The organism is Mucilaginibacter sp. SG564 (genome assembly GCF_013149275.1).
Classification (GTDB): Bacteria; Bacteroidota; Bacteroidia; order Sphingobacteriales; family Sphingobacteriaceae; genus Mucilaginibacter.
Map to the genome: position 1 here is coordinate 56,919 of NZ_JABGNA010000002.1, position 57,671 is coordinate 114,589.

Sequence of the window (57,671 nt, forward strand, 5' to 3'; positions counted from 1 at the left end):
AGCATAAATCTGTGTGGTTTTAATGCTGGTATGACCCATCATCTTCGCTACACTCTCAATCGGAACGCCGTTATTAAGTGTTACAGTTGTCGCAAACGTATGCCTGGCAATATGGAAAGTCAATAATTTGGAAATGCCACACAAGTCGGCAATTTCCTTTAAATAGGCATTCATTTTTTGATTGCTCATTACTGGTAGCAACAGGTCATCGACAATACATTGCGGATTGTCTTCGTATCTTTCGATTACTTTTAACGCTGCCGGCAAAATGGGAATGCGAGATAGGGTATCTGTTTTCTGGCGGTTAGTATAAATCCATAAATCACCATCAATACCCTTAACCATTTCAGAGCGTTTAAGCTTTTTAACATCTACATAAGCAAGTCCAGTATAACAGCTAAACAGAAAAATATCCCTAACCAATCGTAGTCTATCTGCCGGAAATTGCTTACTGGCAATAGCTGTCAATTCTTCTTTAGTTAGCACAATTCGATGAACTTTCTTTGTTTTTGGTTTATAATTGAGATAAGGATCAACGCTAAGCCAACCGTTACCCAAACAGGTACGGACAATTTTGCCTAAGTTCTTGATATACTTGATCGCAGAGTTATTGGCACACTTGCGCACACTCCGTAGGTAGTATTCAAAGTCATTCAGGAACTCAAAATTGATTTTATTGATAGGTATATCAGATACATTGTGCTGCCATTGCATAAAATCTTTGGTATGCATTAAGGCCGTTTCGTAACGTTGCAGGGTGCTCTTTTCAAATTCCTGTCCTACCAAGCTACGCATCTTTTGGTTATGATCTTCAAAAACGCTAATCAAGGTGCGTCCCTTTTCTGTTTTACCAATAAAGCGATTTTTGAGACTCTCGGCAGTAACCATTTCGTCATTAGCCGTCATCCATCGATGAAACTCCTGGGCTTTGGCCTGCAAGGTATCGAGATAAGAGTTTAGGCTGCGAACGTCTTCTTTGGTGCCGATAGCACGGCCTGCTTGTGTATTCCAGCGGGAGGGGTCGCAAGTTTTACCGGTTGAGGCTTCAGCTCTTTGGCCGTCAACGGTAAACCGCAGATAGATGGCCACCGGGCCATTTTTGTAGGTAGAGCGCTTCTTTAAATAAAAAAGCAAATTGATGTTAGTTCTCATTACAAATGAATTAAATAGTGAAACAAAATTGATTATTCCATCACTTGCAATCAAGATGTTCACTCGCTAAACATCTTCTAAATCAGTTACTTATGGTGTTTCTGGTGAGCATCTTTTTAGCTTTAATATGCTCACCGAATTGCTCACCTTTTTTATGCTAAAACATGCATATTTTGGTATTTTCGGCCAAACAAAAAAGCCTGTAAATCGATGATTTACAGACTTTTAGGCAATTTTGACATTGTTTTCAGCGGAATGGACGGGACTCGAACCCGCGACCCCATGCGTGACAGGCATGTATTCTAACCAGCTGAACTACCACTCCGTTTTTGGGTCTGCAAATATACGCAGCTTTTTGTATTACGCAAATGGTTTTGAAAAAAAACTTTTTTATTGTGGCGTTATTACTCTTTTCCGGTGCTATCGCCTATAGACAGGTGCCATTTTACCATTTTATAAACAACTCAATATCAACCAAAACCAGCTACTGCCTATTCAAAATTTCCATTTTTAGACCTTTTAAACTTTTTTTAATTTATTTTACATCAAAGGTAAAATAACGGCTGCCAGCAGCTCCAGCAGGAGCAATTTCCGCTTTAATTCAATAATTTTTTTGGTTTTAACTACTAATTGGCTTTTTCTATCAGTGTTGATATTCACATTAAACTACCTAAATGGAAGGCTGTGAAAATCACATATCCGGCTTTTAGCAATTTCGTCTGTAGCATAAAAAGAGTCTGCTTTTATGGTAGGTTGCTACGGTCATATTTGCATACGGCAAATAACTGTAGTTGATAGCTGCCCCGAATGAAACACCAATGTTACATCTGTATTGACTAAACCGACAATCAAAATACCTGTCTATCAGTTATAACAATTAAATAAACATTATGAAAGCTTTAAAAATATTAGTAGTTGCACTATTTGCAACATTTGCCTACACCACAGCCAGCGCACAAACACATCACCATCGTCATGTCGTGCATCGTCATCATCACCATCCTGTTGTACACCATCCACGTCATCACAGATTGTAAAATAAAAAAGGCCCTTAAAAAGGGCCTTTTTTATTTTACATATCGGAAAGTTGCTATTACAATTTACGTTTCACTTCTACATTTTCATAGGCTTCAACAATGTCGCCTACTTCAATGTTATTAAAGTTTTGAATGTTCAAACCGCACTCATAACCCGCATTTACTTCCTTAACATCATCTTTAAAACGTTTCAATGATGCCAGCTCACCGGTATAGATCACCACACCATCGCGAATGATACGGATCTTACTGTTACGGTTAATTTTACCATCCAACACCATACAACCGGCAATAGTACCCACCTTGCTGATCTTGAAGGTTTCGCGTATCTCGACATTGGCAACGATCTTCTCTTCAAATGTTGGTGCAAGCATACCTTCCATCGCGGCTTTGATCTCGTTGATCGCGTCGTAGATGATAGAATACAACCTGATATCGATCTGCTCAGCTTCGGCCAATTTACGGGCACTTCCTGACGGACGAACCTGGAAACCGATAATGATCGCATCTGATGCAGATGCCAGCAATACATCAGATTCCGAGATCTGACCTACGGCTTTAGATATGATATTAACCTGTATCTGTTCGGTTGATAGCTTCAGTAATGAATCCGATAACGCCTCGATAGATCCATCCACGTCACCTTTAACAATAATGTTAAGCTCCTTGAAGTTACCAACTGCCAAACGACGGCCGATCTCATCAAGGGTGATGTGTTTCTGCGTACGTAAACCTTGCTCACGTTGCAATTGCAAACGTTTATTGGCAATTTCACGGGCCTCAACTTCACTTTCCAGCACGTTAAACTTATCACCCGCTGTAGGCGCGCCTTGCATACCTAACACCTGTACCGGTGTTGACGGTCCTGCAGATTCAACTCTTTGTCCGCGTTCGTTGGTTAATGCCTTAACACGACCGCTGTAACAGCCTGCCAGTATCGGGTCTCCAACTTTTAAGCGACCAGCCTGTACCAGAATGGTGGTTACAATACCACGACCTTTATCCAAAGCGGCTTCAATAACCGTACCTACGGCACGTTTATTCGGATTGGCTTTCAGTTCAAGCAATTCGGCCTCAAGCAATACTTTTTCTAAAAGCAGCTCAACATTTAAGCCTGTTTTGGCTGATATTTCCTGGGTTTGATATTTACCGCCCCACTCTTCAACCAAAATGTTCATTGCCGAAAGCTGCTCACGTACTTTATCGGCGTTAGCGCCTGGCTTATCAATTTTGTTGAAAGCAAAGATAATAGGTGCACCTGCTGCCTGCGCGTGGTTTATGGCCTCGCGGGTTTGCGGCATCACGCTATCGTCTGCAGCAATTACTATAATTACAATATCCGTTACCTGTGCACCCCTTGCACGCATAGCGGTAAACGCCTCGTGACCTGGAGTATCCAGGAATGTTATTTTACCTTTATCGCCAGGCAGGGTTACCTCATATGCACCAATGTGCTGGGTAATACCACCGGCCTCGCCGCCTATTACGTTAGTTTTACGTATAAAGTCGAGCAGGGATGTTTTACCGTGGTCAACGTGCCCCATAATGGTCACTATCGGCGCACGTGGTATCAGATCTGCCGGATCATCTTCCTGCTCCAAGTTGGCTTCCTCGTCCTGTGGTTTTACAAACTCTATCTGATAACCAAACTCGTCGGCAACTATGCTTAGGGTTTCGGCATCAAGCCTTTGGTTAATAGACACGAATAAACCCAGGCTCATACAGGTAGATATGATCTGCGTTACAGATACATCCATCATTAAAGCCAACTCATTCGCGGTTACGAACTCGGTAACCTTTAATACTTTGGATTGTAGTTCCTGCTCTAATGCCAGTTCTTCGGCACTTGAGGCCACATCATCACGTTTTTGACGACGGAATTTAGCCCTTTGCGCAAATTTACCCGACTTACCGGCTCCGCTTAAACGGGCCAGTGTAGCCTTGATCTGGTCTTGTATATCTTTTTCAGATGGTTCCTCTTTTGGTGTATTGTTCTGAGGAGCGTTACGGTTGTTCCTGAAATCGGGACGATTGCCACCACCCTGGTTAGGACCACCCGCGTTTGGATTATTACCACGGTTCCTGAAATCAGGACGGTTTGGATTAATCGTTCCGCCTGCAGGTGGATTATTATGTCCTTGTCCCTGCTGTGGTTGCTGGTGATTACCACCACCTTGCTGTCCGCCACCATGTTGCGGGTTACCCTGGTTATCCTTACGTTTTCTTTTACGCTTATGATCGGCGTTATTAGCGTTTGATGATGATGCCACCGGATTACGTTTAGGCGCGTTAACCGGCAATTGTATTTTACCGATCACGTTAGGCCCAGTAAGTCTTTCGGCCTTTGCCCTGATCACATCAGGTTCCTGGTTCTCATCAGCAGCAGCCTCGGCAACCGGGGCTTGTACAGCAGGGGGTGCCGGCGGAGTTACGGGTGCTTTTGGTTCTTCGGCTTTAGGCGTTTCAACAACAGGCTGTTGTTTTGGCTCTTCGGCTTTTGGGGCTTCCGGAGCTTTTTCTACTGGCGCTTCGGCCTTAGGCTCTGGTTTGGGCTCTGGAGCCACAACTTCCGGCTGTTTAGCAACCTCTACAGGTTTTACCACCTCCGCGGGTTTTTCGGCCGCAGGTTGTGGTTTCGCGTTCAGGTTATTAAGATCTATTTTACCCACAACCTTAACACCCGGCAAAACGTCGTTACGTTCTTCGGTTTTTTCAGAAGCTGTTTCAACCGGTTTTGGTTTTTCTGTCTGCGGCGAAGCATAATGACCAGTATTTTTGATCAATATCTCCTCGTTCTCAAAATCCCTTGAACGGCGGTTTTCAACCGGCTTTTCCGGAAACGCAGCAGGCTCTTCTTTTCTGATCTTTCCGATACTGATCTGCTTGGCTTCCTCCTTGATACTTTTGTCAACAGCAAACTCCTTCAACAATGCGGAGTACATGTCGCTATCCAGCTTCGCCATAGGTTGTTTTTCAACCTTATAGCCCTTTGTAGCCAAAAAATCGACAATGGTACTCATACCAATGTTGAGTTCTTTTACTGCTTTAATTAATTTTATTGATTTGTCTTCTGACATTTATTATAATTTCTCTGCTTATTATCGCAAAAATACGATTTTAATTTTGGTTTCTATGCTTATTCAAACTCAGCATTCAATATTGATAACACTTCTTTTACAGTTTCTTCTTCCAAATCTGTACGTTTTACCAATTCGCCTACTGTTAAAGCAAGTACCGATTTCGCGGTGTCTAAACCTATACGTTTAAACTCATCGATGATCCAGCTGTCAATTTCATCTGAAAATTCTTCGATGTCCACATCCTCGTCATGCTCGTCTGCTTCGCGGTAAACATCTATTTCATAGCCGGTTAGTTTACCTGCCAGTTTAATGTTATGACCGCCACGGCCAATGGCCAGTGATACCTGATCGGGTTTTAAATATACCGCAGCCGTTTTTTTATCGTCATCCAGCTTTATAGATGTTATTTTGGCTGGAGATAACGCACGCTGAATATATAACTGAACATTATTGGTGAAATTGATCACGTCAATATTTTCATTTTTTAATTCACGAACGATACCATGTATACGTGACCCTTTCATACCCACACAGGCACCAACCGGATCAATACGGTCATCATATGACTCAACTGCCACTTTTGCTCTTTCACCCGGTTCACGCACAATTTTTTTGATGGTGATCAGTCCGTCGAAAATCTCAGGCACTTCCAGTTCAAACAAACGCTGTAAAAACTCAGGAGCGGTACGTGAAATGATGATCTTAGGGTTACTGTTCAGCATATCTACTTTATGAACAACCGCTTTTACACTGTCGCCTTTTTTAAAGTAGTCAGCCGGGATCTGCTCGGTTTTTGGCAGCAATAGCTCGTTACCTTCATCGTCAAGCACCAGGGTTTCTTTTTTCCAAACCTGGTAAACCTCACCGGTAACAATTTCGCCTACACGATCTTTATATTTTTTGAAGATCTCATCTTTTTCCAGTTCCAGAATTTTTGAAACCAGTGTTTGGCGGGCGGCTAAAATAGCTCGGCGGCCAAAGCTTTCCAGCGTGATCTGTTCAATAAAATCATCTCCAACTTCCAGGTCGGCATCAATCAATTGTGCTTCGGCTAATTCAATTTCCAGGTCGTCATCCTCGCTAAATCCATCTTCCATAACCTTACGGGTACGCCAGATCTCTAAGTCACCGTTATCTGTGTTTACAATTACGTCGCAATTTTCATCGGTGCCATATTTTTTCCTGATCATGCTTCTGAAAACGTCTTCCAGAACGCTCATCATGGTTGGGCGGTCAATGTTCTTGAAATCTTTAAATTCCTGAAAAGAATCAATTAAATTAATATTGCTCATTTTCTACTTGAATGATATTAAAACTTTTGTCTCTGTTATTTTATCCATAGGGATCACGCTTTCAACAGTTTCGGCTTTTTTCCCTTTTTCTTTTACTTTTTCTTCAATAATAATGGCATCCTCTGTAATAGCTGTCAGCGTGCCTTCTCTTTTGGTTCCGTCGGCCATTTTGATACCTAAAGTACGCCCTATGTTTTTGGCGTATTGCCTGGCCGATGATAGCGGGTAATCAATTCCCGGCGATGACACTTCCAGATTGTATGCCGTTTCGATCACATTCTCCTCTTCCAAATGAAAGCCAACGTGCCTGCTAATCTGCACACAATCATCAATCCCCAGGCCGTTGTCACCATCTACCAGCACAACCAGCTTTCCGTTCGAGTGCATTTTGATATCCACAATAAACAAATTCGGCTTATCGGCTATCTTCTCCTCAACCAGCTCTCTTACTCTTTTTTCAATATTCATTACCCTCCGGTATTTTGATTGATAATTTGATTGATAAAATAAAAGAGGGGACAAATCGCCCCCTCTTTTATTAATTAGGTGCAAATATACACAATATTATTTGATTTTCAAGCAATTCACGGCAGTTTATTACTTAAAATGTTAAATCAACATAGTGTAAACTCCCCGGCCTGTTGTGCCCCCCTATAAAATCTGCAGGCTTGTTACCATTATCAAAGTGATAATACCGCACAAAATAAGTTTGGCGACTTACAAAGGGGGTATCCGGTGTAAAAATAACGGCGCCATCAGCAATATGGTATGTACCCGGCTGCACCGGCTGATAGCTTTTCATTTCTGTATCGGCCGGCATTTTATATACCGGTATGAGCCCCTGCCAGTTAGCTCCCGATGTGTCGCGGGCAATGTCCTGGATAACCGCCACATCTAAACCGGTTATTTTGACAGAACGTTCCTGATTTATCTTACTGATGTGGATTACGAAAGGTTTAGGTGTATTGCTACAGCCTATGTTTAATAAAACAAGCAGAGTTAGTAATTTATTTATGGAAATGTTTTTGGGCATGATTTGGCGATTTGTAAAATTAAGCTTTCAACCATGTCATTGCGAGCGGAGCGTGGCAATCTCGTCGCCTGTATATTGAACGCGAGGAGATTACTTCGTCGTTCCTCCTCGCAATGACATATTTATTTGCTTCGTTCACTTTCTCAACGTTTGCTCGAACAGCTTGAATATACGCTTGTATTCATCCGCCCAACTGCTGGGCTGTTCAAAGCCGTGATCTTCTACCGGGTACGATGCCAGTTCCCAGTTCTCTTTATGCAGCTCAATTAGTTTTTGTGTAAGGCGAATGATATCCTGGTAATTCACATTTTGATCAATCATGCCATGAAGCATCAATAGGTTGCCTTTTAAACCATTGACAAAATATATGGGCGAGCTTTTGCGGTAAGCCTGCTCATCGGTAAAGGGTTCATTTAATATATTGGATGTATATCCGTGATTATAATGCGCCCAGTCGGTAACCGATCTGATAGCACCGCCGGCAGCAAAAACATCGGGCTCGGTAAACATCCCCATGAGCGTAATGAAACCCCCGTATGACCCGCCGTATAAACCCACATGTTTAGGGTTAACACCAAATTTTTCAACCAGGTATTTTACTCCGTCAACCTGATCAGTCAGATCTTTACCGCCCATATGGCGATAGATACCTGTGCGCCAGTCGCGGCCATAGCCTGCACTGGCTGTATAATCGATATCCAGTACGGTATAACCATTATCGGCCAGCAGATTATTGAACATAAACTCGCGGAAGTAATAACTCCAGGAATAAGTTACTTCCTGCAAATAACCAGCCCCGTGTACAAAAATAACCGCGGGTTTCGCCGGATCGGCCTTTTTAGGCAGATACTGGCGCGCGTAGACATCGGCACCATAACGGTTTTTAAAGGTGATGATCTCCGGATCACGCCATGCGTATGAATTGAATTCGGCCGAAACAGAATGTGTTACCTGTACCGCTTTCGCTCCAGGCTTATTAGGCTGCAGATACAATTCCCAGGGTTTGTTGGAATAAGAATAACGTATAGCCAGCCATTTTTCGTCGGGCGACAGGGTTACATCATTACCGCCCTTCATTCCGGTTATTTTTACCGGCTTACCTCCGCTTACCGGGATGCTGTAAAAATGCGTTATACCCGGGTGCTCCATATTCGCGGTAAAGTAAAATGTTTTTTTATCGTTTGATAATTGCAGGGTCTGTACTTCCCATTTACCGCTGGTGAGTTGCTTTTTTGCACCGCCGATCACATCAACCAGGTAAATATGCGAATAGCCGCTGGCCTCGCTCTGGAAGTAAAAGTGGGTATCATCGGTAAAACCAACATTACCCGCGGCGCTGGTTTCAATGCCCGGCCCACCGATCCAGGCTTCATCCCGCTGACGATCGAGCAGGGTTAGTTTGCCCGTAACTGGATCAAGGCGCATAATCCACCTGTCTTTATTATCCTGTGCGCTGATCACCACAACAGCATTTTTACCATCAGCACTCCAGAATGGGCCTTCTACATCCACTTGCCTATCGGCATTCGCTTTTTTGCGTTCGGCCAGTTCTGCAGGGTAATCCTTGACATAATCGGGCAGATCTTTAATGCCGGGAATGTCCTGCGTAAGTACCGGATAGAAAGATTGGCGACGGGTATCAAACACAAACATTTTTGAAGAAGATGATGCTCTACCCACTTTAGAGCGGTTCGGGATATCCTCCGTAAAACCCGAAGCGGTTACATAATTAGGTACCATAGCATTTTTTACACCATTGGCTGCTTTGGTTAACCGGTAGGTGATGTACTTACCATCCGGGCTTATTTTTACCGCTCCCACACGATCGCCGCCGGTAATCAATTCTTTTAATTGCTGAGGCTCCAGGGCCGCAGCCTGGGTTGAATCGAGTTTATCTTCTTTCGCTTCTTTTTTGATGATGTCAAAAAGCTCCAGCTGCTGTTTTTTAAGCCATAACTCCTGATCGTTCAGCGTTTCGGCATCTTTCTTTTTTTCCGGTGATCGTACAAAGTTGGTAAGCTGTTTTAACCGTCCACCGTTGAGTTTAAGGGCAAAAAGATTATTATTTTGTTTAAATATGATCTCCTGCTCATTACCACTAAAAACAGGGTCATCCTCACGCTGTTCGGTATTGGTTAGCTGGGTAACTTTCCCGGTTTTGATGTCGGCAATAAACAGGTCGCCGCTCTTTTCAAAAACCTTTTGCGTATGGCCTTTATTCCATTCACCATCGGCCGTTAAACCACGCTGCTCTGCTATGCTTACTTTTTGCGGACTAATAGTACCTGTAGTAATGGCGTATAACGCGTCGGCATCATCATGGCCGGGGTTCCATTTAAAATAGATCTTTTTACTGTCGTCGCTCCAGCGGATATTGGATGGCGATGTACCGATCCATTTAGGATCGCGCATGATCTTTTCAACGGTAAGTGTATCCAGTTTCTGGGCAAACACGCCGGCAGTATTGGCTATAAGTAGTAAGGTGATCAGTTTTTTCATGTAATCTATGGGGCAAAACGCCTTAAAATGTTTGCAATTTAACAGTTTCGGTTATCATTGTTATTTTTAAGCATTTTATTGTTACAAAATGGAAATACAGGGCTCAGCATTTACTTTGAGGGGATGGTTTGATGGCGATGAGGCATCATTGCAACAACATGCCAATAATCCGAATGTATCCGCCTTTTTGCTCGATCGTTTCCCCTATCCTTACACCCTGAACGATGCCGTTACCTGGATCACCTTTATGAAAAAACAGGAGCCACATACCAACTTCGCCATAGCGATTGACGGCCAGGTTTGCGGCGGTATTGCCCTCGATCTAAAAGTTGACGCCAACCATAACCAGGCCGAGATAGGCTATTGGCTTGCCGAACCCTACTGGGGCCGCGGCATCATTACCGAAGCCGTACAATTACTTACCCATTATGCTTTTGAAACCCTTGGCCTTATACGTGTACAGGCAGGTGTGTTCAGCAAAAACACTTCATCTATGCGGGTATTGGAAAAGGCGGGCTATGTTAAAGAAGGCATTATGCGCAATGCGCTGATCAAAAAAGGCGTAGTGATGGATCAGCACTTATACGCCATTTTGAAACCCGAATAATTTAACGGCTCCTTAATTCACCATCCTCCCGGCAAGATCGACCGTGCGGGCAAATGGGTTTAAAAATTTATTGGCCAAAACGGCAAATTCACGCCGGGTTACCGGTTTGTTCATATCAAAATCGGAGCTAAATTTGTATTGTGTTTTCCAGGCTTTCTGCATACTTATCTGCAGGGTTTTAGGCTCGGTAAGCGTAATCTCGCTGATGAACGACAGGAGGTTACCTTGCGTAAATTTTTCGTCAGGCTTTTCTTTATTGAACCACAAAAAAGCGCGGGCGTAGATCTCCTTAAAAAAAGGCTCCACTTCGGCGGTGCTTACTACCGAGTCGGGCATAAACAGTAACTGCGCGGTGTTGCCGTTTACCTTTTGTATTCCTTTCAGTAAACCCGTAGCCCCGATCTGCTGTATCGACCTCAAATATGGATCATTGGATTTGATATCGGCAAAAGGCAATAACCAGGCTTTAAAATCAAGCAGTTCGCCCTGTATTATCCGAACATTTAGTTTTTTGGTTGTTGTTTTAAAGAAAGCGCAAAAAGCAGCCGTCGCCCCCGCCCCCTGCCCTACGCACATTTGTATGGAAGGATACATACTGCTGGCATTAACCAGGTGCGATACCGACAAAGCTTTTTCGGTAACCAGCAAGTTATCCAGATCTTTAAGCACAATAGAACCCAGCGGAATACTATATCCTGTAAATGGTGGATAGTTTGTTTTGGGGGCTGTACCTTCACCATAATGTTGCCCGGGTGTGGCATCTCCAACGGCTATAGCAGTACGATATAGTTTGACAGACCGATCATAAGGCTGATACAGGTCATCCAGTGTCATGCGCACCAACCCTTTGGCACGACTGGCTTCGCGGATATATGGAAGGTATGGCAGATGATCAGCGGTTGGATATTCATCATCCAGGCCCAGGTTTTTAAACCCCAGTTCTGTTTGCAGGTAATATATTAATCCCAACGTATGTAAACGTGCTTTGGCATAAAAAGCATTGCGATTAGCGGGTTTCAGGTCATCTGCCGTGGTTGGGTATTGGTTGCCGCAGCCTGCCCATTTGATCATGAATTTATCATTAGGCAACCTGCCTTCGTTTAGCATTTTGCTGATGTTTTTATCTTTTAGGCAAGCATATTCTGCAGCGTCATAACCTTGCGGTTTGGCCATGGTTTTATCGGCCGTTTTACCAAAGTCTTTTACAATGGCTATCCAGGTAATATCCTGTATCCGGGGTAAAGTCGTTTCAGGCGCCAGACTTTCGCCTGTATCTTTTGAGCTGTCAAAACCCGATACTAACACCTCTCCTGCCTTGGCTGCTACATCGCCGGTTTCGGTGGCATCAATTACTACTTTGGCTTTTACGGTGGTAGTTCTGTTATTTTCGGTGATACTTACCTCCCAGCCTGTGCCATCTTTTTCAATAGCGGTAAAAGGTGTATTGAGTTTTACGGTGAGGTTTTTAACCGTGTCGGTCATTTTTTTGAGGATGGCCGCACCGGTGTAGGGCTCAAAGCGCAGCGTAGCATTATAGGTGGTATCATAACCCAGCCTGTTTTTATAAAAATCGCGCACATGTCTGCGGAACTCGCCCCAGATACCCGATGGTAAATTCCGGTTGCCCTCAACCACGCACATACCGGCGGCGGTCATACTGCCACCCAGCCAGGGACCGGGTTCAACCAATAAGGTTTTTAGTTTGCTGCGTGCTCCCTGTATAGCCGCCGCGGTTCCGGCAGCACCGCCACCTATCACCAGAATATCGGTTTTTATGGTTTGGGCATATGAAAATGAGGCATTTAAAAGCAGGAGTACTAACAATATCTTTTTAACCATTGGTTTATTAAATAGGTACAGAACGCTAATTTATAGCAAAAGCTTGTGGTAGTTTTAAATTATCCCTAAATTAAATTTTTTTTATAGCCCATGACAGACGAACAAATGAAATTTCCGATAGGGAAATTTACGCCGCCGGCATCATATACCAACGAAGATATACGTGAATGGATAGAGGAAATCCGGACCTTGCCGGGTAAATTACGCCATGCTATTGCCGGTCTGAACTACCAGGAGCTTGATACGCCTTACCGCACCGGCGGATGGACACTACGGCAGGTGATACACCACATGGCCGATAGCCATATGAATTCTATTACCCGTATTAAACTGGCTTTAACCGAAAACAACCCAGTGATAAAACCATACGAAGAGGCCGACTGGGCGTTGCTGCCCGATTATCGCCTACCGGTTGAGCCGTCCTTGAAAATGCTGGAAGGCATCCATCAACACATGGTGGCCTTGTTTGAAAGCTTTACCGAAAACGAATGGATCCGCACTTTTGTTCACCCGGCATCTGGTGACACTATTTCACTCGTCAAATGTCTTGGAACGTATGCATGGCACAGCAACCACCACCTGGCCCATGTTACCGAAACAGTGAAAAAATTTGCAGGAAGAGGCGAAAGGGAAAAGGTGAAAGAATAAAGGAAGAGGTGAAAGGTCAAAGGATAAAGGCGAGAGACAATTACCAAGCAAAACCTTTATCCTTTCGCCTTTAAGCTTTCACCTAAACTGCGGCCGGGAAACTCAGATAAAAAGAGGTACCGCTGCCCGTGGTGGTTTCGAACCAGATCTTGCCATTGGCATTTTCGATGGAGTTTTTAACAAATGCCAATCCCAAGCCTGTGCCCGAGCTTTTGGTGGTAAAGTTGGGTTCAAATATTTTTTCGCGCATGTTTTCGGGGATTCCGTTACCATTATCTTTAATGGTGAGCAGCACATTTTTACTGGTGATGAGGTAATTGATATCGATAACTCCCTGTCTGTCTGGCGGGGTTGCTTCAATGGCATTTTTGAGCAGGTTGTTAAAACAGCGCAGCAACTGGTCTCGGTCGGCATTGATCATGAATGGAGTTTCCGGGGGCTGGTAAGCAATAAGAATATTATCCATTTGCTTAAAAATGGTAACCGCCTGCCCCAGCATTTCAAAAATATTGATCTGCTCAATTCGGGTATCGGGCATTTTGGCAAAGGCCGAAAACTCCGAAGCAATAGAAGACAGACTTTCAATCTGTTCAACAAATGATTTACTAAAACGCTCAAACTTCTGATCAAATTTAGGATCCTTATCCTTCCATGATTTATCAAGCAATTGCAAGCCCAATTTTAAAGGGGTTAGCGGGTTTTTAATTTCATGGGCAACCTGTTTGGCCATTTCACGCCAGGCGCTTTCCCTTTCGGACTGAGCCAGGCGGTGTGCGCTGTTCTCCAATGCCGATATCATTTTATTGTATTCAGATATCAATGCCCCGATCTCGTCATTACGCGCCCATTTGATATGTTCGTTCTTTTTACCGTAGATGGTTTTACTTAAACTTTCCTGTATAAAGTTTAGGGGCGCTGTAATTTGCCGGGCAATAATCACCGCGAAAAACCCGATGGCCAAAAACACTACTGCGTATACATTGATCATTACATTTAATAAGGAGCTGATACGTTCGCGATAATCCGCCTCGTTCGAAAAATAGGGCAGCTGGATATAAGCTATGGTTTTATTTGAGCTGATAATGGGCGCGTAAGCCGCTTTATAGCTTAAGCCGCCTATTTTTTCCTCATTCACAAACTCCGATTTCTGCAGCTTGCTCAGGTAAATAAAAGCTTTGGCATTCATCCTTTTGGATGTTAACCCGTACTCATAAATTTTAGGCTGCGTAGTTACCAGCGGTACCCCGTTGGTATCAAATAAGGTAAGATCTGTTGAATAATTATTGGCCAGCTCATTAAAACTCACCTGGCTTTCTTCATTAACGTTATATATATATTTATTGAACAGGCCGCTTTCAAAAGCTGTAACTATACGGGTTATCTTATCGCGAATCATTTTGTCCTGTTGGGTATGGTATTGTGTGCTGATGGATACGAAGGTGATAAAACCTACCATCATTAGCGTGACCATTACAGCAAACACCATCGAAAACTGGATACGGGTACGATACAGTATCCTATCGAAGTTTATTTTAAAACCCCATTTTAATTCATGCTCATTAATGCTCCAGATCCTGATACGCATCCTTAACCAGCGGATGGTTAAAATAACCGCGCTAAACAATAACAGCACAACAAAAAAGAAGGTTATAGAAGTGATGCCGGTATATAAAGGGTTCTCCTCCCTGCTTACTACTATTAAATTACGGTTACTGGGCTTATATATTAAATGACTATAAGTTGCAAAACTATCATACCACTCGGCGTTATTACTACGAGTGGTTTTAATGATATACTTTTTTATAACTCCCTGAAACTCGGCATTATCAAGCGTATAAACATAGTTACCCTTTTGGCTCAGCAGCTTATTATCAATATAAAACGCATAGGAATAATCTTTAAATTCATCTTCTGGTTTTATATGCCCGTCAACCAACAGCTCCGGGAAAGTGCCTGATGGCTGCAGAGGTTTTGATTTTAATTCGATGACCAGGGTACCTAATTGCTTTCCGCCATAATTAACCGGTAAAATGGCAAAGTAATTTTGAAACCCGAACGATTCATTCTCCCGGTAAAAATAATCTGATACCTTAAAGGAGCTGTATAATACCAGATCTTTAAATACATTTAAAGCATAGTTATCATCCGTTAAGGGTTGCTCTAACTGGTTATACTCATGTACTTTAAATTCATACTTCGATAAATAGCCATCAAAATATAATTTCTGAAAACGGGTTTTCAGGAAATCCTTATTGCGTACAGCATTCGGGTTAAAGTATGCCTTAATAGCGGTATCGGCGATGATCTGTCCTTCTATTTTTTTGAAAATATAATCGGCGGTCGCATCGTCCGGAACTTCGAGCTTCTGAACAAGCGCTTTACGCGTTTCCCGTTCCTTTACATTTTCAAACTGATTAAGCTTAATAGCCGAGATAAGCGCGCATATTAATATAATGGTCAAAAGCGTTGTGCCATTAAGTCGCTCTTTATGAAATAAATGTCCGTAGGCCCTGATAACAACCAAAATACACCACAAAAGATAGAACGATGTATACTCCCGGTACAAGGCAAAAATTATGGTTGTTACAACTACGCTCAGCAATAGCAGGAATAACTGATGCGAACGCGGTACTAATAACCTGAGACAAATAGAAAGAACGATCTCATCAATAATATAGAATATCAGGAAACTGAAACACAGCATCAACACGCCAAGCAAGCTAAAACCCGACAGACTCAATACGTTATTTACATTAAAACTTATTTTTGAATTGATGATCAATCCATAAAACAGGTTCAGCAACAACGTTGAGCTCGCAATAAGTATGAGTATACCGGCAATAACAATGAAATAGCCAGCCACCTTCCCGGGTATAACCGTAAATAACCTTCGCCTCTGCAGATATATAAAGGTAACAAACCAGCATATGCACATGATATTGATACAAAAATCGCCCAGGGAAGGATATACTACACTGGATGCATAAAATATGGGGTTAAATACCGACAGGGTATAGGCAAAATCGGGTAGGTTGTAATGCAGATTAATATATCTGAACAATACTATAAACGCTGCCAGTAATATGATGGATAACACCGCGTAGCCTTTGAGTGCAATATAGCTGCATACCCTGTGCATCAACATGCACAGCACCATAACGGTTAATATCCAGAACGCCAGCTCATAATAAACAAAGGCATAATTAATGCTATTGGCCTTTAACTTTATAGAAAATAAATAATGATGGTTGCTGCTATGTACCTCGTAAACATTGTTATCGGCAAAATCAGCAATTTCAATATTGTTATATTTAACCAGATCTTTATCAAAGGTGTTTTGCAGATACTGGTTCTCAAATGCGTAGTTGATCTTTATCGGGATAAAAAAAATGACGGAAAAATCGCCTTTGGTTTTTCTTATCGCTTCATAATAGCCATTGGGTTGCTTAATAAAGGAGTGGCCCTCTTTTATAGCCCCAAAATTGTCGGGAATAACCCTTATACCACTCCAAAACCGTAAATTATTGTTTTGCAGTGTAATAAAAGGTATACGGTTGTTAACCGTAATTTCATTAATATCATTAAGGGCATCCTGCTCATTATCGGGCAGGTATTTAAACAGCCTGAGATTCAGCTTACTGTTGATCAGTGCATTTACATAAGCTTCTTTTTTATGCAGGTTTTCTTCCAGCGTGGTGCCGGCTTTTACCAGGTTGTTTACAGGCGTATACGCTTTTTGAACAATAATGGCCGTAGCTAATAAACTAAGGCCTATTAAGGTAAGCAACAAGCGTATTTTTCCTGCGGTAGTCAAATTTGCTGTATGTTTTAGTTAGTATCAAGTAATTGGTATCAAGTATCAAGACTTTTACTGATTCTAAATCTGTATTTAAGAGGTCTTGATACTTGATACTAATTACCCGATACCAAAATATTTATTGTAAAACCGCGCTACTGGTAGGCACCGCCACATCTACCTTTTTTACCAGTCCCTGCAGCACTTTGCCCGGTCCTACTTCGGTAAACGATGTGGCTCCATCTTCCAGCATATGTTTTACGGTTTGCGTCCATCTCACCGGCCCGGTAAGCTGGGCTATTAAATTTTGTTTTATGGATGCCGTATCTGTGTAAGGTTTGGCATCAATATTTTGGTAAACAGGGCAAACAGGGTCTTTGATCTCGGTGGCCACAATAGCAGCCTCAAGCTCCACTCTTGCCGATTCCATCAGCGGTGAATGAAAAGCGCCGCCAACTTTAAGCTTCAGCGCTCTTTTTGCTCCTGCTGCCAATAGTTTTTCGCAGGCTTCGTCAATACCTTCAATACTACCCGAAATTACCAGCTGCCCGGGACAGTTATAATTAGCGGTAACCACTACACCAGCTGCCCGTTGGCAAACATCTTCTACTGTAAAATCATCCAGACCCAAAATAGCGGCCATGGTTGATGGCTGCAGCTCACAGGCTTTTTGCATAGCATTGGCACGTGCGGCCACTAAACGTAAACCATCTTCAAATGATAAAGCCCCTGCGGCTACCAATGCAGAAAACTCACCCAGTGAGTGACCGGCAACCATTTCGGGTTTAAAATCATCACCTAAAACCGCGGCTAAAATAACCGAATGTAAAAAAATGGCCGGTTGGGTAACATTGGTTTGCACCAGGTCATCGGCGGTGCCATCAAACATCACATCGGTGATACGGAACCCTAATATCTCATTAGCTTTTTCAAATAATGCACGGGCCTTTTCTGATTGTTCATACAGATCTTTACCCATACCTGGAAACTGGGAACCCTGTCCCGGAAAAATATATGCTTTCATTTTTTATTTCGGATGTCGGATGTTCGAATTCGGATTTACTATCCAGCTCCGGTCTCCTGTTTTTATCTTCTCTTGGTTCTTGATTCTTATCTCTTGCTTCTCATCCCAGGCTTAACCCAATTTGGCTGATATCAAATTTAAAAATTCGGTACGGGTTTTCTCTTTTAAAAACTCGCCGGTAAATGCCGATGTGGTAGTTACCGAGTTTTGTTTTTGTACACCGCGCATGCTCATGCATAGGTGGCGGCATTCAATAACAACACCTACGCCAATTGGGTTCAGGGTATCCTGTATACAATCCCGTATCTCGTTGGTCAATCGTTCCTGCACCTGCAGGCGGCGGGCAAAAACATCAACAATGCGCGGTATTTTGCTCAAACCAACCACATAACCATTGGGTATGTAGGCAATATGCGCTTTACCAAAAAAAGGCAGCATATGGTGCTCGCACATGGAGTATACTTCTATATCTTTTACAATTACCATCTGGCTGTAGTCCTCTTTAAACATGGCCGAGTTCAGGATCTCTTTAGCATCCAGATCATAACCGTGGGTAAGATACAGCATAGCTTTAGCCATACGCTCAGGTGTTTTTAACAAACCTTCGCGCTCAGGGTTTTCACCAATTTGCTTTAAAACGTCGAGGTAGTTGCCAGAAAGGTTTTTGATCAAAGAGGGGTTATAACGGTCAACCTTGGTATAGCCATCCAGATCGTCATCATCATCGCGATGAGGGAGGTTCTCTTTATCTATCATTTTATCAAATTATCCGCCAAAGTATTCGGCAGAGTTGTTTTCGGTTTCATACAATTTAACCGAGTGTAAAAAAACACCCTCATACGCTTCAATAGGCGCTTTAAGCTGGTTAAATATCTCAATGCATAGTAATTCTGTTGATGCCATTTTACCTTCCATAAAAGGCACATCCTTATTAATGTTCTTATGATCGAGCTTTTCGATCACATACTCGTTAATAATACCTTTAAGCTCTTTCAGGTCAATAAGATAGCCTGTAGCATGCGTAACCTCGCCTTTTACGGTTACAAACAGGTTGTAGTTGTGCCCATGCCAGTTGGGATTGGCGCATTTGCCAAACACCTCAAAATTTTTTTCAGCGCTCCATTCCTCACGGTACATCCGGTGAGCGGCATTAAAATGTTCCTTGCGCGTAATATGTATCATCATAATATTCGTGGGTGCAAATATACAAAACAAAAATAGCCGAGTTGTTTTATCTTAGCACTCAAAAAAATGCAATATGCTCATATTAATTGTAGCAGCCACCTCTTTTGAGGTTGAACCTTTAGTAAATCGTTTCGGAAATAAGCTTGATGTATTGATAACCGGCGCCGGCATGGTGCCCACCGCCTTTGCCCTGGGCCGGCAGTTTAATATGCACAAGTACGACCTGGTGATTAACCTGGGTATCGCGGGCAGTTTCGACCGCGAAATTACCCCGGGCTACGTGGTTGAAATTACCGAAGATACCTTTGCCGAAACAGGTGCCGAGGACGACCAGGAGTTTATCCCCATCACCACTCTGGGCTTTGGCGAAAACACCTTTAAGCCAACTACTACCCTGGAGCAGGTGTGCAGCAGCCTTTACCTGGCTAAAGCAAAGGCCATTACCGTAAATACCGTTCATGGCAATGAGGAATCAATCCAAAAAATACAGCGAAGGCTGAACCCGCAGATAGAGACCATGGAAGGCGCCGCCTTTTTTTATGGCTGCCGCCAGTTCAATACGCCCTGCCTGCAGATCAGGTCAGTGTCAAATTATGTAGAAAAACGTAACCGCGACAACTGGGACATACAACTTGCCATTAAAAATCTGAATAACTTTGCCATCGAACTGGTTAGCCGGATCATTAATAATTAAATTGAGGTGTGAGAAGTTAGTGTGAGTGACAGAGACAGATTGATCTGATAGCTTCATTCTTCGCACTCGCTCTTCGCACCTGCAACACGCACTTACCATGAAACTAACACTCGGCTTTTCGCCATGCCCCAACGATACTTTTATTTTCGACGCGCTGATACACCATAAAATTGATACCGAAGGCCTGGAGTTTGAGGTTTTTTATGATGATGTGGAAACCCTGAACCAGAAAGCCTTTCGCGGCGAACTGGATGTAACCAAATTAAGCTATCATGCCTTCGCCTACGTAGCCGATAAATATGTACTGCTCGACTCAGGCAGTGCACTGGGCTACGGTGTTGGACCAATGCTGATTTGCAAGGACCATCCCGAACAACTCCACACACAACTCACCACTCTCAACTCACCACTCACCATCGGTATTCCCGGCAAATACACCACCGCCAACTTTTTATTGAGCTATGCTTTTCCTAATGCTACCAATAAAGTGGAGCTGGTATTCTCTGACATTGAAAATGCTGTGCTGGAAGGCCGCGTTGATGTGGGGCTCATCATCCACGAAAACCGTTTCACCTACCAGGATAAAGGTTTAAAAAAGATCCTTGACCTGGGCGATTACTGGGAAAAACAAACCGGTTGCGCCATACCTTTGGGAGGCATTGTAGCCAATCGTGATTTACCAGTTGATGTACAGCATAAACTGAACCGGGTACTGCGCAAATCTGTTGAGTTTGCCTTTGCCAATCCAAAATCTGGTTTGGAATTTATCCGTTCTCACGCCCAGGAAATGAGCGAAGAGGTGATGTACAAACACATTGAACTTTACGTAAATAAATACTCCATTGATTTGGGCGAAGAAGGGCGCAAAGCCATTAATCTGCTTTTTGATACGGCGCTCAAAAACAATACAATCCCAGCTATAGAAGAAGAATTGTTTTTGAGCCCCCTAACCCCCTGAAGGGGGAATTTTACCTGCAAATAAATGGCCTGTAATCCTGAGCTCGTCGAAGGATTGCGCGCAGAGGCCTACCCAACGTGCTCCTCCACGCGTCATTGCGAGGCATGAAGCAATCCCTAACTATACAGAGCCGCTCTGCTAATCGGGGATTGCCACGCCGCGCTCACAACGACGCGCTTTTTATCACCCGCCACTTGCTATGTAAGCAACCCTTACTTCGTCTTTCCATTTTCCTTCTTCAAAAAAAAATTTCAAATAAAATTTGCGTAAGTAAATACTTACATATATATTTGAGTAAGCAAATGCTTACATATCATGACAAGTACCAGAAGAGATGTATTCCAGGCCATAGCCGACCCCACCCGCCGCCAGATCATTAACCTGATCATGCAGCAGCCCCTGAACCTGAATGCCATTGCCGACAATTTTGAGGTAAGCAGGCCCGCCATATCTCAACATATCAAAATCCTCATTGAATGTGGCTTGATAGATGTTAAAAAGAACGGTCGGGAAAGGTATTGTGAAGTGAGGCTTGAACCCTTGAACGAGGTGGCGCAATGGATAGAACCATACCGCCGGAGCCTGGAAGAACGGTTTAACAAAATGGATGACCTGCTGGCACGTATGCAAAAGGAAAATAAATCAAATGATAAAAAATAAAGAAGCACCAATTAAAAATTAAAAAAATGGAAAAGAATAAAACAACCATCGCAGCCGTACCCGGCAAACAGGAAATTTTCATCACCCGGGAATTTGAGGCTCCACGCGAGCTCGTGTTTAAAGCATATACCGACCCTGAATTACTGTTACAATGGTTGGGCGGCCAATGCGACCTCACCATGCGGATAGAAAAATTTGAAGCCAAAGCAGGCGGCTCCTATCGTTATATCCATACCGATCCGGCCGGAAATGAATATGGCTTTCATGGAGTTTGCCATGAAAGTACCGCCCCCGAGCGCATTATCCAAACATTTGAGTTTGAAGGCTTACCAGAAGCAGGGCATGTAGCACTGGAAACTACAAAATTTGAAGCCTTACCCAATAACCGGACAAGGGTAGTTACACAATCCGTATTTCAATCAGTTGCTGATCGCGACGGCATGCTGCAATCGGGCATGGAGCAAGGCGTCCAGGACTCGCACGCACGCCTGGAGGAATTGCTGGTAACTGTTACCGCCTAAAATTAGATATATGTCATTGCGAGCGCAGCGCGGCAATCTCGTAGAATACAAGTTACCTTACATTATTCGCGATTGCTTCGTCGTTCTTCCTCGCAATGGCATAAAGTAGATTCATCGAGCCTAAAACCATCTGCCAAATGACCTTAAATCACTTTATCTTTAACAAAGCAGAATATTGTATCTTGTAGGTGTTAAAAAAATGCAGCTATTTTGTTATCCATCAGGATTCCACGAGAGGGGTGGACATCACGCTTACAACCTGTTATATTGGATGCCGAAATAAATTCGGCATCACTTTTTTACCCTCGGGAGCTATAATCTGGCAAGTAACTATTTTCTGAAATTGAAATTATAAGCAATTCTTAAACCGGCCACTGCTACAGTGGTGCTGCCGCTTGTACGGCTCCACTTTAAAACGCTGCCACTCAAATCAAACTCTACGTTATTTTGATTATCAAAGGGGATCTGATAACCTATAGCCAATAGACCGCCGCTGCTGGATCTGTCGGCATTAATGATCCCTAAAACTCCGGCACTTGCAAACCATTGTTGCGTAAAATAATATTTGCCGCTAAGTGCAAGGCTAATTCCGCCCAGATCGCCACGGGTATAGGTGCTATAACCCTGGTAACCCTCATGAATAATGGCCCCATCGCCTTTTATCTGCTTAGCGCCTATTGCGGGCACCAGCGCAAATCTATTGCCCAGGCGTATATTACCCTGCAGGCTTACATCAGCCCCGGTACTGTAACCTGATGCAAATGGCACATTAACACCGGCGCCCAGGCCAATACCGCTGTGTGCCTGTGCATTTACACGTGCATGCATAAGCATCATAATACAGGCTAATATGGCTAATGCAAAACTCTTGCCCATCATTAGTTTTTAAAGATCACTATACCGGTTCTCAATACAACAACTGGTCATACGGGTACCTTTCGGTATGTATGGCCTTTACTTCGTTATACAACAAATCCCGAAACTCGTCGACATTTTCCTTTTTGGTAGCCGATATAAATATCGCCGGACTATTATTCTTCGCCATCCAGCTATGTTTAAAATCCTCTAAAGTAAGCGGTTCTGTTTGCGGTTCAATCTGGTGTTCTTCGGGCCTAAAAGCATCTATTTTATTAAACACCGTGATCATTCGTTTATCAATAGCGCCAATATCTTTCAGGGTTTCATTAACGGTACGTATCTGATCCTCAAAATTAGGGTGCGATACATCCACCACATGCACCAGGATATCGGCCTCGCGTACTTCATCAAGCGTCGATTTAAAGCACTCTACCAAATGGTGAGGCAGTTTACGGATAAAACCAACCGTATCCGATAACAGGAAAGGCACATTTTCAATTACCACTTTCCTCACGGTAGTATCTAGCGTAGCGAACAGCTTATTCTCAGCAAACACATCTGATTTGGATATCATGTTCATGATGGTTGATTTACCTACGTTGGTATAACCCACCAAGGCGGCACGCACCATCTGGTTACGGTTTTTGCGCTGTGTTTCGTTCTGTTTATCGATCTGCTTTAGTCTTTCTTTCAGCAATGCTATTTTATTCAGGATCAAACGCCTGTCGGTCTCTATCTGTGATTCACCCGGGCCACGCATACCAATACCACCCTTCTGGCGCTCTAAATGTGTCCATAAACGGGTAAGGCGGGGCAGTAAATATTGCAGTTGGGCCAGCTCAACCTGGGTTTTGGCTTGTGCGGTTTGCGCCCGGTTGGCAAAAATATCCAGTATCAGGTTATTCCGGTCGAGGATCTTTACCCCCAGCTCCCGCTCGATATTACGCAGTTGCGATGGTGATAGTTCATCGTCAAAAACCACCATATCAATCTCTTCTTCTATAACAAAAGCTTTAATATCTTCCAGCTTACCCGAGCCTACAAAAGTTGCCCTGTCGGGGCGTTGTAGCTTTTGGGTAAAGCTCTTCACGGTTTCGCCACCGGCTGTTGCCACTAAAAATTCCAGCTCTTCTAAGTATTCTTTTTCCTGTTCTTCGGTTTCGTGCGGTGTCATTACACCAACCAGAACAGCTTTTTCCTGCTTCACAGCAGTATCGTAAAATTTTTGCTTCATTAATTATTGTATATCAATCCAAATGCCAGTTTAACTCATAGCATATATCAGGGCAAATACCCCGTTTACTGATGCCAAAATTACAGTAAAGTAATATATAAATTACTATTGTTATTTACTATACGCGCCAGCCTTTCAAATCATTACATATTTACCAGTTATACCTTTTAATCAAAAGGCAAATGGATACAATTAAATATATTAAATTGTTTTTTTTATTTTCATTTTATTAAATTGCTGCAACTTATTTGTAACGACGATTTAAACCTTAGCACATGAACAAGATCTTTACCCTACTCCTTTTAGGGTGTATGGCAGTTGCTGCCCAAGCGCAAACACACGCGCCTGTACCCACCGCACAAGCATTTGGCAAAGTTGATAAAGCTGATCTGGACCTTAAAGCCTGCGAATTTGAAAAGGATGCCAATGCCGAAATCCTTTTTGATAAAGCCGAGGTTTACTTTGACCAAACCTATAATATTGTGACCGAAAGGCATAAACGCATCAAAGTATTTAACGACAATGGCAAATCGGAAGCCAACATCCGTATAGAATATTACAGCGCCAACCATCTTCAATATATTACCGGCCTGCAGGCCCAAACCATCAACCCAGCCAGCGGTGCGCCTGAAATTATAAAAGTTGATAAGAAGCAGATATTTACTGAAGTGATGGACAAATACCGCTCGGCCATGGTATTTTCTTTCCCTAACGTAAAACCAGGCTCCATCCTGGAGTATAAATACCGCTTAACATCTGCTTCTATTGGCGATTTCCCGGATTGGTATTTTCAGAGCGATCTGCCTACACGCTACAGCGAGCTAAGCACCAATGTACCTGATGTTTTATATTATAAACAACTGGTTAACGTGCACTCGCCTTACGTTGTAGATAAAACCAATTCAAGCAACGCGCATATCCAGGCCCTGGCTAATATACCATCATTAAAGGACGAACCTTTTATGAATTCCCGTAATGATAACTCAGAACGTATCCTGTTTCAACTATTAAGTATTAAACCAACCAATGGCTTTACACATACTTACCAGGATACCTGGAAAAAGGTTGGCGAAAATAAGTCTGAAGATGAAGATTTTGGCGGCCAGATAAACCGCAAACTTGCCGGCGAAGAAGCAATTATTGCCAAAGCCAAAAGCATGAAAACCGATGACGATAAGATAGCCTATTTATTTAACGAGGTTAAAAACACCCTTAAATGGAACGACTCCTATGCCCGTTACACCAATGACGGCACCGTAAAAGCCTGGGAAAAAAAGATAGGCAACTCCACCGAAATTAATCTTATACTCACCCATTTGCTCAAAAAATCGGGTATCAAGGTATATCCTATGCTGGTAAGTACCCGCAGTAATGGCCGCGTTAATCCGGCTTATCCAAGTTTTTACCAGTTTAATACCTCGGTAGCCTATATTCCTGTAGATAGCAATAAATACTACGTGCTTGATGCTACCAACAAGTACAATATCTACAACCAGGTACCCAATACCTATCTGAACTCGTTTGGCTTGTATATCAATAAGGACGACCAGGTTTATGACCTCGCCTTTTTAGATGATAAAATTCCCGTTAGACAGGTTGTACTCATCAATGCCGAAATAAAACCTGAAGGCAAAATGAGCGGAACTGCCGATATCAGTAGCTTTGCTTATAACCGTATTAACTGCATCAAGAAGTACAAAACCGATGGCGAAAAAAAATACATCGATTATTTGCGTAACGATAACAATAGTATGAAGATAGCAGCTGTTAAGTTCGAGAATATGGAGGTTGACACGTTGCCGCTACAACAAAAAATGGACTTTAACCTGGATCTTACTGGGGCCGATGAGAACTATATTTACTTTAACTCCAACCTGTTCACCGATCTTAAAACCAATCCATTCCTGAACGAAAACCGGGTTACCGATATCGACTTTGGCTATCGCGACAACTACGCTATAACAGGCATATTTAAACTGCCCGCCGGTTATAAAATTGACGCCATGCCTAAAAGCATCACCATGATGATCCCAGATAAAAGCATTGTTTTTAAGCGCATTGTGGCCGAGCAGGATGGCTCTATCATGATCAGGCTCAATGTTGATTTTAAACAATCACTGTACTTTAAAGAGAACTACCCGGAGTTTCATGAATTCTGTAAAAAAATGTACGAAATGTTGAATGAACAGGTAGTACTTAAAAAAGGCTGATAAATCATGTTTATAAAAAAATATCACAGGCTGCTACTAATCCTGGCAGCCTTATGCACAATATATAGCCACAGCTACGGCCAGGATAAAAACATCCCTAAAGATCTGTACGTGGCCGCAACCATACCCGATTCGTTAAAAGAGGATGCCAATGTGGTAATTCGGTACGAAGCACGTGAAACCATAGTAAAGGAAGCAGGCAGGCAAACAACCAAAGAGCACAGTATTGTAACCGTACTCAATGACAAAGGCGATGATGATGCTATCTTTATGTTGCCTTACAACAAAAAATACGACTCGTACAGCGGCATCGAAATAAACATTTATAATGCTGCCGGCCTCCTGATTAAAAAATATCATAAAAGTGATATGTACGATGGCTCGGCAGCTGATGACGAAACCATGGTAACAGATCAGCGCTATTTGGCTATCAAGCATGCTATAGCCAGCTATCCAACAACTATCGAAATTCAGTATGAAGAAAACGAAAGCAGTTTTATTGGCCTGAACAGCTGGTATGTGCAGGATAAAATGGAGCAAGCTGTACAAAACGAATACTGTAAGATCTCGGTAAACCCCTCTGTTGGTTTCCGGTACCAGGCCAGCAATACCAATATTAAACCTGTTAAAGGCAATGCCGACGGCTTGGATACCTATACCTGGACGGCTAAAAACCTTAAGGCCATTAAAAAACAGGAACATGTTTTAAGCTGGACCATCATCCCCAGGATCAACTTCGCGGTAAACACCTTTAACTGCTACGGCTATCCCGGCGATTTTACCAGCTGGCAATCATTCGGCAACTGGATCAAATCATTAAATGACGATGTTTCTTCCCTTAGCCCCGAACGCATAGCCCAGATAAAACAGATGACCGATACCATCAAAACCGATAAAGAGAAAGCCCGCTTTTTGTATAATTATATGCAAAAAAGCATGCGTTATGTTGGTATCCAGTTAGGCATCGGGGGCTTCAAGCCATTCCCTGCTACCTTTGTTGATCAAAAGAAATACGGTGATTGCAAGGCGCTTTCCAACTATATGCGTGCCCTGCTCAGCGCGGTAAATATCCCATCAAATTATGCTATTATCCGGGCTGGCTACAATGCTGAACCCGCCAGCCTGGCCTTTCCCAGTAATTCATTTAACCATGCCATATTGTGTATCCCTTTTAAAAATGATACCACCTGGCTGGAGTGTACCAGCAGTACAACCGCGTTTGGCAAACTGGGGCCCTTTACCGAAAATCGCAATGCCCTGTTGATCACAAACGAAGGCGGCAAACTGGTAAATACGCCCCGTAGCGCCCCCGAGGATAACCAGCTGAACAGCCAGGTACACCTGGTACTGGATGCCGATGGCGGAGCCAAAGCCCACATCAGTATTTTAAGCAGCGGCGAGTATCGTAGCATGTTTGTTGATGTGCTACCCACCTACAAAGCCGACGAACAAAAGGAGTATCTGTTAAAACACCTGGATATAAAGCAACCCTCGGTTTTTACCTTTAAGCCTGCCGATGATGCAAAAGGCTTTAAAGAAATAAGTATTGACCTGGAGTACGATAAGTTTTGTGACATTGCCACCGGCGACAAGCAATTCTATCGCCCAATGGCCTTTTTGCTTTGGGATGTTACCCTGCCGGCCGAAGAGAAAAGAAAAAGCAATTACTATTTCCCGGCGCCGGTTGCTAAAACCTGCGTAACCACTATCGATCTTCCAACCGGTTTTGAGATGGAAACGCTCCCCACCGATCAAAGTCTAAAGTTTACCTACGGCAGTTACGAGGTAAAATATAAATATGATGCCGCCAAAAACCAGGTGATCAGTACAGCTAAGTTCAACCTGACCAACCAGCTGATCCCAGCCGCCAAATACACCGAAATGCAGGTTTATATGGATGCCGTAGCCAAAGCGCAAAATAAAAAACTGGTGATCCGCCGCAAAGCTTAAATTTGCGCCTGATGATATTCAGGCTCGATAAACGTTTAGTATTTCCTGAGCCCGATCTGGCAGAACCAGACGGGCTTTTGGCTGTTGGTGGCGACCTTTCCACCCAACGTCTGCTGCTGGCCTATCAAAATGGGATTTTCCCCTGGTATAGTGATGATACCCCTATCCTCTGGTATTCGCCGCATGAACGTTTTGTGCTTTATCCGCAGGAACTTAATATATCCCGGTCCATGCGCCGGGTACTTAACTCGGGTAGGTTTAGGGTTACTGCCGATACTTGTTTCAACGAAGTGATCGCGGCCTGCTCCACCGTTCCGCGCGAGGGACAGGATGGCACCTGGATCACCGCCGGTATGAAAGCGGCTTATAACCAACTTCATGCCGAAGGTTATGCCCACTCGGTTGAAGTTTGGCAAAACGACGAATTGGTTGGCGGTATTTACGGCGTAAAGGTAGGCGATGTTTTTTGCGGCGAAAGCATGTTTAGCAAATTAAGCAACGCCTCCAAAACGGCGCTGATACATGTATGCCAAAGTGGCTTATACAAACTGGTAGATTGCCAGGTACATACCGATCATATGGAATCAATGGGCGCACGCATGATCAGCAGGGCGGAGTATATGGCCATTTTAAACCCCGAAAATTAAAAAAGCTTTCGGCCTTAAGCCTTCCGCTTTTAGCTACTATATAGTTACCTTTGAAACGTGCAGCAAGCAAATACCAAAGAACGTATCATTTTAGGCATCGACCCCGGAACGGCCGTAATGGGCTACGGCCTGGTGAAAGAAACCGGACCAAAAATTGAACTCATTGCCCTGGGTGTAGTGAAAATGGAGAAGCTGGATGACCATATGCTCAAGCTGCAGCGCATATTCGAAAAAACAGTAGCCCTTATTGATAATTACAAACCCGATTGCCTGGCCATCGAAGCTCCTTTCTATGGCAAAAACATACAAGTGATGCTTAAACTGGGCAGAGCGCAGGGTGTAGCCATGGCTGCCGCCTTAACGCGCAATATCGATATTACCGAATACGCGCCACGTAAAATAAAGCAATCCATCACAGGTAATGGCAACGCCACTAAAGAACAGGTAGCCGCCATGCTGCAAACCCTACTAAAGTTTAGCGAAACCCCCGATTTTCTGGATGCTACCGACGGCCTGGCCGTTGCCGTTTGTCATTCTTTCCAACGCATATCCACGGGCAGCAGCAAAACCGGCAGCAAAAAATCATACTCCGGCTGGGATACGTTTGTAAAGGATAATGCGAAGAGGATTATGAAGTAGATGCGCGGATGATGATCTTCCTACAATATAAAAGTTTGTCATCCTGAGCGGAGCGAAGGATCTAATCTACAGCATGTAAATCGGCGAATAGATTCTTCACTTCGTTCAAGAGATCGTTCTTCGCTTCGCTCAGAATGACAATGGTTTTTTATCTGCACATCAATTCCCTTAATCCCTTAGCGCCGCTTTGATCTTTTCTTTGGTAGCGCTCAGTTCTTCGGAGGTAAAGCTAAGCTTTGGGCGGGCAAAGTTCATGTCGTCAACCCGGTTCATGGGTATCAGGTGGATATGGGCATGGGGTACTTCCAACCCGATCACCGCGACACCAACCTTTTTACAGGGGATAGCCTTTTTTAGCGCTGTGGCCACAATTTTCGCAAAAATGTGCAGCCCGGTGTAGGTTTCATCATCCAGGTCAAATATATAATCAACCTCTTTTTTGGGTATCACCAGCACATGCCCTTCGGCCAGCGGACTAATATCCAAAAAAGCCAAAAACTCATTACTTTCAGCTACTACATGCGCAGGTATTTCGCCTGCTATTATTTTTGAAAAAATGCTCATGATTGGTGCGTGGTTTATTAAGTAAGTGGTTGAAATGGTTAATTAAGTTTTAGCAGTTAAAAAATCCTGATAATCCCTTAATCAGAAAAATCAAGGTTCAGACAACTTCATCAACCACTCACCCAATCAACCATTCACCAATGAACTTATCTGCTAATTTCCAGTATCTCAAATTCAATTACACCTGCAGGAACAGTGATCTCGGCAGTTTCGCCAACTTTTTTACCCAGCAGACCTTTAGCTATAGGTGATGTTACCGATATTTTACCGGCTTTCATATCAGCTTCGCTTTCTGATACCAGCTGGTAGCTCATGGTAGCTCCGTTTTTAATATTTTTGATCTTTACTACAGATAAAGCCAGCACTTTTGATACATCCAGTTTTGACTCATCAAGCAAGCGCGCATTGGCCAGGGTTTCCTGCATCTGTGCTATTTTAGCTTCGTGCAAACCCTGCGCTTCTTTAGCAGCATCGTATTCGGCGTTCTCAGAAAGGTCACCTTTATCCCGGGCTTCGGCTATAGCTCTTGATATATCCGCACGTCCGGTTGTTTTTAATTTTTGTAATTCTTCTTTTAATTTCTCTAAACCATCTTTGGTAAAGTATGATACCTCTGCCATAACAATAAATTATTTAATGTTCACTTCGTTGGTCATTCAAAAAAAACCGCCCCCCTTGTTTTAAGAAGGACGCAATGACTCTAAAAACAAACAAGACTACATGGGCCCGAGCCTACATAGTCTTGCTTTTGTATTTAACGAAGATAAGTTATTTAAATTTTAATATCCAAATTTTTTTACCGGCACCAATGGTTAATTAGTCCATAGTCGATGGACCATAGACCATGACCATAAAGAATCATACGTTTTCTTTTACTATGGACCATGGACTATCGACCATCGACTAAAAAGCCACCAGCTTCTCGGCCATTACCTCGCTTATTTTGCGGTACGAGTCAAATGTCCAGCCTGCTACATGCGGACTTAGCAGTACCCTGCCGCTTTGACGCAGCTCATCAAACCACACCTGCTCGGCCAGGGCCGGGAATTTTTCTACCTCCAGCACATCCAGCCCGGCACCCAGTATTTTGCCTTGTTTAATAGCATTCAGCACAGCGCTCACTTTGGCGGTTTTACCACGCGAGGTATTCAGAAAAAATATCGGTTTTTTAAAATGGAACAAGTATTCATCATCCACCAATCCATTGGTTTCGGGCGTAAGCGGTATATGCAGACTCAACACATCGCTATGTTTCACGATGTCTTCCATACTTACTTCGCGAGCATAACGATCGCTAAAGCCGGTCTTGTACTTATCATAAGCAATCACCTCTACCTGGAAACCCGATAGCTTGCGGGCAAAGCTATGCCCCATATGGCCATAACCAATAATCCCCACGGTTTTGCCTTTAAGTTCAAAGCCGCGATTAGCTTCTCGTTGCCAGCTGCCGCCGCGTATTTCAGCATCACCTTTATTTAAATTGTTCATTAAGGATAACAACAAACCAATGGCATGTTCGCCAACGGCGTCTGAATTGCCCTCGGGCGCGTTGATGAGGCTGATACCTTTTTCGGCCGCATAGGCTTCGTCAATATTATCCATCCCGGCACCGGCACGGGCTACAAAGCGCAGATTGGCCCCGGCATCTATCACATGTTTATCAACCCTGAATTTGGAACGGATCACCAGTCCGGCATAATCGCCTATGATCTGCAGTGCTTCGTCGGCTTTGATCAGGGGTTGATAATCGCATTGGTAACCTTTGGCGGTGGCCATCTCCATAAATATGGGATGCACATCGTCAACTATAAGAATGTTATTTTTCAATTTCGAAATATTAGGAAAGGGCAAATTTACAAAACCTACCATTATTCACCATCAGCTATTTATGGTACGATAGATTTTTACAGTTTGGATATAATTGCAAGGCACATGGAGCATGCTGTATTTTGAACGCCGGTAATGGCTCACCCCGACATCGCTTCGCGCATAGAGGGAATTTCTTAACCCTCTTTCCGCCGCAGGCGAAGAGAGGGTGGTCCAGCGAAGTGTAGACCGTGAGTCGACTCTGCATCATCCGATCTTGCACTCGCTACAATCCACAGCGCAAGTAAACCGGGCGAGTCAATTTCCCCTCATTTAAATATATTTGTTTAGCAGCAATCAATATTTTATGGAAAACTTACAAAAACAGGTTAAAGCATTAAAAATATACTCAGGCATGTTAACCCTGCTGGTATTGGTATTAATAGTGACAGCTTTCAGACAGACTGCCAGCATCAACGAACATTTTAAACACATCACCGCCGAACGTATCGATATTGTTGATGCCAATGGCCAGATCCGCATGGCTATTAGTAATCACGATCGTCAGCACCCCGGAACCATTGGCGGCAAAGAACTACCTAAACGCGACCGCCCAGCCGGTATGATATTTTTTAATGACGATGGCGATGAATGCGGCGGGCTGGTGTACGATGGCAATAAAAAAAGCGCCGGTATGACCTATTCCGTCGATCAGTATCAGAACGACCAGATCATGCAGATCCAATACAGCCAGGATAAGGATACCGACGGCTTGAAACGCAGCTATGGTTTAAAACTGTGGGATAAGTACGACAACTTTCCATCGGCTAAGGTAGTGGCCTATGTTGATTCATTAAAGCAATTGAATAATGCTGCTGCCTACGCTGCCGGTATCAAAAAACTGCAACAACCAGGGGTATTAACCGCCGAACGGCTTTTTGTGGGCAAAAATACCAAAGGCGAAGTAGGCTTGTTTTTGCGTGATGATAAAGGCAGGCCCCGCCTCCGAATTTATATCAACCAGCAAAACCAACCCGTTATAGAAACGCTAAATGATAAAGGCCAGGTAGTGGCATCGAAATAAGACAATGAATTGAACGCTGTATTGCGAAGTACGGAGCAAGAGCCTCACCCAACCCTCTCCATCCCGATAGCTATCGGGAAAGAGCGCTTTAATTTTTTTTAAGTCTCCCCTTTGTGGAGATCCGATAGCTATTTGATTAGAGGGACTCTTACTTCGTACCCTCCCAATGACGTGTGAATTAAAAAGCGCAGACCAATAGTCGGCTCTGTAATCTCACTTCCAGAAAAATTGCAGCGACTATTTAAGTTACCTGCCATTTTGAACAATTTTAAAAACTGGCACGGGAATGGCTTTATAAGTCTGGAGTTGTGAGTATTAAGCATGGAGTTTTTTCCTGCAACTCAATACCCACAACTTAAAACTAATTACAGAGATGAAATTAATCAAGATAAAAAAACTGGGTACCGATATAAAACATCAGGCCGAAAAACTAGCCGACAACGGTTTTAAGCAGATATTTAATCATATTGACCAATTTAAGATTAAAAAAGGGGTTGATAAACTGGGGCTGGATAAATTTATAAATCAGTGCGCGCTAATGGCCGCGGGCTCGGGTGCTGTTGCCGGCAGCGGTGGCATGGTTACGCTGATAGCCGGTTTACCTCTTGATTTTGCCAACCTCATTACGCAACAATTTAGGGTAACTATGGCCATTATGTATTATAACAAGGGTAGTTATCAAATGGAATTTAACGAATTCATGGGCCTGGTAGCTACCTCGTTGCGGGTAGAGGCCGGAGTAGCCATATCCAAAACCATGATGGAGGGCATTGCCGAAAAATTCCTGATGGTACTGGGTACCCGTACCGCCGAAAGAATGGTACCCGTAGTGGGCGCTGTAATTGGCGGCACAGCCAACTACCTGTTCATTAAACGCATGGCCGAGATGGTCAAAAAAATGCAGGATACCCCGGTGGTTATACCGATAGCCCCCTAACCCCCTGAAGGCGGAACTTTTGGCAATATCATTATTTAGGGCTACTCCGTAGGAGTAAAAGCTTTGTAGAAAACAAACAATAAGCATTTAGCATGCCGTAGGTATGCAACTTAAGGTTGTAGTACCTATGGTTCCCCGGAACTTCAAAATCCGACAAAATTGGTGTATATTTAAATACACAACAGGCCTGCTTTCTTTTTTAAGGGAGCAGGCCTGTTCAGTTAAGAAACAAAAGCCCCCGAGCATCCTATTTTGAATACAACTAATTAATACTTCTTAAAGCTTTTAAAACACGTCAAAATCGGGCTGAAATTTGTTAAAAAGCGATGAAATAGAATTTTTCAGCACTTTTTTGAATCCATTTTTCCAGTTTTTGATCAAAAATTTGTTAAAATCCGGGGTTTAAAAGGTTTTTTTGAAAAGAAATTACTGAGTACTCCGCCCTGTCGCCACCTCATTGGTGAGCTTTACAAAATCGGCAACGGTGAGCCGCTCGGCGCGCAGATCGAGGGTTGTATTCCCTGCCATCTGTTCTTTGTTGATTAATGATGATATGGCATTGCGCAGCGTTTTGCGGCGCTGGTTAAAACCCGCTTTGACAATTTGCCAGAAAAGCTTTTCATCGCAGTCCAGGGCTTCAGCGCTATTTCTTGTGAGCCTGATCACTGCCGAAAGCACCTTGGGTGGTGGATTAAACACGCCGGCTTTCACGGTAAACAAGTATTCTACCTTATAATAGGCCTGCAAAAAAACGCTCAGAATACCATATTCCTTGCTACCGGCTTTGGCGGTACAGCGTTCGGCTACTTCCTTTTGGAACATGCCCACCACCTCAACCACTTGCTGGCGGTTATCGAGCACTTTAAATAATATCTGGGAAGAAATATTATACGGGAAATTGCCAATAATAGCCAGCGGACCATTAAATACGCCTTTAAAATCCATCTCCAGAAAATCGGCATTAATAAGGCGGCTACCTAAATGGGGGTATTTTTTTTGCAGAAACTGGTATGATTCCTCGTCAATGTCGATCAGGGATACTTCGTATTCGGTCTTCTGCAATAAAAAGTCAGACAGGATACCCATACCCGGGCCAACTTCCAGCACGTGTTGATAACGGCCATCGGGTTTCAGGCTGTCCACAATTTTGGCAGCGATATTTTTATCTGTCAGAAAATGTTGCCCTAAATGTTTTTTTGCCCTTACCAACGTCATTATTAATCAAATATTTGAGCAAATTAAGGCATATTTGTGCTTTATTCGGGAACTATAAGCTTAAAATCTTTTATTTGCAGTAAAAAAGTCGGGTAAAAGCTGAAAGGTTAAGGGTAAAAGGTAACGCCTGGACCGTAAATTATAAAAAAAAATAATCACAGATCAGCATCAGTGAAATCACTCCAAAAACCGGTGAAATCCTGTAATGATCAGTGTAATCATACATAATAACATGAGCGAAAAAATTAAAGTAGGGATAAGCATAGGTGATGTAAATGGCATAGGATTAGAAATAATTATAAAAACACTGGCAGATGCCCGCATTTACGATTATTGTACCCCCATTGTATACGGGCATACCAAGGTAGCCTCGTTTCACCGCCGCGCAACCCAGGTTAATGAGCTTAATTTTCATGTTATTAATGATCCGTCACAAGCGCAGGCAAAAAAGCCTAATATGATCAATTGCTGGGAAGAGGATGTAAAGATAGAGATGGGCCAGGTGACCGAGGCTGGTGGCAAATATGCCTTCATTTCCCTGGAACGTGCTACTTTTGATCTGAAAGAGGGATATATCGATGCCCTAATCACGGCGCCTATCAATAAAGATAATATACAAAACCACCAGTTTAACTTCCCAGGCCATACAGAATACCTGCAACAACGCGACGGCGCTGCCGAATCATTAATGTTTTTAGTGAGCGATACCTTGAGGGTTGGTGTAGTTACCGGGCATATTCCCATCAGTAAAGTAGCCTCAAGTATTACCGGCGAAAAAATACTGGCTAAGCTTAAGCTGATGAACCATAGTTTGCAGAATGATTTCTGGATCCGCAAACCAAAAATCGCGGTGCTGGGTCTTAATCCTCATGCCAGCGATAATGGTCTGATTGGCAGCGAAGAAAAAGAAGTGATCATCCCAGCTATTGAAGAGGCCCGCAACAACGATATAATGGCCTTTGGCCCCTACTCAGCCGATGGTTTTTTTGCCAATGGAACATATTTGCAATTTGATGCCGTGCTGGCCATGTATCATGACCAGGGACTTATTCCTTTTAAGCAAATAGCTTTTGAATCGGGAGTTAATTTTACCGCAGGTTTAAATTTTGTACGCACCTCTCCAGATCATGGCACCGCGTATGATATAGCCGGTAAAAATCAGGCTTCGGAGATATCATTCCGCGAGGCCCTTTTCACAGCCATACATATAGTAAAACACCGCCGCGAAACGCTGGAATTGAACGAAAATCCGCTGGTATTTACTAAGCTGAGCCGCGACAGGGACTAAAATATGGTCTGTAATAATAATGTTTCAATTTAATTAACGTTAGATTAAAACATTTGCTTAGTTATCGCATTTACCACTTTAATGAATGATTTTTTTAGTCGAGTCCGATCCATTGACGCTTTTCGTGCGGTAACCATGTTCCTGATGATATTTGTGAATGACCTCGACGGTATTCCAAATACACCCAACTGGCTCAAGCATGCGGGCGAAAACGTTGATGCTTTAGGCTTAGCCGATACTATTTTCCCTGCGTTTCTATTTATCGTGGGCTTATCTATACCCTTCGCATTTCAAAACCGGCTTAAAAAAGGCGATTATAAACTGCTTTGGCGTATTGCCACCCGCTCTTTCGCCCTGGTATTCATTGGCTTTTATCATGCCAACATGGAAACCTACAACGAGGTTACTACCCTGCTGCCCAAGCCCGTTTGGGAAAGCCTGGTTACGTTTAGCTTCTTTTTTATCTTTTTAGATTATGGTAAAGATACCTCCAATCTTAAACGGTATATTTTACAAGGATTTGGCATAGCCTTGCTCCTGGCCATGTCTATCCTCTACAAAACCAGCGATCCGGGGCATACCTGGCTACATTTTACCTGGTGGGGTATCCTGGGGCTGATAGGCTGGGCGTACCTACTTTGCGCGCTGATCTATTATTACTCCGGAGGATATCTCTGGATCCAGGCAGCGGCATGGATATTCTTCATGTTCTTTAACATCGATTTTCACTTCGGCTTTTTGAATTTCCTGGCTCCTCTGCAAAAATATGTTTGGATAGCAGGCAACGGCGCTATGCAGGCTTTTACTATGGCCGGGGTGTTTGTATCGGTATTGTATATGCGACTTAAGGCTAATAACGAGCTTAAGTTATTGTGGGCCGCCCTGCTCATGATTGCCATTATCATGTTTAATATGGGCTTTATTGTACGTTATTTTAGCGGTGGTATTTCCAAAGCACGCGATACCCCTTCATGGGTACTCATTTGTACGGGTATCAGCTTAATCATGTACGCTATTTTTATTTACGTGGTTGATTTTAAGCATAAATACAACTGGTTCAAGATCATTGAGCCGGCCGGCACCAATACGTTTACCTGTTATATTGTACCGTTTTTATTTTACCCTATGTATGAAATGAGCAACCTGGGCTATCCGGAATACCTGAGCCAGGGCACCGGTGGATTGATCAAATGTATCCTGTTCGCATTTGTAATGGTTTGGCTCACCGGTTTGCTGGATAAGATCAACATCAGGCTGAAAATATAATTGGAGGTGAAAGGATAAAGACAAAAGGCGAAAGTAAATAGCAGCTTTAAGCCTTTGGCTTTGCGCTTTAAGCTTAAAAATGGCTCTTTAATTTTCAAATACCAAAACGGTATTTGGTTTATATTATGCCCTCTTTTTGATAATTAGCCTTGTACATTAAAGTATTATCTTTACCTTTAATAATTAGTGTTATAATTTACCACTAATCAAATTAAAAAAACAGTTTTCAGTTATGGGATTTTTCCATACATTTGCGGGCTAATTGTTGCTCATTGAAATCGCTTAGAACATATTCGATTCCTTTTACAGGGCTTAAACTGGGAAAACACCAGTTTGAATACACTGTTGACGATGCTTTTTTTGACGAGTTTGATTACTCGCTTGTGAAAAAAGCCAATCTGCAGTGCCGGGTAGAATTGGATAAACAGGAAACAATGCTGATACTGGATTTTCATATCAGCGGCACGGTTAACGCCAATTGCGACAAGTGTTTGGCCCAGTATTTACAACCGCTGAACATCACCGAGCAGCAGATCGCTAAGTTTAGCGATGAAGTGATTGACGAAGATGATGAGATCATCACCCTGAATAAAAATGATCATGAGATCAATATAGCGGGGTTAATATATGAATACATAAATGTTGCCATGCCATTTATATCGGTGTGCAGCAATGAGGGTAACACCTCCTATTGTGATAAAGAGATGCTCGAAAAGTTAAATAACCTTTCGGGAAATGACGAACAAAATGAGCAGACAGACCCACGGTGGGACGTGCTCAGAAAAATAAATAAATAATAAAAAAGCAGGATCATGCCACATCCAAAACGTAAAATATCCAAATCAAGAAGAGATAAGCGTAGAACACACTACAAAGCTGAAGCTCCAACTTTAACTACCTGCCAAACTACAGGTGCCGTGCATTTACCGCACAGAGCTTATACTGTTGATGGTAACGTTTACTACAACGGTAAATTACTGATAGAGAAAGCAGCAGTAGCCTAAGTTTAATTTTCTGAAAATGAAGATTGGCTTAGATATTATGGGCGGTGATTTTGCTCCCAAAGCAGCCGTTTTAGGGGCAATCGAAGCTTATAAGGCTTTATCTGCCGACCAAAAACTGGTGCTTATTGGAGATAAAGAAGTTGCAGCCACTATTCTTCAGGAAAACAATGTAAGCCCCGACCATTTCGAGTTTGTACACACAACCGAAGTGATTGGTATGGGCGAACACCCTACAAAAGCCATTGTTCAAAAACCGGATTCAAGTATTTCGGTTGGTTTTCAATTGCTCAAAGAGGGGCAAATACAGGCCTTTTCTTCGGCTGGTAACACCGGTGCTATGCTTGTTGGCGCCATGTTCAGCGTAAAAACCATTCCCGGCGTTATTCGTCCGGCTATGACTACTATTGTACCCAAACTTAAAGGAGGTTTGGGTATTTTGTTGGATGTAGGCGCCAATGCCGATTGTAAACCGGATGTTCTGGTACAGTTTGGTGTATTGGGCAGCTTACTAGCCCAATCGGTATATGATATTACCAATCCTCGTGTAGCGCTGATGAACATTGGCGAAGAAGAAGAAAAAGGTAATATCCTTAGCCAGGCTACTTATCCATTAATGAAAGAAACATCGCTGTTTAACTTTATAGGTAATGTTGAAGGACGCGACCTGTTCAATGAATCGGCCGATGTTTACGTATGTGATGGCTTTACCGGCAATGTCATATTAAAGCTGGCCGAATCGTTTTATGTTATAACACGAAAAAAACAGCTTAAAGATGAGTTTTTTGACCGGTTCAATTATGAGCAATACGGCGGAAGCCCTATCCTGGGTGTAAATGCCCCCGTAATTGTAGGCCATGGCATCTCTAGTCCCGAAGCTATCAAAAACATGATCCTTTTATCAAAAAACATGGTTGAGAGCAAACTGGTTGACAAAATTAAACAAGCTTTTCAGTAAAAAAATAAAAGATGAGTAAAATTCATGCTGCTATTACTGCTGTACATGGTTACGTTCCCGACTATATCCTGACCAACCAGGAGCTTGAAACATTGGTTGATACCAATGATGAGTGGATCGTAAGCCGTACAGGCATTAAGGAGCGCCGTATACTTAAAGGCGAAGGCTTGGGTACATCTGATATGGCAGTTCCTGCAGTTAACGGGTTGTTAAAAAAACGGGGCATAAGCGCCGATGAGATCGATCTGGTTATTTTTTGCACAACTACTCCCGATATGCCTTTTCCAGCAACAGCAAATATCCTGGCCAATAAAATTGGCGCGGTTAATGCCTGGGGCTTCGACTTACAGGCTGCCTGTTCTGGCTTTATTTATGGCCTTACTACAGGAGCCCAGTTTATTGAAAGTGGTAAACATAAAAAGGTACTGGTAATAGGCGGCGATAAAATGTCCTCGATAGTAAATTACCAGGATCGTGCTACCTGCATCATTTTTGGCGATGGCTGCGGCGCGGTATTGCTTGAGCCTAATACCGAAGGCTATGGTGTTTTAGACTCGATCCTTAAAAGCGATGGTTCCGGAGCTCAGTATCTGCACCAAAAAGCTGGTGGATCTGTAAAACCGGCGACCCACGAAACGGTGGAAGCCCGTGAACATTTTGCCTACCAGGAAGGTCCCGCGGTATTTAAATTCGCAGTAACCAATATGGCCGATGTAGCTCACGAAGTAATGGAGCGTAATAGCCTGGGAGCAGATGACGTTGCCTGGCTGGTACCTCATCAGGCCAATAAGCGCATCATTGATGCCACAGCCAGCCGCACAGGCCTGAGCGCCGATAAAGTGATCATCAATATTGAACGTTATGGTAACACTACAAATGGTACAATACCATTATGTTTGTGGGAGTGGGAAAGCAAGTTCAAAAAAGGTGACAACCTTATTTTAGCAGCGTTTGGCGGTGGATTTACCTGGGGTTCAGTCTATTTAAAATGGGCTTACTAAACGCGCATATTAAAAAATAAAAACATCTGTTCATTTTAATATGTTACTATAATTTATAGTTAAATCATAAAAAAACATTTGCACATTTGCAGTCTGCAATTTTGCATATTGCCAGTTTGCACATTATCAAATAACTTAGATAAACAAACTTTATCCAAAACCACTCAATCCCAAAGTATGGATATTAAACAAATTCAGGATCTTATTCGCTTTGTTTCAAAATCAGGCGTAAACGAAGTGTCAATTGAGCAAAAAGATTTTAAGATAACTATAAAAACCAACGAGGTTCAACCACAGGTTATCCATGCAAGCATCCCGGCGCAAACCGCCCCAGCGACATTACCTGTTGCTCCGGCAGCCCCGGCAGCGGCACCCGTGGCTACTCCTGCTGCCCCGGCAGCGGCCGATACCTCAAAGTATCTTACCATCAAATCGCCCATGATCGGCACCTTTTACCGCTCATCAAGTCCTGATAAACCGTTATTTGTAAATGTTGGCGATGAAATAAAAACAGGCTCTGTTGTTTGTATTATCGAAGCCATGAAACTTTTCAACGAGATCGAATCTGAAATTTCAGGTCGCATTGTAAAAGTATTGGTTGACAATGCTTCACCGGTTGAATACGATCAGCCTTTATTTTTAGTAGAACCTATTTAGTAGATTGCACCGATTATAAATTGATTTTACCGATAGCAATTGATTGTATTGATTATAAAAATTAATCAGTGTAATCCGTTAAAAATAATCGGTGTAATCATAGAATAATCGGTGTAATCATAAAACAATCAGTGTAATCCTTACAAAAAAGATGTTTAAAAAAATATTAATAGCTAACCGGGGTGAAATAGCTTTACGTATTATCCGTACCTGTAAAGAGATGGGTATTAAAACCGTAGCTGTATATTCAACTGCCGACCGTGATAGCCTTCATGTACGTTTTGCTGATGAGGCTGTTTGTATAGGCCCACCGCCAAGCCGCGACTCTTACTTAAGTATTCCTAATATCATTTCGGCTGCCGAACTGACCAATGCCGATGCTATACATCCGGGCTACGGCTTTTTATCTGAAAACGCCAAGTTTTCGGCTATTTGTGCCGATTATGGTATCAAATTTATTGGTGCCACTGCCGAGCAGATCAACCAGATGGGTGATAAGGCATCAGCTAAAGACACCATGAAAAAAGCCGGCGTACCTATCGTTCCGGGTTCCGAAGGCTTACTTAGCGATGTAAAACAAGGTATTGGCATAGCTAACAAAATAGGCTATCCTGTTATACTAAAAGCTACAGCCGGTGGCGGTGGCCGTGGTATGCGTATAGTTTGGAAAGATGAAGAATTTGAGAACGCCTGGGATTCGGCCCGTGCAGAGTCGGGTGCAGCTTTCGGTAACGACGGCTTATATCTGGAAAAATATGTACAGGATCCGCGCCACATCGAAATACAGGTAGTGGGCGATCAATATGGTAAAGTATGCCACCTTTCTGAGCGCGATTGTTCCATTCAACGTCGTCACCAGAAACTGGTTGAGGAGTCACCATCACCTTTCATGACCGAGAAACTGCGTAAAAAAATGGGTGAAGCTGCTATAAAAGGGGCTAAAGCTGTTAAATACGAAGGTGCCGGTACCGTAGAGTTTTTGGTTGATAAAGACCGTAACTTCTACTTTATGGAGATGAATACCCGTATCCAGGTAGAGCACCCGGTTACCGAAGAGGTGATCAATTTTGATTTGATCAAAGAACAGATCAAGGTTGCTGCAGGTATCCCTATCTCTGGTAAAAACTACGAGCCAACCATGCACGCCATAGAGTGCCGTATCAATGCCGAAGATCCGTTTAACGGTTTCCGCCCGTCACCTGGTAAAATAACCAATTTCCATTCACCAGGTGGTCATGGTGTGCGTATCGATACGCATGTGTACACCGGTTACGTGATCCCGCCAAACTATGATTCGATGATAGCCAAGGTGATCTGCGTAGCGCAAACCCGTGATGAAGCATTGAGTACGATGGAGCGCGCACTGAGCGAATTTGTGATAGAAGGTGTAAAAACAACCATACCTTTCCATCTTAAATTATTGCAGGACCCTAACTTCCGTGCAGGTAATTTCACTACGAAGTTTATGGAAACCTTTGAATTTTAAAATAAATTCAAACTATCTTCATACAATAAAACGTACTTAGCACAATAGCGTTTGTACAGCGGTATTTATAAACCATGAGCGATAACAAATTAATTAAGGCCATTAAAGACAAAGGCAAAACGATGGAGGCAGAAATGTCCTTCTTCGATCATTTGGAAGCGCTAAGGTGGCATTTGGTACGGGCGTCAATAGCTATTGTGATATTTACTGCTGTAGTATTTTACTTTTACGACTGGATTTTCGATACCGTGATCATGGGCCCGGCCAGACCAACCTTCTGGACTTACCGTATGCTTTGTGAAATTGGTGCGGCTTTACACCGCTCCGGATTTTGTATCGATAAGATCAACATTCAGCTGATCAATACCGAAATGGCGGGGCAGTTTACGCTCCAGATCAATTCGGCACTTATTATTGGTATTACTTTGGGTGTGCCATACCTTATCTGGGAAATCTGGCGCTTTGTAAAACCAGCCCTGCATGAAAAAGAACGTAAAGCCGCTACCGGATTTGTTTTCTATGCCTGTATGCTGTTTCTTCTGGGTATTATGTTTGGATATTATGTCATTACGCCCATGTCCATTAATTTTTTATCCGGATATACCGTAAGCACAAAAATTCAGAATTTATTCTCTATTGATTCCTACATATCGTCAGTTGCTACCTTAACGCTGGCAACCGGTGTGGTATTTCAATTGCCTATCCTGGTTTATATATTATCAAACCTTGGTGTTTTAACACCCAAGTTTATGCGCGAAACACGCAGGTATGCTATTGTGATCATCCTCATTATAGCGGCAGTAGTAACGCCTACACCTGATATGTTAACCATGACCGTAGTAAGTATCCCGCTGTTTGTACTGTATGAAGTAAGTATTATAGTAGCAGGTTTGGTTGAGAAAAGAAAACTGAAACGCCACGAAGAGGTAATGTCATAAATCAGATATATACACGACATATAGAAAAGCGGCCACTAAGTGACCGCTTTTTTTATTTAAAAACATGGTTTACATAAATTCGCTGTTTTACGACAAAAACAAACACAACTATCTTATTATCAATAATATATAATCATGTTAACCCAAAAAAGTGTAAACCCATGTAAACCCACTTTTTACGCAAACAAAGTGCCTGTGCTGGCAAAATCCGCTTCCCTCCCGGAGAGCATTTGACCAGGGCTTATTGTAAAAACCGTACTATGTGAAATTGGCACATTTGCACAGCTAAATAATTTGCACATTTGTACATTAACTTAATACTTATTTAACTGATGAAAGAAGGGCTAAAGATTGCCATTGGTGCCGACCACGCCGGCTTTGATTATAAACAAGCTTTGCTGAACGCTGTATCAGCCGCCGAGATTAAAGATTTCGGCACCTACTCCAACGCCTCGGCAGATTACCCCGACTTTGCCCACCCCGTTGCTTCGGCCGTTGAAAGCGGCGAATTTGACCTTGGGATACTGGTTTGCGGCAGCGCCAACGGTGTAGCCATCACCGCCAATAAACATCAGGGCGTCCGCGCCGCCATTTGCTGGACAGTTGAGCTGGCCGAGCTGGCCCGCAAGCATAACGATGCTAATATTGTATGTATCCCTGCCCGCTTTATCAGCATTGAGGATGCCGGAAAAATTGTTGCCGCTTTTTTAAGTACAGAATTTGAAGGCGGACGCCACGCTACCCGCGTGGGTAAAATTTCCTGCTAATTAAGGCAAAAGGACAAAGGCGAAAACTAAAAGATATAAGTCACACCTCATTTTACTATGATCTATGAACCATTAAAATAAACTCTTTACAAACCTGAACATGAAAAAAATATACCTATGGGCCTTTTCATCGGCATTTGCCTTAAATGCCTGCGCTCAGCAACAACAAAATCCAACTATCGTAAAATATGCTAAGTTGATCACCGCCGAGGATGCCAGAAAGCACCTGAGCATCATAGCATCCGATGCTTTTGAAGGCCGTGAAACCGGTAAACCCGGCGCCGAGAAAGCAGCAAATTATATCGCGGCTGAATTTAAAAGGTTAGGTTTGCAAGCTCCTGTAAATGGGTCCTATTTCCTGGATGTACCGCTTACCGAAAACGCGCTAAAAGTAACCGACTTTACGGTTAACGGAAAAGCATTTACTTATACCAAAGATTTTTACCTTACCGGAACGTATCCGGATAATAACTTAACCGCCAATACTGTGGTTTTTGTGGGTTATGGAACCGATAGTGAAATCGGCTCGACAGATTTGACGGGAAAAATATTGCTTTGGGTAAACGAGGACAAACCCGAAGCTGGCTCCACTCCCAATACAAGCTACCGGATGACAGCTGCCCGTAACAAAATCATTAAAAACCTGCAAAGCAAAAAACCTTTAGCCATACTGGCGGCTAATCCAAGCATCGCTGCTGCATTAAGTCGTTTCGGCAGCAGTATAGCAAGTGCGCGTTTAACCATTAAAAAGGATGATGCCCCATCGTCAAATACTAATGCCCCGGTAGTCAACGTCACAACCGAACTGGCCAATGAACTGGTAAAAGCAAGCGGTAAAACATATGATCAATTAAAGACTGCTTCTGCAGAGGCTGCTACTCCTGCCTTATCGGTAAAAACCGATGTGGTTTTGAATTACCATACCGAAAAGAAAGATGTAAAAGCGGTTGACGTACTGGGCTATATGCCAGGTACCGATCTGAAAGATGAGGTATTGGTATTTTCGGCTCACTATGATCATATTGGTTTAAACCGCGACCCAAATGCTAAAGATAAGGTAAATAACGGCGCCGACGATGATGGCTCTGGCACAACCGGAATTTTGGAAATTGCCCGCGCGTTTTCACAAGCCAAAAAGGATGGACACGGCCCGCGCCGCAGTATCCTTTTCTTAGGCAACGTGGGTGAAGAGAAGGGTTTATTGGGATCGGAGTATTACTCTGAGCACCCGGTTTTCCCATTGGCTAACACCATTACCGATCTGAACATTGATATGATTGGTCGCGTGGGTGAAGAATATATCGGTAAACCTGATTCAGCTAATTATGTATATGCTATCGGTTCGGCTATGCTAAGTTCCCAACTGCATGAAATTGGAGAGAATGCCAATAATACCTACACCAAGCTGCACTTAGATTATAAATATGACGATCCCAAAGATCCAAACCGCTTTTACTATCGCAGCGACCATTACAACTTTGCCAAACATGGTGTCCCTATTATTTTCTACTTTAACGGGGTACATGCTGATTACCACCAGCCTGGTGATGAAGTAAGCAAGATCAACTTTCCATTACTGGCCAAGCGCGCGCAACTGGTATTTTATACCGGCTGGGATCTGGCAAACCGTGACAAACGCCCTGTTGTAGATGGTAAGATATCTGAAGAAACCAGGTAATAATCGAGTTCAAAAATCTAAATATAGAGACGCAAATTTGCGTCTCTTTTTGTTTTGTTAAAAACTTAATCAACCTCTCAACAATCAACCAATATAAAAAAAAACTAAATTCGCATATATGGGAAGCACTGCGGAAGAGTTTTTGGTAGCCTCTGAAGAAAAGGCCTTTGATGTTGATCACCGCCGTATTATCAATAATAACATTGATAAATACAGTACTGCTGTTGAGCGCGGCCTTTCCCGCATTACCAATCTTGAAAATGCCAAACGCAAGGGCCACGTGATCAAGTGGAAGGTAATGGAGAACCTGGATAAATTTTTACCGGAGTTCGAAGCCAACTTTCAAAAACGCGGCGGCAAAGTGATCTGGGCCAATGATGCCGAAGAAGCTAATCGTGAGATTCTGAGCATTATCCGCAAAGCCAACGCCAAAACAGTTGTAAAATCAAAATCGATGGTTACCGAAGAAATTCATTTAAATGAATTCCTGGAAAGTAACCAGATAGAATCTTTGGAAACCGATCTTGGCGAATACATTGTGCAGCTTCTGGGTCAAAAACCTTATCATATAGTTACCCCGGCTATGCACCTCAGTAAAGAGGACATTGCCAAACTGTTTCATGAACGTTTTGGTACCCCCATCGATGCCACCCCGGAACAGCTTACGTTAAAAGCACGGGAATTATTACGTGAAAAATACTTGCAGGCTGATATAGGCATTACAGGCGCAAACTTTTTACTGGCCGACACCGGCAGTATCGCTATTAGCGAAAATGAGGGTAATGCACGCCTATGCACTACCTTTCCTAAAATACACATTGCCATTGTAGGTATCGAAAAGCTGATACCATCCATCGCCGATCTTGACTTGTTATGGCCAATCCTATCGACGCATGGAACCGGGCAAAATCTCACCGTTTACAATACCATTTTAAGCGGCCCTCGCCAACCCAACGAAACCGACGGGCCTGATGAAATGTATGTAATATTGTTGGATAACGGCCGTACCAACCTGCTGGCCCAAAAAGATCAGCGCCAGGGCTTATACTGCATCCGATGTGGAGCCTGTTTAAACGTTTGCCCTATTTATAAAAATATTGGCGGCCATACCTATAATACCACCTATAGCGGCCCTATTGGCTCCATTATTACCCCGCATACCCGCGGCATGGACGAGTTTAAGCATCTAAGCTACGCTTCCAGCTTATGCGGCCGTTGTACCGAAGTTTGCCCCGTTAAGATCGACATCCATAAAATGCTTTTGCTTAACCGGCGCGACGCGGTCAAAGAACACCTGGTTACCAATAGGGAACGCTGGGGCTGGAGCATATGGCAAAAGGGTATGCTCAAACGCAAACTCATGGATTTTTTTGGCGGTAAAATGAAGAACTATCTGCTCAAAACATTCTTCAAAAAAACCTGGGGGCACCTTCGGGACATGCCCAATGTTACCGAAAAATCATTCAGCAAGCAGTGGCAGGAAAAGAACCGTGTTCAGGACGACGAATAAATCTGTACTACATTAAAAAACTATCATGCGAAAAATAATTTTGAACCTGGCTTTAAGCCTCGACGGATATATTGAAGGTCCCAATGGCGAGTACGACTGGTGCTTTGCTGATCAGGATTATGGCATGACCGAGTTTTTAAGTAGTACTGATGCCATATTTCTGGGACGAAAAAGCTATGAGATGCTCATGCGCGATAGTCCGGACGTATTTGCGGCAATTAAAATGTACGTTTTTTCCAATACCTTAACACATGTGGAGGGCAATGCGGAGATTATCGCAGAAGTCGACTTTAAAACACGTATAGATGAGATCAGGCATCAACCCGGAGCAAATATCTGGTTGTTTGGCGGGGCCGACCTGGTATCGGCATTTATAGTTCATAACATGATCAATGAACTATTACTTTCTGTACATCCGGTAATTTTAGGTGCGGGCAAACCACTTTTTAGCAATCTAAAAGAGCGCACAGAACTCACATTGCTCGGCAGCGAGCAGTTCAGCAGCGGATTGGTACAACTGAAATATACGCTCAAACCCAAGTTTGATATGGGTATGCTGAATAATCTGTAGAGAAAATCCCTATTTGATTTTGATCAGATAAGTTCCCGGCGCAAAATTAACATGCAATGTTTTCCCTCCTTGTGGATTATACTGTATACTTTCAGCCATAAAAGTCACCTGGTACTTAGCTGTTTCCTGATTAACTGCAAGCATAACACGAGGTAAATTGTACGTTTTAGGCATATAGCTTTCATTGGTACGCTGAAGATACTTTTCCATCTTCACAGAATCAGCTACCAGTTTACGCGCCAGTGCTTCCACGTCAAACCTGAAAACGTCATTACCAATTTTGATGATTCTTTCCTGGGTATCCGGATGGATCTCAGTGATCTTAGTTCCATTGTAATTATTGACAACCGTGTCTGCTGAATTGTCTGTAGCCAAGCTCAAGTCATATCCCTTTATCACCGTTATATCTTCATTTGATCTAAAAGTGTATCCGTTTACCGCAGTTACATTGTCTTCCTGTCCCCGATAATAGGGTTGAAAACGATGCAGCCCTAAATAGTTTTTGGCCCATTCCACCTTATCGCTGCGTAATTCATAACGATCACTTACAGAGCCATGGTAAAACTGGCTTTTCTTTTTGCCCAATGAATCAGTAACCAATGTAAGATCTTTATTAATATAAGGCTGAAGCGGTAGAATATCGTATTTAGATATAAAGTAATCCAGATTAGCTACCACATGGCTCCCATCAATTTTGTTCACTTTATTGCTGTCAACCGGCATCAGCTTACCATCTTTAACCGCCTTATATTTTTCAAAAAACTTAATAATAATACGCCTTTGCGAATACATACTCACCGAAACCGCACTCTGGGGCCCATAAATAGCCAATAAGGTGAGTATGCATAATGAAACCGGGATCAGCTTAATGTTTTGCTTTTTGAACAGTAAAAAGTATACCGATATAAACAGTAACCAGCAAGCCAGCAGAATTAAAAAATATCGGTATTCTGTAACGCCATACTTAAATACCCTTGCACCTACTGCCACAAATAGCAAGCCCAGTAATGGTATCAGCAAAAAGTAAAAGCTGCGCGAAAAGGTTTTAAGCCATTTGTTTTCAGCATGCTCACGTATCGGATAAACCAGTAACAACGATAGGATACCAAATACCGCGTAACCTAAAATGAGGTTTGATACAAGACCTTTAGGCAGGTTCCATTGCACCAGGATCTTAATTTCATAAGCCAATAAAATGATCAGGTAAACGGTTGCTAACGGAATCAGTACATATTGTGTGAATATTTTTAGTCCTTTCGGATAGCTGTGATCGCTGTCAAGTAAGCTGGTTTCAGCGGGCACGCCAGCCAGAAAGAATATAGTAGTAAATATACCGGCTATCCATACCCACAAAATGGCATAAGTATCGCTCTCAAACTTAAAGTTGAACAGAAAATTAGTTGCGCCTATAGCTGCGGCCAACCCCAGAAATAACACCAGGCCATACAGTACACTTGTTAAAAATCGCAAAAACAAGGTTTTATTAAACTGCCAGAAACCCTGTAGCTGTCCCTTTCCTGTAAAAGCGGCAAAAGCCACCAATAAATGAAAAGCCAGACTCATCAGAAAAAACCGAAGGTAATCAGCTTCACGCACGGAAGGGTTGATGATCAGTATAAGGGATGCAGCAAATAAAGTGGCGCCCCATTTGATCAATCGCCGCCTGTTAACAGCTAAATCTAAACTTTTAGTATATAGTGATGCAGATAAGCTCAATAGCAACCCTAAATTGGCTACCATTATCAATCTGATACACCAACCTTCGTTCAACCTGCTCAGTTGTTTCAACTCTATCTCGGTGGTAGCAGCTATGGTGCCTACAAAGGCAAACAAAATTTCAAAAGGATAACGCTTTATGGTGTCTAGAGCACCCTGGGCAAGACTTTTTAACGATGGAAATTTCATTGGTACAAGGTTTATTTATCCAATGTACTGATTTTTGTAAAATATATGCGGTAAAACCTTATCTGTACCCCCTTAGGGATTGCATTTTACACATTAGTGTTTATATTTGCGGTCGCAAAAAACATCATTTTATATAAATATAATGAGAGAAATACAGTTCAGAGAAGCGCTAAGAGAGGCCATGGTCGAAGAAATGCGCAACGACGATAAAATATACCTGATGGGTGAAGAGGTTGCCGAATATAATGGTGCCTACAAAGTAAGCCAAGGTATGCTGGATGAATTTGGTGCCAAACGCGTTATTGATACGCCCATCTCTGAATTAGGCTTTGCCGGTATCGGCATTGGCTCTGCCATGAATGGATTGCGCCCTGTTATCGAGTTCATGACCTTTAACTTTTCGTTAGTGGCTATCGATCAGATCATCAATGGTGCAGCTAAGATCATGTCAATGAGCGGTGGCCAGTTCTCGGTTCCTATCGTTTTCCGCGGCCCAACCGGTAACGCGGGTATGCTAAGCTCACAACACAGTCAGTGTTTTGAAAACTGGTATGCCAACTGTCCTGGTTTAAAAGTGGTAGTGCCATCAAACCCTTACGATGCTAAAGGTTTATTAAAATCAGCTATCCTTGATCCGGATCCTGTTATTTTCATGGAATCTGAATTAATGTATGGCGATAAGGGCGAGGTTCCTGAAGAAACTTATTATATACCTCTGGGTAAAGCAAAAGTAGTTAAAGAAGGTTCTGACGTTACCTTAGTAGGCTTTGGCAAGATCATGAAAGTGGTTATTGCAGCTGCTGCCGAACTGGAAAAAGAAGGTATCCATGCAGAAGTAATCGATCTGCGTACTGTACGCCCTATCGATTATGCTACTGTGATTGAATCGGTTAAAAAAACAAACCGTTTAGTTATCATCGAAGAAAGCTGGCCTTTAGGTTCAATCGCTACTGAGGTTGCCTTCAAAGTACAAAAAGACGCGTTTGATTACCTTGATGCTCCTATATTACGCATCATGGGCGGCGACGTTCCCCTGCCTTATGCACCAACCCTGATCCAGGAATACCTGCCAAATCCGGAGCGTGTTATTAAAGCGGTTAAAGAAGTAATGTATGTTGCTAAATAGTAACAGTATACCATATTGTAAAAAGCCTGCTACAAGTAGCAGGCTTTTTTATTGGCCCATAATTTAAAAGACAAGTAAGCGTAATCTTAAAAAAAAACAGGTCATTTTATTAAAAAAGTGGGTTTACATGGTTTACACTTTTTACGGTTTACATTAATTTATCTAATTGATTACCAGTAAATTAATTTTATTTTACTATAAAAAAGTGGGTTTACATGTAAACCCACTTTTTGGTTAAATTTAAGCCAGCTAACGCTACCGCTGACTTCCAGCCCGTAGTTCTCATGGCTCAGCTTTCAGCTGATGACGTAAGCTGAAAACTTAGCGCATATCACCCACGCGATACGCTACGCTAATCTCGCGGGAACAAAACCACTGGGTCTGTCATGTCTCCTAACAATAAATTTACCATCATTTTACCATCAGGCAGGACTGATATTATTTAATTACTTATTTTAGCTAATAAATCATCGGTATGCAATACTTAAATCCTAAAACATTAAAGTCAATATTTCTAATAGCCATAGCTTTTATTATTTGTAATAGCGCCTACGCGCAAACGCCAGCGACTGCAACCAGCGCCCCCAAAACGCCTGCCGCCACTGTTACCGGCGCGACTGCTTACATCGACAAATTCTTTAAAACTTATGAAAAAGATGGCACTTCACGAGCCATCATCAACATTTTTAAAACCAATCCTTTGGTTGATTCGACCAGCCTGAGGGGTTTGATCGCTAAAATTGATACCACCCGCGCTTTGATCGGCCTGTATATTGGTAAAGAACTTATTGTTCAGCGGAAGGCATCAAACAGCCTGGTTTTGTACAGCTACCTGGTAAAACACCAGAATCAGCCGGTACGTTTTACTTTTATGTTTTACAAACCAAAAAACGACTGGGTAATATACCGCCTGTATTTTGACGACCAGGTTGATAATGAACTGGAAGAATCGGCCAAGATAAACGGAAAGACACAATAGCTAGCTTAAAGCAGAAAGCAAAAGGCCCAAAGCTCTGTTTTGGGCCTTTCTATTATTTGTTATATTGCTTTAAGCTTTGCGCCTTGGGCTTTCAGTGCCTCAGTCCACCAGAATATTTTCGCCAAACTTTTGTGACACAGTGGTATTTTCTTTACCGTTGATAGTGATCACCAGCGAATTATCATACGAAATTTTTTCCAACAGTTTGATGCTGGTACCTATCCCAATATCCAACTTTTGCAGGTACTGCAAAAACGAGCTGCTGGTATCTTTTACGGCGGCCACCCGGCAGGTATCTCCCGTTTTCAAGTCGGCTAAGGTTACCGAATAGGGTTTGGGGATTTTACCGTTTGCTTTGGGGATAGGGTCGCCATGTGGATCGTACTCAGGGAAACCCAAAAATTTATCCAGCCTGTCGGCCAGCGTAGCATCACTGATGTGTTCCAGCTCTTCGGCAATATCATGGATCTCGTCCCAATGATACCCTAATTTTTCCAGCAAAAACACTTCCCAAAGCCGGTGACGGCGAACGATCAATACAGCGTCTTTTAAACCAACCGGAGTTAGTTTTACGCCTTTTTTCTTATCGTACTCTATCAATTGCTTCTCGGTAAGCTTGCGGATCATATCCACTACCGATGCAGGGTTGTTCTTCAACGACTCGGCAATGGCCGTAGGTGTTATCTTAAAATTAGGTTGCTGACTAAGCCGGTAAATTGATTTTAGGTAATTCTCTTCTGATAATGTGTACATCCACCTTTATGATTACACACAAACATAAAAAAACATAACGTTAATACATAAAATTAGTCTTAACTAATTTTATGTATTTTATCAATCAAATAATTTAAATATGTTTGCATAAATTTAAATTATATGCGAACACTATTTTTACTTTTTATATTATTCACAACTAATCAACTTTTTGCGCAAAACGGTGTGCTAAAGGGTCATGTTACCGCCAATAATGAGCCCCTATCCTACGCTTCGGTAAATATTCAAGGGCTTGGTAAAGGCGTAAGTACCAACACCAAGGGCTATTTCGAGATTAAAAACATCCCACCGGGTACTTATGGCATCACCATTACCAGCATAGGTTATGAGGCCGAAACGCTCAGCATCACCATTAGCAATAATGAACCTGCGGTAAGAAATGTAAGCCTGAAAGAAAAGCCATCCAAACTCAATGAAGTGGTGGTAACCGGGGTATCACGGGCAACACAGCTGCGCAGCAACCCGGTACCTATTGCCGTAATGAGCAAAAAAGAGATCGAACAACATGTAAACAACAATATCATCGATGCCATTATCAAGGGCGTACCCGGAGTAAGCGCGGTTACCACCGGCCCCAATATCTCCAAACCTTTTATACGCGGACTGGGCTATAACCGGGTTTTAACCTTGTACGATGGTATACGCCAGGAAGGGCAGCAATGGGGCGACGAACACGGCATCGAGATAGATCAATATGGTATTGGTCGTGCCGAGGTGGTAAAAGGCCCTGCCAGTTTAACCTATGGCTCAGATGCCCTGGCAGGCGTGATCAACCTGATCCCATACATCCCCAACGGCGACGATGGCAAGCTCAATGGCGATTTCATAACCGATTACCATACCAACAACGGCATGATCGGTACGTCGTTAGGATTATCTTATAAAAAGAATAACTGGAAATACGCCTTCCGTGCTACGGCCAAAACAGCCCATGATTATCAGAACAAGATCGACGGCTTTGTGTATAACACCGGTTTCCGTGAATTTAACCTGTCGGGCATCGCCCGGGTTGATAAATCATGGGGCTACTCCCAAATTGGTGCTATACTTTATGATAACCGCCAGGAGATCCCCGATGGCAGCCGCGATTCGCTCAGCCGGCGTTTTACCAAACAAATTTATGAAGCCGGGAACGACGATATCAAAAACCGCCCTATAGTCTCCAATGATGAATTGCGGTCTTATTCCATTACCCCTTTACACCAGCGTATACAGCATTACCGGGTATACAACACCAACTCTTTTAAAACCGGCGAGGGCAGCATCAATACCTCGCTGGGCTTTCAGCAAAGCATTCGCCGGGAATATAATCACCCTACCGTTCCCGAGCAGGCGGGGCTATATGTGGTACTGAATACCATTAATTATGATGTACGGTACAACCTTCCATCTTTTGGGGGTGTGGAAACCACCACGGGCATCAATGGCATGTATCAAAGCAACCGCAGTAAAGCCGCTACGGATTTCCCGATACCCGATTATAACTTATTTGATGCCGGTGGCTTCCTGTTCGCCAAGAAAAGTTTTGGTCGTGTTGATATCTCCGGTGGCCTACGGTACGATACCCGGCACGTTACCTGGAATAATTTTTATGTGGGCACAGATGCGCAAACTGGCTTTGGTAAGCAGGCACATTTACCCGATACCGCAGGCGCTAGTCTGCAATTCCCGGCTTTTAAACATAATTACCGGGGTTTTTCAGGCAGTTTAGGTCTTACCTATAATATCAGCGACCGTCTGTTGCTCAAAGCCAATATTGCTCGGGGCTACCGTGCGCCAAACATCACCGAAATTGGCTCAAACGGGCTTGATCCGGGTGCGCACATTGTTTACCTGGGCAACCGCGGCTTTAACCCCGAATTTAGCCTGCAGCAGGATCTTGGCTTTATTGCTTACCTGCCCGATATGGATATCATTGCAGAAGTATTCAACAATAACATCAACAATTATATTTACCAAGCCAAATTGAACGATGCCAATGGTAACCCGGTTATTATTGTGCCCGGCAACAGCACCTATCAATACCAGCAATCAAAAGCCCGCTTATATGGAGCCGAACTGACACTGAACTTGCACCCGCGAAGCATCAAATGGCTGGCGCTGGACAATAGCCTGTCCTACGTAAACGGCATCAACAAAAACCAGCCATTGATAGATAAATATGGCGAAGCCGCAAAGTATCTTCCTTTTATACCGCCGCTGCATATACGGTCGGCGTTGCGGGCTACCTTACCCGGAACATACGGTGTATTAACCAAACTAAATGCCCGTATTGAGGCCGATGCCTATGCTGATCAGAACCATTTTTATGCGCTGGATAATACCGAAACTTTTACCAAAGGATACACTCTGTTTAACGCAGGGCTGGGCTTCACCATTAAAGCCGAAAAGGCAAAATCGTCCTTTTACGAATTTTTTATACAGGGCGATAATTTATTTGACACCGCTTACCAGGCCAATTTGAACCGGCTAAAGTATTTTGAATATTACCAGGCATCGCCCAACGGGCATATGGGTATTTACAATATGGGGCGAAACTTGAGCTTTAAGGTTATCCTGCATTTTTAGTATCATGGGAGTAGGCTATAATAGAAACGGACTTCCCTTAAAAGGAAGTCCGTTTCTATTATATATTGAATATGATGGATTAGTGATGACCGTGACCGCCACCATGGTTGCCATGATCGCCGCCGTGGTTTCCGTGATCGCCTCCGTGATTTCCATGGCCGCCACCCCAGTTACCATTTCCGTGACCACGACCTCCGCCCCAATTACCACCCCGGTTACCCCAATGGTTACCGTTATTATAGTGCGGGCGAACATAGGCCGTTCTGCGTGCATAATTACCACGCCAGTAGTTGGCATAATGTGCGTCGCGACTGTTGCGGATGATCACCTGATCATGACGGCCACGATAGCCAGCATAATGATCTCTGTAATAGCCATGCCTTAACCATGGGTTACGGTCGTTGATCACTACTTTATAACCATTATATAAGTTATAGTGGCGATAACGTACCGGCAAATAAGCGCGGTGTACCCATACATTGTTATCAAAATATACATACTGATGTGTAGGTACATCGTAATAGGTATCAATATCGGGCATGTAATAATAGTTGGCATAATCATACCCTACAGGGCCCCAGGCCGGCTGACTGCCAATGTTTACGCCTAAACTTACACTAACCTGGGCGCTGGCTGTTTTAACGGCAAAGCAGCTTACAAGTAATACTGCTGATAAAATGAGCTTTTTCATTATAGATCTTTTAAGTGTTGATAAGGATCATGGTAAAAATCATTTAACTGAATTAGCAGGCCATGATCACCTAATTTATAACGTTGTTTGAATGTATGACATTATTTATCGCAAAAAGTTTAAATTATATTGCCGGCAGGTATATACACCTTATGGAGGTAACACCACAAAAAACGAGCCTGCTGATAAGAACAGACCCGTTTTTGTATATAAAATTTAATAAAAATTAGTTCCTGTGCCCGTCGCCACGGTGGTCGCGATGATCATCATCACGATTGTCGCGTACAGTTCTATGCACCACCACCTTACGGCTATTTCCGCGCTCACCTCTCCAGTGGTTAGTGTATTCAACCTCTTTACTGTCGCGGATAATGGTTTGATCATGACGGCCTCTGTAGCTTATATATTTCTTCCTGATCACATCATTATGAACCCATGGAGTAGGCTGATTTACCACTACCTTATAGCTATGATAAACATCATAATTGCCAAAGCGTGCTGGCAAAGCGGCACCATGCACCCATACATTATTATTCAGGTAAACGTACTGATGAGCGTTGATATCGTAATAAGAGTCGACATCGGGCAGGTAATAATAATCGGCATGGTCATAACCTGTAGGGCCCCATTCGGGCTGGCTGCCAATATTTATATTTAAACTTATTTGAGCGCTGGCTATTTTTACTGATAAACAGCTTAGCAATATAGCCGCTGTTAAAATGATCTTTTTCATTGTTTTTCGTGTTGTTTGTATGTATGACAACAAGCTTAAACAAAAGTTTAGCCAGTACACTGTACCACGTAGTAACTAATCAGTTACAAACACACAACAAATTGACAAACAATAAATTAGCTTACTGATCGTCGTCAGTATCCTTATCGGCGGCCTTTTTCCCGGCCATAGCCAGCACGGGTTTTCCGATCACTTTGTAGTTACCCTCGCCTTTTAGTATCGATGCGATCTGAGCCTTGTCCTGCATGGTTTTTACCGCCTGGGCCAGCTCTTTATCGTATTTAAAATTAGTTTCGTAACGGCCGCGCTCAAAATAATAGCGGGATGCTATTTCATTTTCCAGCACTTGTTTTATTTCAACTTTGTGCTGCTGCAGATCGTTCTTTTTGCTGGTTAACAGCTTTGATTTTAAAATATCGTACTCCCCCTGGATATCGTTAAACTGCTTTTCCTTGGTGGCTTCGGTTTTTAAACTGGCCAGCACCTTTTCGGCAGTGGTGGTATAGCTGTAATTTTTATCGGCCAGGTATTTTACAAAATCGCTGTAATCAGCATCCGATAAGGCAAATTCTTTAGGTTCGGCTATTTTAGGGTGTGCGTCTCGG

At 43.0% G+C, this 57,671-nt stretch carries 51 protein-coding genes and 1 tRNA gene (2 of these 52 cut by a window edge); 29 read left to right on the plus strand and 23 right to left on the minus strand.

What is annotated here, in order from left to right; translation table 11 throughout:
* Together FHW89_RS04775 and FHW89_RS04780 are read right to left on the minus strand one after the other, a co-directional pair.
* A protein-coding gene (locus FHW89_RS04775; RefSeq protein WP_172333893.1) for a site-specific integrase crosses the window boundary here: on the minus strand, positions 1-1,152 show its 5' portion. 75 nt of this gene lie to the left of the window's left edge; 1,152 of the gene's 1,227 nt are visible here — the first part of the coding sequence; it begins with the start codon at positions 1,150-1,152; the stop codon falls past the left edge of the window.
* Between the two features lie 251 nt (positions 1,153-1,403).
* Positions 1,404-1,477: transfer RNA gene (locus FHW89_RS04780), tRNA-Asp, on the minus strand.
* Between the two features lie 565 nt (positions 1,478-2,042).
* Between FHW89_RS04780 and FHW89_RS04785 the strand changes: the two genes are divergently transcribed.
* The gene (locus FHW89_RS04785; RefSeq protein ID WP_172333894.1) at positions 2,043-2,189 is read left to right on the plus strand and encodes a hypothetical protein; all 147 of its coding nucleotides are present in this window, start codon (positions 2,043-2,045) and stop codon (positions 2,187-2,189) included.
* A 56-nt stretch (positions 2,190-2,245) separates the two neighbouring features.
* On the opposite strand, the gene infB is transcribed toward FHW89_RS04785, so the two are convergent.
* The 5 genes from infB to FHW89_RS04810 form a co-directional block, all read right to left on the minus strand.
* A complete protein-coding gene (gene infB / locus FHW89_RS04790) occupies positions 2,246-5,266 on the minus strand; it encodes a translation initiation factor IF-2 (protein ID WP_172333895.1) in 3,021 nt (1,006 codons plus the stop codon).
* Between the two features lie 59 nt (positions 5,267-5,325).
* A complete protein-coding gene (nusA, locus tag FHW89_RS04795; RefSeq protein ID WP_172333896.1) occupies positions 5,326-6,561 on the minus strand; it encodes a transcription termination factor NusA in 1,236 nt (411 codons plus the stop codon).
* A 3-nt stretch (positions 6,562-6,564) separates the two neighbouring features.
* The gene (gene rimP, locus FHW89_RS04800; protein ID WP_172333897.1) at positions 6,565-7,029 is read right to left on the minus strand and encodes a ribosome assembly cofactor RimP; all 465 of its coding nucleotides are present in this window, start codon (positions 7,027-7,029) and stop codon (positions 6,565-6,567) included.
* A gap of 133 nt (positions 7,030-7,162) precedes the next feature.
* Positions 7,163-7,594, minus strand: coding sequence for a hypothetical protein (locus tag FHW89_RS04805; RefSeq protein WP_172333898.1), 432 nt, complete (start codon positions 7,592-7,594; stop codon positions 7,163-7,165).
* A gap of 135 nt (positions 7,595-7,729) precedes the next feature.
* Positions 7,730-10,093, minus strand: a complete 2,364-nt coding sequence (locus FHW89_RS04810; RefSeq protein WP_172333899.1) for a prolyl oligopeptidase family serine peptidase — start codon at positions 10,091-10,093, stop codon at positions 7,730-7,732.
* 88 nt (positions 10,094-10,181) lie between these two features.
* Between FHW89_RS04810 and FHW89_RS04815 the strand changes: the two genes are divergently transcribed.
* Complete coding sequence (locus FHW89_RS04815) at positions 10,182-10,700, plus strand: GNAT family N-acetyltransferase (RefSeq protein ID WP_172333900.1); 519 nt, start codon at positions 10,182-10,184, stop codon at positions 10,698-10,700.
* Between the two features lie 12 nt (positions 10,701-10,712).
* On the opposite strand, the gene FHW89_RS04820 is transcribed toward FHW89_RS04815, so the two are convergent.
* Positions 10,713-12,539, minus strand: a complete 1,827-nt coding sequence (locus tag FHW89_RS04820) for an FAD-dependent oxidoreductase (protein WP_172333901.1) — start codon at positions 12,537-12,539, stop codon at positions 10,713-10,715.
* Between the two features lie 90 nt (positions 12,540-12,629).
* Between FHW89_RS04820 and FHW89_RS04825 the strand changes: the two genes are divergently transcribed.
* Entirely contained in the window at positions 12,630-13,187 is a 558-nt protein-coding gene (locus FHW89_RS04825) for a YfiT family bacillithiol transferase (protein ID WP_172333902.1), read from the plus strand.
* A gap of 82 nt (positions 13,188-13,269) precedes the next feature.
* On the opposite strand, the gene FHW89_RS04830 is transcribed toward FHW89_RS04825, so the two are convergent.
* The 4 genes from FHW89_RS04830 to FHW89_RS04845 form a co-directional block, all read right to left on the minus strand.
* Positions 13,270-17,001, minus strand: coding sequence for an ATP-binding protein (locus tag FHW89_RS04830; protein ID WP_172333903.1), 3,732 nt, complete (start codon positions 16,999-17,001; stop codon positions 13,270-13,272).
* A 121-nt stretch (positions 17,002-17,122) separates the two neighbouring features.
* The gene (gene fabD, locus FHW89_RS04835; RefSeq protein WP_172333904.1) at positions 17,123-18,007 is read right to left on the minus strand and encodes an ACP S-malonyltransferase; all 885 of its coding nucleotides are present in this window, start codon (positions 18,005-18,007) and stop codon (positions 17,123-17,125) included.
* A 111-nt stretch (positions 18,008-18,118) separates the two neighbouring features.
* Complete coding sequence (gene folE, locus FHW89_RS04840) at positions 18,119-18,763, minus strand: GTP cyclohydrolase I FolE (RefSeq protein ID WP_172333905.1); 645 nt, start codon at positions 18,761-18,763, stop codon at positions 18,119-18,121.
* Between the two features lie 9 nt (positions 18,764-18,772).
* A complete protein-coding gene (locus FHW89_RS04845; RefSeq protein WP_172334433.1) occupies positions 18,773-19,189 on the minus strand; it encodes a 6-carboxytetrahydropterin synthase in 417 nt (138 codons plus the stop codon).
* 76 nt (positions 19,190-19,265) lie between these two features.
* Between FHW89_RS04845 and mqnB the strand changes: the two genes are divergently transcribed.
* The 4 genes from mqnB (at position 19,266) to FHW89_RS04865 (ending at position 22,025) form a co-directional block, all read left to right on the plus strand.
* Positions 19,266-19,886, plus strand: coding sequence for a futalosine hydrolase (mqnB, locus tag FHW89_RS04850; RefSeq protein WP_172333906.1), 621 nt, complete (start codon positions 19,266-19,268; stop codon positions 19,884-19,886).
* Positions 19,887-19,983: 97 nt separating this feature from the next.
* Positions 19,984-20,844, plus strand: a complete 861-nt coding sequence (locus tag FHW89_RS04855) for a menaquinone biosynthesis family protein (protein WP_172333907.1) — start codon at positions 19,984-19,986, stop codon at positions 20,842-20,844.
* 315 nt (positions 20,845-21,159) lie between these two features.
* Positions 21,160-21,504 (plus strand): helix-turn-helix transcriptional regulator, encoded by a 345-nt coding sequence (locus FHW89_RS04860; RefSeq protein ID WP_172333908.1) that lies wholly within the window; start codon positions 21,160-21,162, stop codon positions 21,502-21,504.
* A gap of 26 nt (positions 21,505-21,530) precedes the next feature.
* A complete protein-coding gene (locus FHW89_RS04865; RefSeq protein WP_172333909.1) occupies positions 21,531-22,025 on the plus strand; it encodes an SRPBCC family protein in 495 nt (164 codons plus the stop codon).
* A 330-nt stretch (positions 22,026-22,355) separates the two neighbouring features.
* On the opposite strand, the gene FHW89_RS04870 is transcribed toward FHW89_RS04865, so the two are convergent.
* Both FHW89_RS04870 and hflX read right to left on the minus strand, forming a co-directional pair.
* Positions 22,356-22,904: a hypothetical protein gene (locus FHW89_RS04870; RefSeq protein WP_172333910.1), complete on the minus strand. Its 549-nt coding sequence runs from the start codon at positions 22,902-22,904 to the stop codon at positions 22,356-22,358.
* 28 nt (positions 22,905-22,932) lie between these two features.
* Positions 22,933-24,117 (minus strand): GTPase HflX, encoded by a 1,185-nt coding sequence (gene hflX, locus FHW89_RS04875; protein WP_172333911.1) that lies wholly within the window; start codon positions 24,115-24,117, stop codon positions 22,933-22,935.
* Positions 24,118-24,392: 275 nt separating this feature from the next.
* Between hflX and FHW89_RS04880 the strand changes: the two genes are divergently transcribed.
* From FHW89_RS04880 to ruvC, 4 genes are read left to right on the plus strand one after another with little or no spacing between them, the layout of a single operon-like run.
* The gene (locus FHW89_RS04880) at positions 24,393-26,327 is read left to right on the plus strand and encodes a DUF3857 domain-containing protein (protein WP_172333912.1); all 1,935 of its coding nucleotides are present in this window, start codon (positions 24,393-24,395) and stop codon (positions 26,325-26,327) included.
* Positions 26,328-26,333: 6 nt separating this feature from the next.
* Positions 26,334-28,277, plus strand: a complete 1,944-nt coding sequence (locus FHW89_RS04885) for a DUF3857 domain-containing protein (RefSeq protein WP_172333913.1) — start codon at positions 26,334-26,336, stop codon at positions 28,275-28,277.
* A gap of 11 nt (positions 28,278-28,288) precedes the next feature.
* Positions 28,289-28,924, plus strand: a complete 636-nt coding sequence (gene aat / locus FHW89_RS04890) for a leucyl/phenylalanyl-tRNA--protein transferase (protein ID WP_172333914.1) — start codon at positions 28,289-28,291, stop codon at positions 28,922-28,924.
* Between the two features lie 57 nt (positions 28,925-28,981).
* The gene (gene ruvC, locus FHW89_RS04895) at positions 28,982-29,563 is read left to right on the plus strand and encodes a crossover junction endodeoxyribonuclease RuvC (protein WP_172333915.1); all 582 of its coding nucleotides are present in this window, start codon (positions 28,982-28,984) and stop codon (positions 29,561-29,563) included.
* Between the two features lie 168 nt (positions 29,564-29,731).
* Here ruvC and FHW89_RS04900 read toward each other — a convergent pair whose 3' ends face one another.
* The 3 genes from FHW89_RS04900 to FHW89_RS04910 all read right to left on the minus strand — a co-directional run bounded on the left by FHW89_RS04900 (position 29,732) and on the right by FHW89_RS04910 (position 31,954).
* Positions 29,732-30,130: an HIT domain-containing protein gene (locus FHW89_RS04900; RefSeq protein WP_172334434.1), complete on the minus strand. Its 399-nt coding sequence runs from the start codon at positions 30,128-30,130 to the stop codon at positions 29,732-29,734.
* A 143-nt stretch (positions 30,131-30,273) separates the two neighbouring features.
* Positions 30,274-30,747, minus strand: a complete 474-nt coding sequence (gene greA, locus FHW89_RS04905; RefSeq protein WP_172333916.1) for a transcription elongation factor GreA — start codon at positions 30,745-30,747, stop codon at positions 30,274-30,276.
* A 283-nt stretch (positions 30,748-31,030) separates the two neighbouring features.
* Entirely contained in the window at positions 31,031-31,954 is a 924-nt protein-coding gene (locus FHW89_RS04910; protein ID WP_253952173.1) for an NAD(P)-dependent oxidoreductase, read from the minus strand.
* 346 nt (positions 31,955-32,300) lie between these two features.
* Between FHW89_RS04910 and FHW89_RS04915 the strand changes: the two genes are divergently transcribed.
* Both FHW89_RS04915 and FHW89_RS04920 read left to right on the plus strand, forming a co-directional pair.
* Positions 32,301-33,017, plus strand: coding sequence for a hypothetical protein (locus FHW89_RS04915; protein ID WP_172333918.1), 717 nt, complete (start codon positions 32,301-32,303; stop codon positions 33,015-33,017).
* Positions 33,018-33,390: 373 nt separating this feature from the next.
* A complete protein-coding gene (locus FHW89_RS04920) occupies positions 33,391-33,954 on the plus strand; it encodes a hypothetical protein (protein ID WP_172333919.1) in 564 nt (187 codons plus the stop codon).
* Positions 33,955-34,380: 426 nt separating this feature from the next.
* On the opposite strand, the gene rsmA is transcribed toward FHW89_RS04920, so the two are convergent.
* On the minus strand, positions 34,381-35,169 hold the full coding sequence (rsmA, locus tag FHW89_RS04925; protein WP_172333920.1) for a 16S rRNA (adenine(1518)-N(6)/adenine(1519)-N(6))-dimethyltransferase RsmA: 789 nt from the start codon (positions 35,167-35,169) through the stop codon (positions 34,381-34,383).
* A gap of 232 nt (positions 35,170-35,401) precedes the next feature.
* On the opposite strand from rsmA, the gene pdxA reads away from it, so the two are divergent.
* From pdxA to FHW89_RS04990, 13 genes are all read left to right on the plus strand, one after another.
* Positions 35,402-36,457, plus strand: coding sequence for a 4-hydroxythreonine-4-phosphate dehydrogenase PdxA (pdxA, locus tag FHW89_RS04930; RefSeq protein ID WP_172333921.1), 1,056 nt, complete (start codon positions 35,402-35,404; stop codon positions 36,455-36,457).
* 81 nt (positions 36,458-36,538) lie between these two features.
* Positions 36,539-37,723, plus strand: a complete 1,185-nt coding sequence (locus FHW89_RS04935; RefSeq protein ID WP_172333922.1) for a DUF5009 domain-containing protein — start codon at positions 36,539-36,541, stop codon at positions 37,721-37,723.
* A 272-nt stretch (positions 37,724-37,995) separates the two neighbouring features.
* Complete coding sequence (locus FHW89_RS04940) at positions 37,996-38,520, plus strand: DUF177 domain-containing protein (protein ID WP_172333923.1); 525 nt, start codon at positions 37,996-37,998, stop codon at positions 38,518-38,520.
* A 15-nt stretch (positions 38,521-38,535) separates the two neighbouring features.
* A complete protein-coding gene (gene rpmF, locus FHW89_RS04945) occupies positions 38,536-38,727 on the plus strand; it encodes a 50S ribosomal protein L32 (protein WP_076373869.1) in 192 nt (63 codons plus the stop codon).
* Between the two features lie 16 nt (positions 38,728-38,743).
* Positions 38,744-39,682, plus strand: coding sequence for a phosphate acyltransferase PlsX (gene plsX / locus FHW89_RS04950; protein WP_172333924.1), 939 nt, complete (start codon positions 38,744-38,746; stop codon positions 39,680-39,682).
* Between the two features lie 11 nt (positions 39,683-39,693).
* Positions 39,694-40,683: a beta-ketoacyl-ACP synthase III gene (locus FHW89_RS04955; RefSeq protein WP_172333925.1), complete on the plus strand. Its 990-nt coding sequence runs from the start codon at positions 39,694-39,696 to the stop codon at positions 40,681-40,683.
* A gap of 177 nt (positions 40,684-40,860) precedes the next feature.
* Positions 40,861-41,340, plus strand: a complete 480-nt coding sequence (accB, locus tag FHW89_RS04960; protein ID WP_172333926.1) for an acetyl-CoA carboxylase biotin carboxyl carrier protein — start codon at positions 40,861-40,863, stop codon at positions 41,338-41,340.
* A 151-nt stretch (positions 41,341-41,491) separates the two neighbouring features.
* The gene (gene accC, locus FHW89_RS04965) at positions 41,492-42,826 is read left to right on the plus strand and encodes an acetyl-CoA carboxylase biotin carboxylase subunit (RefSeq protein WP_172333927.1); all 1,335 of its coding nucleotides are present in this window, start codon (positions 41,492-41,494) and stop codon (positions 42,824-42,826) included.
* Between the two features lie 74 nt (positions 42,827-42,900).
* Positions 42,901-43,764, plus strand: a complete 864-nt coding sequence (tatC, locus tag FHW89_RS04970) for a twin-arginine translocase subunit TatC (RefSeq protein WP_172333928.1) — start codon at positions 42,901-42,903, stop codon at positions 43,762-43,764.
* A 332-nt stretch (positions 43,765-44,096) separates the two neighbouring features.
* Positions 44,097-44,531 (plus strand): ribose 5-phosphate isomerase B, encoded by a 435-nt coding sequence (gene rpiB, locus FHW89_RS04975; RefSeq protein WP_172333929.1) that lies wholly within the window; start codon positions 44,097-44,099, stop codon positions 44,529-44,531.
* A gap of 100 nt (positions 44,532-44,631) precedes the next feature.
* The gene (locus tag FHW89_RS04980) at positions 44,632-46,209 is read left to right on the plus strand and encodes a M28 family peptidase (protein WP_172333930.1); all 1,578 of its coding nucleotides are present in this window, start codon (positions 44,632-44,634) and stop codon (positions 46,207-46,209) included.
* A 118-nt stretch (positions 46,210-46,327) separates the two neighbouring features.
* A complete protein-coding gene (locus tag FHW89_RS04985; RefSeq protein ID WP_172333931.1) occupies positions 46,328-47,719 on the plus strand; it encodes a LutB/LldF family L-lactate oxidation iron-sulfur protein in 1,392 nt (463 codons plus the stop codon).
* Between the two features lie 25 nt (positions 47,720-47,744).
* On the plus strand, positions 47,745-48,290 hold the full coding sequence (locus FHW89_RS04990) for a dihydrofolate reductase family protein (protein WP_172333932.1): 546 nt from the start codon (positions 47,745-47,747) through the stop codon (positions 48,288-48,290).
* 9 nt (positions 48,291-48,299) lie between these two features.
* Here FHW89_RS04990 and FHW89_RS04995 read toward each other — a convergent pair whose 3' ends face one another.
* The gene (locus tag FHW89_RS04995) at positions 48,300-50,195 is read right to left on the minus strand and encodes a DUF4153 domain-containing protein (RefSeq protein WP_172333933.1); all 1,896 of its coding nucleotides are present in this window, start codon (positions 50,193-50,195) and stop codon (positions 48,300-48,302) included.
* A 142-nt stretch (positions 50,196-50,337) separates the two neighbouring features.
* Here FHW89_RS04995 and FHW89_RS05000 point away from each other — a divergent pair, with 142 nt between their 5' ends.
* Both FHW89_RS05000 and FHW89_RS05005 read left to right on the plus strand, forming a co-directional pair.
* The gene (locus FHW89_RS05000) at positions 50,338-51,321 is read left to right on the plus strand and encodes a pyruvate dehydrogenase complex E1 component subunit beta (RefSeq protein ID WP_172333934.1); all 984 of its coding nucleotides are present in this window, start codon (positions 50,338-50,340) and stop codon (positions 51,319-51,321) included.
* A 475-nt stretch (positions 51,322-51,796) separates the two neighbouring features.
* Positions 51,797-52,300 carry a hypothetical protein gene (locus FHW89_RS05005; RefSeq protein ID WP_172333935.1) on the plus strand — a complete coding sequence of 168 codons (504 nt, stop codon included), beginning with the start codon at positions 51,797-51,799 and terminating at the stop codon, positions 52,298-52,300.
* 99 nt (positions 52,301-52,399) lie between these two features.
* Here the strand turns inward: FHW89_RS05005 and FHW89_RS05010 are convergent, their stop codons facing one another.
* A complete protein-coding gene (locus tag FHW89_RS05010; protein WP_172333936.1) occupies positions 52,400-53,053 on the minus strand; it encodes a metal-dependent transcriptional regulator in 654 nt (217 codons plus the stop codon).
* A 123-nt stretch (positions 53,054-53,176) separates the two neighbouring features.
* Between FHW89_RS05010 and FHW89_RS05015 the strand changes: the two genes are divergently transcribed.
* Entirely contained in the window at positions 53,177-55,642 is a 2,466-nt protein-coding gene (locus FHW89_RS05015; RefSeq protein WP_172333937.1) for a TonB-dependent receptor, read from the plus strand.
* Positions 55,643-55,721: 79 nt separating this feature from the next.
* On the opposite strand, the gene FHW89_RS05020 is transcribed toward FHW89_RS05015, so the two are convergent.
* The 3 genes from FHW89_RS05020 to FHW89_RS05030 all read right to left on the minus strand — a co-directional run.
* Positions 55,722-56,333 (minus strand): hypothetical protein, encoded by a 612-nt coding sequence (locus FHW89_RS05020; protein ID WP_172333837.1) that lies wholly within the window; start codon positions 56,331-56,333, stop codon positions 55,722-55,724.
* Between the two features lie 226 nt (positions 56,334-56,559).
* Complete coding sequence (locus tag FHW89_RS05025; RefSeq protein WP_172333938.1) at positions 56,560-57,066, minus strand: hypothetical protein; 507 nt, start codon at positions 57,064-57,066, stop codon at positions 56,560-56,562.
* Between the two features lie 121 nt (positions 57,067-57,187).
* Positions 57,188-57,671, minus strand: the end of a protein-coding gene (locus tag FHW89_RS05030; RefSeq protein ID WP_172333939.1) for a S41 family peptidase. Its footprint extends 1,271 nt past the window's final position; only the last 484 of its 1,755 coding nucleotides appear in the window; its start codon lies beyond the right edge, outside the window; the stop codon is at positions 57,188-57,190.

What these genes read in the sequence shown, in the direction of transcription:
- FHW89_RS04935 (WP_172333922.1), top strand. Translation starts at nt 36,539, where the DNA reads ATGAATGATTTTTTTAGTCGAGTCCGATCCATTGACGCTTTTCGTGCG.
- FHW89_RS04955 (WP_172333925.1), top strand. Translation starts at nt 39,694, where the DNA reads ATGAGTAAAATTCATGCTGCTATTACTGCTGTACATGGTTACGTTCCC.
- pdxA (WP_172333921.1), top strand. Translation starts at nt 35,402, where the DNA reads ATGAGCGAAAAAATTAAAGTAGGGATAAGCATAGGTGATGTAAATGGC.
- rsmA (WP_172333920.1), bottom strand. Translation starts at nt 35,169, where the DNA reads ATGACGTTGGTAAGGGCAAAAAAACATTTAGGGCAACATTTTCTGACA.
- rpmF (WP_076373869.1), top strand. Translation starts at nt 38,536, where the DNA reads ATGCCACATCCAAAACGTAAAATATCCAAATCAAGAAGAGATAAGCGT.
- FHW89_RS04995 (WP_172333933.1), bottom strand. Translation starts at nt 50,195, where the DNA reads ATGAAATTTCCATCGTTAAAAAGTCTTGCCCAGGGTGCTCTAGACACC.
- FHW89_RS04880 (WP_172333912.1), top strand. Translation starts at nt 24,393, where the DNA reads ATGAACAAGATCTTTACCCTACTCCTTTTAGGGTGTATGGCAGTTGCT.
- FHW89_RS04815 (WP_172333900.1), top strand. Translation starts at nt 10,182, where the DNA reads ATGGAAATACAGGGCTCAGCATTTACTTTGAGGGGATGGTTTGATGGC.
- mqnB (WP_172333906.1), top strand. Translation starts at nt 19,266, where the DNA reads ATGCTCATATTAATTGTAGCAGCCACCTCTTTTGAGGTTGAACCTTTA.
- FHW89_RS05005 (WP_172333935.1), top strand. Translation starts at nt 51,797, where the DNA reads ATGCAATACTTAAATCCTAAAACATTAAAGTCAATATTTCTAATAGCC.
- FHW89_RS04785 (WP_172333894.1), top strand. Translation starts at nt 2,043, where the DNA reads ATGAAAGCTTTAAAAATATTAGTAGTTGCACTATTTGCAACATTTGCC.
- hflX (WP_172333911.1), bottom strand. Translation starts at nt 24,117, where the DNA reads ATGAAGCAAAAATTTTACGATACTGCTGTGAAGCAGGAAAAAGCTGTT.
- FHW89_RS04805 (WP_172333898.1), bottom strand. Translation starts at nt 7,594, where the DNA reads ATGCCCAAAAACATTTCCATAAATAAATTACTAACTCTGCTTGTTTTA.
- FHW89_RS05025 (WP_172333938.1), bottom strand. Translation starts at nt 57,066, where the DNA reads ATGAAAAAGATCATTTTAACAGCGGCTATATTGCTAAGCTGTTTATCA.
- fabD (WP_172333904.1), bottom strand. Translation starts at nt 18,007, where the DNA reads ATGAAAGCATATATTTTTCCGGGACAGGGTTCCCAGTTTCCAGGTATG.
- FHW89_RS04820 (WP_172333901.1), bottom strand. Translation starts at nt 12,539, where the DNA reads ATGGTTAAAAAGATATTGTTAGTACTCCTGCTTTTAAATGCCTCATTT.
- nusA (WP_172333896.1), bottom strand. Translation starts at nt 6,561, where the DNA reads ATGAGCAATATTAATTTAATTGATTCTTTTCAGGAATTTAAAGATTTC.
- FHW89_RS05000 (WP_172333934.1), top strand. Translation starts at nt 50,338, where the DNA reads ATGAGAGAAATACAGTTCAGAGAAGCGCTAAGAGAGGCCATGGTCGAA.
- FHW89_RS04990 (WP_172333932.1), top strand. Translation starts at nt 47,745, where the DNA reads ATGCGAAAAATAATTTTGAACCTGGCTTTAAGCCTCGACGGATATATT.
- rpiB (WP_172333929.1), top strand. Translation starts at nt 44,097, where the DNA reads ATGAAAGAAGGGCTAAAGATTGCCATTGGTGCCGACCACGCCGGCTTT.
- FHW89_RS04855 (WP_172333907.1), top strand. Translation starts at nt 19,984, where the DNA reads ATGAAACTAACACTCGGCTTTTCGCCATGCCCCAACGATACTTTTATT.
- FHW89_RS05010 (WP_172333936.1), bottom strand. Translation starts at nt 53,053, where the DNA reads ATGTACACATTATCAGAAGAGAATTACCTAAAATCAATTTACCGGCTT.
- FHW89_RS04920 (WP_172333919.1), top strand. Translation starts at nt 33,391, where the DNA reads ATGAAATTAATCAAGATAAAAAAACTGGGTACCGATATAAAACATCAG.
- FHW89_RS04980 (WP_172333930.1), top strand. Translation starts at nt 44,632, where the DNA reads ATGAAAAAAATATACCTATGGGCCTTTTCATCGGCATTTGCCTTAAAT.
- FHW89_RS04870 (WP_172333910.1), bottom strand. Translation starts at nt 22,904, where the DNA reads ATGATGGGCAAGAGTTTTGCATTAGCCATATTAGCCTGTATTATGATG.
- greA (WP_172333916.1), bottom strand. Translation starts at nt 30,747, where the DNA reads ATGGCAGAGGTATCATACTTTACCAAAGATGGTTTAGAGAAATTAAAA.
- FHW89_RS05020 (WP_172333837.1), bottom strand. Translation starts at nt 56,333, where the DNA reads ATGAAAAAGCTCATTTTATCAGCAGTATTACTTGTAAGCTGCTTTGCC.
- FHW89_RS04915 (WP_172333918.1), top strand. Translation starts at nt 32,301, where the DNA reads ATGGAAAACTTACAAAAACAGGTTAAAGCATTAAAAATATACTCAGGC.
- plsX (WP_172333924.1), top strand. Translation starts at nt 38,744, where the DNA reads ATGAAGATTGGCTTAGATATTATGGGCGGTGATTTTGCTCCCAAAGCA.
- rimP (WP_172333897.1), bottom strand. Translation starts at nt 7,029, where the DNA reads ATGAATATTGAAAAAAGAGTAAGAGAGCTGGTTGAGGAGAAGATAGCC.
- FHW89_RS04825 (WP_172333902.1), top strand. Translation starts at nt 12,630, where the DNA reads ATGACAGACGAACAAATGAAATTTCCGATAGGGAAATTTACGCCGCCG.
- aat (WP_172333914.1), top strand. Translation starts at nt 28,289, where the DNA reads ATGATATTCAGGCTCGATAAACGTTTAGTATTTCCTGAGCCCGATCTG.
- infB (WP_172333895.1), bottom strand. Translation starts at nt 5,266, where the DNA reads ATGTCAGAAGACAAATCAATAAAATTAATTAAAGCAGTAAAAGAACTC.
- folE (WP_172333905.1), bottom strand. Translation starts at nt 18,763, where the DNA reads ATGATAGATAAAGAGAACCTCCCTCATCGCGATGATGATGACGATCTG.
- FHW89_RS04810 (WP_172333899.1), bottom strand. Translation starts at nt 10,093, where the DNA reads ATGAAAAAACTGATCACCTTACTACTTATAGCCAATACTGCCGGCGTG.
- accC (WP_172333927.1), top strand. Translation starts at nt 41,492, where the DNA reads ATGTTTAAAAAAATATTAATAGCTAACCGGGGTGAAATAGCTTTACGT.
- tatC (WP_172333928.1), top strand. Translation starts at nt 42,901, where the DNA reads ATGAGCGATAACAAATTAATTAAGGCCATTAAAGACAAAGGCAAAACG.
- FHW89_RS04985 (WP_172333931.1), top strand. Translation starts at nt 46,328, where the DNA reads ATGGGAAGCACTGCGGAAGAGTTTTTGGTAGCCTCTGAAGAAAAGGCC.
- FHW89_RS04845 (WP_172334433.1), bottom strand. Translation starts at nt 19,189, where the DNA reads ATGATACATATTACGCGCAAGGAACATTTTAATGCCGCTCACCGGATG.
- FHW89_RS04865 (WP_172333909.1), top strand. Translation starts at nt 21,531, where the DNA reads ATGGAAAAGAATAAAACAACCATCGCAGCCGTACCCGGCAAACAGGAA.
- FHW89_RS04885 (WP_172333913.1), top strand. Translation starts at nt 26,334, where the DNA reads ATGTTTATAAAAAAATATCACAGGCTGCTACTAATCCTGGCAGCCTTA.
- FHW89_RS04860 (WP_172333908.1), top strand. Translation starts at nt 21,160, where the DNA reads ATGACAAGTACCAGAAGAGATGTATTCCAGGCCATAGCCGACCCCACC.
- accB (WP_172333926.1), top strand. Translation starts at nt 40,861, where the DNA reads ATGGATATTAAACAAATTCAGGATCTTATTCGCTTTGTTTCAAAATCA.
- FHW89_RS05015 (WP_172333937.1), top strand. Translation starts at nt 53,177, where the DNA reads ATGCGAACACTATTTTTACTTTTTATATTATTCACAACTAATCAACTT.